Source organism: Gordonia gummivorans (genome assembly GCF_022513585.1).
Taxonomy (GTDB): domain Bacteria; phylum Actinomycetota; class Actinomycetes; order Mycobacteriales; family Mycobacteriaceae; genus Gordonia.
The window spans coordinates 1-47156 of sequence record NZ_JAKWBF010000039.1 but is presented as its reverse complement, the minus strand read 5'-3'; the positions used below and the strand labels follow the sequence as shown (position 1 = coordinate 47156).

Annotated in this window: 40 protein-coding genes and 1 tRNA gene; 20 read left to right on the top strand and 21 right to left on the bottom strand. The window is 66.9% G+C overall.

Annotation, left to right across the window (positions count from 1 at the left end; translation table 11 throughout):
• The first annotated feature begins 102 nt into the window (after positions 1-102).
• The 6 genes from MKW15_RS21805 to MKW15_RS21780 all read left to right on the top strand — a co-directional run bounded on the left by MKW15_RS21805 (position 103) and on the right by MKW15_RS21780 (position 5738).
• Entirely contained in the window at positions 103-840 is a 738-nt protein-coding gene (locus MKW15_RS21805; protein ID WP_240862035.1) for a DUF6882 domain-containing protein, read from the top strand.
• Positions 841-972: 132 nt separating this feature from the next.
• Positions 973-3120 carry an MMPL family transporter gene (locus MKW15_RS21800; RefSeq protein ID WP_240862033.1) on the top strand — a complete coding sequence of 716 codons (2148 nt, stop codon included), beginning with the start codon at positions 973-975 and terminating at the stop codon, positions 3118-3120.
• A gap of 58 nt (positions 3121-3178) precedes the next feature.
• Positions 3179-3448 (top strand): metal-sensitive transcriptional regulator, encoded by a 270-nt coding sequence (locus MKW15_RS21795; protein WP_240862031.1) that lies wholly within the window; start codon positions 3179-3181, stop codon positions 3446-3448.
• A gap of 27 nt (positions 3449-3475) precedes the next feature.
• Positions 3476-3889, top strand: a complete 414-nt coding sequence (locus tag MKW15_RS21790) for a DUF302 domain-containing protein (RefSeq protein WP_240862029.1) — start codon at positions 3476-3478, stop codon at positions 3887-3889.
• 6 nt (positions 3890-3895) lie between these two features.
• Positions 3896-4546 (top strand): mycothiol-dependent nitroreductase Rv2466c family protein, encoded by a 651-nt coding sequence (locus MKW15_RS21785; RefSeq protein ID WP_240862027.1) that lies wholly within the window; start codon positions 3896-3898, stop codon positions 4544-4546.
• 253 nt (positions 4547-4799) lie between these two features.
• Positions 4800-5738 (top strand): alpha/beta hydrolase, encoded by a 939-nt coding sequence (locus MKW15_RS21780; RefSeq protein WP_240862025.1) that lies wholly within the window; start codon positions 4800-4802, stop codon positions 5736-5738.
• A gap of 91 nt (positions 5739-5829) precedes the next feature.
• Here MKW15_RS21780 and purD read toward each other — a convergent pair whose 3' ends face one another.
• From purD to MKW15_RS21760, 4 genes are all read right to left on the bottom strand, one after another.
• Positions 5830-7083 carry a phosphoribosylamine--glycine ligase gene (gene purD / locus MKW15_RS21775; RefSeq protein WP_240862023.1) on the bottom strand — a complete coding sequence of 418 codons (1254 nt, stop codon included), beginning with the start codon at positions 7081-7083 and terminating at the stop codon, positions 5830-5832.
• Positions 7084-7107: 24 nt separating this feature from the next.
• The gene (locus MKW15_RS21770) at positions 7108-8370 is read right to left on the bottom strand and encodes a low temperature requirement protein A (protein WP_374247857.1); all 1263 of its coding nucleotides are present in this window, start codon (positions 8368-8370) and stop codon (positions 7108-7110) included.
• 324 nt (positions 8371-8694) lie between these two features.
• Positions 8695-10776 (bottom strand): ArnT family glycosyltransferase, encoded by a 2082-nt coding sequence (locus MKW15_RS21765; RefSeq protein WP_240862022.1) that lies wholly within the window; start codon positions 10774-10776, stop codon positions 8695-8697.
• The gene (locus MKW15_RS21760) at positions 10773-12041 is read right to left on the bottom strand and encodes a glycosyltransferase (protein WP_240862021.1); all 1269 of its coding nucleotides are present in this window, start codon (positions 12039-12041) and stop codon (positions 10773-10775) included. Before MKW15_RS21760 ends, MKW15_RS21765 begins: the two co-directional genes overlap by 4 nt.
• A 146-nt stretch (positions 12042-12187) precedes the next feature.
• Between MKW15_RS21760 and MKW15_RS21755 the strand changes: the two genes are divergently transcribed.
• A complete protein-coding gene (locus MKW15_RS21755) occupies positions 12188-14299 on the top strand; it encodes a RecQ family ATP-dependent DNA helicase (protein ID WP_240862019.1) in 2112 nt (703 codons plus the stop codon).
• Between the two features lie 14 nt (positions 14300-14313).
• Here MKW15_RS21755 and MKW15_RS21750 read toward each other — a convergent pair whose 3' ends face one another.
• Complete coding sequence (locus MKW15_RS21750; protein WP_240862017.1) at positions 14314-14904, bottom strand: TetR/AcrR family transcriptional regulator; 591 nt, start codon at positions 14902-14904, stop codon at positions 14314-14316.
• Between the two features lie 69 nt (positions 14905-14973).
• Here MKW15_RS21750 and MKW15_RS21745 point away from each other — a divergent pair, with 69 nt between their 5' ends.
• Entirely contained in the window at positions 14974-15831 is an 858-nt protein-coding gene (locus MKW15_RS21745) for an alpha/beta fold hydrolase (protein ID WP_240862016.1), read from the top strand.
• A 5-nt stretch (positions 15832-15836) separates the two neighbouring features.
• Here MKW15_RS21745 and MKW15_RS21740 read toward each other — a convergent pair whose 3' ends face one another.
• Positions 15837-16265, bottom strand: a complete 429-nt coding sequence (locus tag MKW15_RS21740; RefSeq protein WP_240862014.1) for an HIT family protein — start codon at positions 16263-16265, stop codon at positions 15837-15839.
• 131 nt (positions 16266-16396) lie between these two features.
• Here MKW15_RS21740 and MKW15_RS21735 point away from each other — a divergent pair, with 131 nt between their 5' ends.
• Together MKW15_RS21735 and MKW15_RS21730 are read left to right on the top strand one after the other, a co-directional pair.
• Positions 16397-17449 (top strand): DNA adenine methylase, encoded by a 1053-nt coding sequence (locus tag MKW15_RS21735; protein ID WP_240862012.1) that lies wholly within the window; start codon positions 16397-16399, stop codon positions 17447-17449.
• A 12-nt stretch (positions 17450-17461) separates the two neighbouring features.
• Positions 17462-18301, top strand: coding sequence for a hypothetical protein (locus MKW15_RS21730; RefSeq protein ID WP_240862010.1), 840 nt, complete (start codon positions 17462-17464; stop codon positions 18299-18301).
• A 270-nt stretch (positions 18302-18571) separates the two neighbouring features.
• Here the strand turns inward: MKW15_RS21730 and MKW15_RS21725 are convergent, their stop codons facing one another.
• The 5 genes from MKW15_RS21725 to MKW15_RS21705 form a co-directional block, all read right to left on the bottom strand.
• Positions 18572-20035 carry a sensor histidine kinase gene (locus MKW15_RS21725; RefSeq protein ID WP_240862008.1) on the bottom strand — a complete coding sequence of 488 codons (1464 nt, stop codon included), beginning with the start codon at positions 20033-20035 and terminating at the stop codon, positions 18572-18574.
• A complete protein-coding gene (locus MKW15_RS21720) occupies positions 20035-20760 on the bottom strand; it encodes a response regulator transcription factor (protein ID WP_374247849.1) in 726 nt (241 codons plus the stop codon). Before MKW15_RS21720 ends, MKW15_RS21725 begins: the two co-directional genes overlap by 1 nt.
• A 93-nt stretch (positions 20761-20853) precedes the next feature.
• Complete coding sequence (locus MKW15_RS21715) at positions 20854-21531, bottom strand: DUF899 domain-containing protein (RefSeq protein WP_240862002.1); 678 nt, start codon at positions 21529-21531, stop codon at positions 20854-20856.
• 67 nt (positions 21532-21598) lie between these two features.
• A complete protein-coding gene (locus tag MKW15_RS21710; RefSeq protein WP_276615247.1) occupies positions 21599-22750 on the bottom strand; it encodes a winged helix DNA-binding domain-containing protein in 1152 nt (383 codons plus the stop codon).
• 44 nt (positions 22751-22794) lie between these two features.
• Positions 22795-23241, bottom strand: a complete 447-nt coding sequence (locus MKW15_RS21705; protein WP_240861998.1) for a RidA family protein — start codon at positions 23239-23241, stop codon at positions 22795-22797.
• A gap of 458 nt (positions 23242-23699) precedes the next feature.
• On the opposite strand from MKW15_RS21705, the gene MKW15_RS21700 reads away from it, so the two are divergent.
• Positions 23700-27473, top strand: coding sequence for an nSTAND1 domain-containing NTPase (locus MKW15_RS21700; protein ID WP_240861995.1), 3774 nt, complete (start codon positions 23700-23702; stop codon positions 27471-27473).
• Positions 27474-27720: 247 nt separating this feature from the next.
• Here the strand turns inward: MKW15_RS21700 and MKW15_RS21695 are convergent, their stop codons facing one another.
• The 3 genes from MKW15_RS21695 to MKW15_RS21685 form a co-directional block, all read right to left on the bottom strand.
• Entirely contained in the window at positions 27721-29085 is a 1365-nt protein-coding gene (locus MKW15_RS21695) for a lipase family protein (RefSeq protein ID WP_374247844.1), read from the bottom strand.
• Between the two features lie 248 nt (positions 29086-29333).
• Positions 29334-30158 carry a hypothetical protein gene (locus MKW15_RS21690; protein WP_240861994.1) on the bottom strand — a complete coding sequence of 275 codons (825 nt, stop codon included), beginning with the start codon at positions 30156-30158 and terminating at the stop codon, positions 29334-29336.
• Positions 30159-30358: 200 nt separating this feature from the next.
• Positions 30359-31948, bottom strand: a complete 1590-nt coding sequence (locus MKW15_RS21685) for a carboxylesterase/lipase family protein (RefSeq protein ID WP_240861992.1) — start codon at positions 31946-31948, stop codon at positions 30359-30361.
• 193 nt (positions 31949-32141) lie between these two features.
• Between MKW15_RS21685 and MKW15_RS21680 the strand changes: the two genes are divergently transcribed.
• Positions 32142-32999 carry a formylglycine-generating enzyme family protein gene (locus MKW15_RS21680; protein ID WP_240862038.1) on the top strand — a complete coding sequence of 286 codons (858 nt, stop codon included), beginning with the start codon at positions 32142-32144 and terminating at the stop codon, positions 32997-32999.
• Here the strand turns inward: MKW15_RS21680 and MKW15_RS21675 are convergent.
• Positions 32970-33347, bottom strand: coding sequence for a hypothetical protein (locus tag MKW15_RS21675; protein ID WP_240861990.1), 378 nt, complete (start codon positions 33345-33347; stop codon positions 32970-32972). The two genes, MKW15_RS21680 and MKW15_RS21675, sit on opposite strands and share 30 nt — an antisense overlap.
• Before the next feature lie 90 nt (positions 33348-33437).
• A tRNA-Thr gene (locus MKW15_RS21670) sits at positions 33438-33512 on the bottom strand.
• A gap of 4 nt (positions 33513-33516) precedes the next feature.
• Between MKW15_RS21670 and MKW15_RS21665 the strand changes: the two genes are divergently transcribed.
• From MKW15_RS21665 to MKW15_RS21645, 5 genes are all read left to right on the top strand, one after another.
• Positions 33517-34953 (top strand): threonine/serine exporter family protein, encoded by a 1437-nt coding sequence (locus tag MKW15_RS21665; RefSeq protein WP_240861988.1) that lies wholly within the window; start codon positions 33517-33519, stop codon positions 34951-34953.
• A 123-nt stretch (positions 34954-35076) separates the two neighbouring features.
• Positions 35077-35238, top strand: coding sequence for a hypothetical protein (locus MKW15_RS21660; protein WP_240861986.1), 162 nt, complete (start codon positions 35077-35079; stop codon positions 35236-35238).
• Between the two features lie 121 nt (positions 35239-35359).
• Positions 35360-36913: an alpha,alpha-trehalose-phosphate synthase (UDP-forming) gene (locus MKW15_RS21655; RefSeq protein ID WP_240862037.1), complete on the top strand. Its 1554-nt coding sequence runs from the start codon at positions 35360-35362 to the stop codon at positions 36911-36913.
• On the top strand, positions 36910-37695 hold the full coding sequence (gene otsB / locus MKW15_RS21650) for a trehalose-phosphatase (protein WP_240861984.1): 786 nt from the start codon (positions 36910-36912) through the stop codon (positions 37693-37695). Before MKW15_RS21655 ends, otsB begins: the two co-directional genes overlap by 4 nt.
• Positions 37696-37710: 15 nt before the next feature.
• A complete protein-coding gene (locus MKW15_RS21645) occupies positions 37711-38946 on the top strand; it encodes a DUF4185 domain-containing protein (protein WP_240861981.1) in 1236 nt (411 codons plus the stop codon).
• A gap of 267 nt (positions 38947-39213) precedes the next feature.
• Here the strand turns inward: MKW15_RS21645 and MKW15_RS21640 are convergent, their stop codons facing one another.
• From MKW15_RS21640 to MKW15_RS21630, 3 genes are all read right to left on the bottom strand, one after another.
• Positions 39214-40326, bottom strand: a complete 1113-nt coding sequence (locus tag MKW15_RS21640; RefSeq protein ID WP_240861979.1) for a zinc-binding metallopeptidase family protein — start codon at positions 40324-40326, stop codon at positions 39214-39216.
• A 21-nt stretch (positions 40327-40347) separates the two neighbouring features.
• Positions 40348-41157, bottom strand: a complete 810-nt coding sequence (locus MKW15_RS21635) for a transglutaminase-like domain-containing protein (RefSeq protein ID WP_240861977.1) — start codon at positions 41155-41157, stop codon at positions 40348-40350.
• Between the two features lie 68 nt (positions 41158-41225).
• Entirely contained in the window at positions 41226-42350 is a 1125-nt protein-coding gene (locus MKW15_RS21630; RefSeq protein ID WP_240861975.1) for an ROK family transcriptional regulator, read from the bottom strand.
• Positions 42351-42415: 65 nt separating this feature from the next.
• Between MKW15_RS21630 and MKW15_RS21625 the strand changes: the two genes are divergently transcribed.
• A complete protein-coding gene (locus MKW15_RS21625; protein WP_240861973.1) occupies positions 42416-43192 on the top strand; it encodes an SDR family NAD(P)-dependent oxidoreductase in 777 nt (258 codons plus the stop codon).
• Between the two features lie 125 nt (positions 43193-43317).
• Here the strand turns inward: MKW15_RS21625 and MKW15_RS21620 are convergent, their stop codons facing one another.
• Complete coding sequence (locus tag MKW15_RS21620) at positions 43318-44583, bottom strand: L,D-transpeptidase (RefSeq protein ID WP_240861971.1); 1266 nt, start codon at positions 44581-44583, stop codon at positions 43318-43320.
• Between the two features lie 32 nt (positions 44584-44615).
• Positions 44616-45194 (bottom strand): helix-turn-helix domain-containing protein, encoded by a 579-nt coding sequence (locus MKW15_RS21615; protein WP_240861969.1) that lies wholly within the window; start codon positions 45192-45194, stop codon positions 44616-44618.
• A gap of 47 nt (positions 45195-45241) precedes the next feature.
• Here MKW15_RS21615 and MKW15_RS21610 point away from each other — a divergent pair, with 47 nt between their 5' ends.
• Together MKW15_RS21610 and MKW15_RS21605 are read left to right on the top strand one after the other, a co-directional pair.
• Positions 45242-46120, top strand: a complete 879-nt coding sequence (locus MKW15_RS21610) for a class I SAM-dependent methyltransferase (protein ID WP_240861967.1) — start codon at positions 45242-45244, stop codon at positions 46118-46120.
• Complete coding sequence (locus MKW15_RS21605; RefSeq protein ID WP_240861965.1) at positions 46117-47070, top strand: NAD(P)/FAD-dependent oxidoreductase; 954 nt, start codon at positions 46117-46119, stop codon at positions 47068-47070. Before MKW15_RS21610 ends, MKW15_RS21605 begins: the two co-directional genes overlap by 4 nt.
• Positions 47071-47156 lie beyond the last annotated feature (86 nt).

Genomic DNA, 47156 nt, shown 5'->3' with positions numbered 1-47156 from the left:
GTATAAGTGCGTCGTCCGAACGCCATATGCACTGTTCAGGCGCTGTCAGTCGGATGTCGGACACCGGCAGAGATCGGCTGTTTCGGCGGATAACGTGGCCCCATGCAGTTCGACGGTTTGCATGCGGTCGCGGACTACGCGGCGTTGTATGCCGTGCTCCGTCAGGGCGCCCTCCGGTCCCATCTCGAAGGGCAGCTCGGCGACTATCAGACGCATGCGGACGTCGCCGGTCACTCCTTGTCGTTCACGGCTGCCGACGGCAGCGAGATTCGTTCGGCGACAACCCTGGTGGCCGTGCTCGACCCCGACGAGATCACCTGGGGTTGGGCCCACCCGTTCGGCGACCCGAGCGGGCTGGCCGCGGCCATGCGCGACACCGGCAACCGCTACGGCATCGCCGACCTGGTCTCGCCCCGAGTGGGCTTGCCGGCTCACCTGGCCCCGGCCGAGGTCAACGCCTACCTGAGCGAGACCGCGGAGATCGTCGCCGCGGCAGCGGTGCACAGCACCGGCCACAGCCCGTATCACTCCGCGGACATCGGCGGGGGCGCGCGGGCGGTGCTCCTCCTCGACGACATCGCACTCCCGGAACCCACCTTCGCCGACTTCGCGACGACGATGCCGGGCGTGCTGAACACACTCGCGGTCAACGACCATCGCGTCGCCATTCACGGTGTGGCCGCCCGGTTGGGTTGGCACATTGCCTGGGCGTCTGGCGAGGACAGCACGCGTTCACCCACCTGCGACATCACCGACGGAATCTCTACTGCCCATATCGATTTCGATCGCAAGGGCCGTCCGCGCAGTTACCGGTGCAGCCTCGGCGCCGCGGCCGGCTGATTCTCCACGGCATCTCACCGCCGCCTTCACCAAACGCACCCCCTTGCTTGATCCATACCCCCATGGGTATATTCGGCATCGTTCTGACATACCCATGGGGGTATCCGATACGGCTGGCGGCAAGGAGCCCACGTGACGACGCAAGAGAAGTCCCCACCGCAGTCCCCGTCCGAGGCGGACCCCGGCCCACTGGGCCGGCTCGGCGCCTGGACCGCCACGCATCGCAGATGGGTGTTCGGCACCTGGGCACTGCTCGTGATCGGCCTCGGCATCGCCGCGCCCAGCGTCTTCGGGTCGCTCGCGGGAGCGGGATGGCAGGCCAACGACTCGGAATCGGTGGCTGTGCGCAACCTGGCTCAGGAACACTTCGGCGGCAACTCGTCGGCAGCCGTCCAGGTGGTCATCCACTCCGACAGCAGCCAGATATCGAGTCCAGAAGTTGCCCGCCTGATCGACGAGATCAAGCGAATTGCGCATTCCGACAACCGATTCGGCGAGGTCGTCACGCCGCAGCCGGGCATGACGATCAGCCGCGACGGCCACACCGGCGTGGTGATCATCGGCGCGAACGCCGACACCGACGCCATGGTCCGCGCCGTCGACGACCACAAGGACGAGCTGGCCTCGTTGTCCGGCAACGGAATCGCGGTGTATCCGACCGGCGCGTCGGCACTGTGGAGCGACTTCAACAAGGCCAATCACGACGCGATGATCAAGGCGGAAATGGTGTCGTGGCCCATCACGCTGGCGATCATGATCGTGGCGTTCGGCTCGCTCGTCGCGGCGGGTCTGCCATTGCTGCTGACGATCGCAGGCCTGGTCGCATCCGCAGGCGGACTCGTGCTGCTCAACATGGCGACGCCGATCTCGGTGTGGGCGATGAACTTTGCGATGATGTTCGCGCTGGCGCTGGGCATCGACTACGCGCTGTTCATGGTCTCGCGCTTCCGCGCCGCAATGATCCTGCACGACAGCGGACGACGGGCGATCACCGAAACGATGGACACCGCAGGCAAAGCCGTACTGCTGTCCGGACTGACGGTGCTCGTCAGCCTGTCGGCCGTGCTACTCGTCCCGGCGCCGGCAGTACGCACCATGGCCGTCGGGATCATGCTGGCCGTCGTCTTCGTGCTGGCCGCGACCATGACCCTGCTGCCCGCCGTGCTGAGCGCATTGGGGCCCAAGGTCAATGCCGGTCGTCTGCCGTGGACCAAGCAGCAGGAGCACCACTCGACGTTCTTCGCGTCGTGGGGCCGTCTGCTGCATCGCCATCCCTGGCCGTTCGCGATCGGAGCACTCGTCATCCTGCTCACGCTGGCCGCACCCGTGCTGGGACTCAAGGTCGCCATGCCGTCGATCGCCGTGCTGCCCGAGGATGCGCCGGTGCGTCAGGGCTACGCAGTCGTCGCCGAAGCGATGGGTCCGGGCGCCCCCGGAGCACTGCAGATCGTGACCACCAGGGCGGATGCCGACGCAGCGGCGGCCGCAGCGGCCAACTCACCGGGAATCGCCATGGTCACACCCCCGATCCCGTCGGCAGATGGAACGGATCATGTTCTTCTCCAAGCCATTCCGGCCATCGACCCATCGGCTGCCCAGATCGAGGAGGTGATCACGACGCTGCGCGATCGACTACCGGCCGGTGCACTGGTCGGCGGTGCAGCCGCCGAGAACGTCGACTTGCAGCAGGCACTGGACACCTGGTTCCCGATCATCGTCGCCGTCATCCTGACACTCGGTTTCCTGCTTCTGCTGGTGGCCCTGCGCGCACCGGCGATCGCGCTGATCGGCACGCTGGTGAGCCTGCTGTCGACGGGCGCGGCCTTTGGGGTCGCGAAGCTGATCTTCCAGGATGGTCATGGCGCAAGCCTTCTCGGATTCGAGCCACAGGGGTTCCTCGATGGTTGGGGCCCGGTGTTCTTCTTCGCGATGATCTTTGCGATCGCCATGGACTACACGGTGTTCCTGCTGGCCACCGCGAAGGAGCACTACGAACGCTCGGGTGATCCGCACGCTGCCCAGATCGACGGCCTCGCCTACTCGGGACGAATCATCTTCGCGGCGGCGGCGGTCATGGTGGCGGTGTTCTTCACCTTCGCCCTGGCCGACCCGCTGCCACCCAAGGAGATGGGCATCATCCTCGGTGTCGCGGTGCTGCTCGACGCGACACTGGTCCGCCTGGTGCTGCTGCCGGCATTGCTGCGCCTGTCCGGGCACGGCGCGTGGTGGACTCCTCGATGGCTGGATCGAGTGCTCCCGAAGATCACCTTCCAGCACTGAGCAGATACCCCATAGGGTATAATGAGAAGCCAGAAATGCGCCGAAGAGAGGAGTCGTCATGGTCGGCGACGAAGAATCGATCACCGTCGTGCTCAACAGACTTCGTCGAGCACACGGTCAACTGGCCGGTGTGATCTCGATGATCGAGCAGGGCCGTGACTGCAAGGACGTCGTGACCCAGCTCGCCGCAGTGTCGCGCGCTCTCGACCGCGCCGGATTCAAGATCGTCGCCACCGGCCTACGCCAGTGCCTCACCGGCGAGAACGCCGACAACTCCGAACCCATGACCACCGAGGAACTCGAAAAGCTGTTCCTGGCCCTCGCCTGAGGACCGGCTCGAAGAGAAAGGAAGATCATGCAACTGGGCATCCGCACCACACTGCACACCACCTTCGACGACGCCGTCGCCAAGACCCGAGAAGCGCTGAGCGAACAGGGTTTCGGCGTGTTGACCGAGATCGACGTCCAGGCAACGCTGAAGAAGAAGCTCGACGAGGACATGGAGCGGTTCCTGATACTGGGCGCGTGCAACCCGCACTTCGCACACCAGGCACTCGGACTCGAACGCCAGATCGGACTGTTGTTGCCATGCAACGTCGTTGTTCGCGACGACACCGAGAACGAGGGCTCCGTCATCGTCGAGGCGATGAATCCCGACATCATGGTCGCCGTCGCCGACGTGCCCGGCCTGCCCGAGGTCGCCGCCGGTGCGGCAGAACTCATCCGGGCCGCGATCGCGTCTCTGGAAGATGCCAAGGCCGAGGCCTGAGAAGCGATGAACGCCAACACCTCTCCGAATACACCGACGCAGATCGAATGCTACGTCGACCCGGTGTGTCCCTTCGCATGGGCGACGTCGCGCTGGCTGGCCATGGCGACCGCCGCGCGACCGGATGTCGCGGTGACGTGGCGTCAGATGAGCCTGGCGGTACTCAACGAAGGCCGGGAACTCGATGGGGCCCACGCGGCTCGCATCGAGGCATCGCGGCGGGCCGGTCGACTGTTCGCCGCGGCGATCGGCCCCGACGAGTCGATAGGTGACCTCTACATGGCACTGGGCCGACGCATCCACACCGATCCCGCAAGGTCGGCGGAAGTGTTACCTCGAGCAGTGGCGGCCGGGGCGCTGGCCGAGTGTGGACTCGACACCTCACTTGCCCAGGCGTTGGACGACCCGTCCTTCGACGACGAAGTGCGCCGCCGGCACGACGAGAGCCAGCAGGCACTCGGCACCACGGGCGGGAGCCCGATCACGGTCGTCGGTTCGCATGCGTTCTTCGGCCCGGTCCTCACGTCGATACCCGACGACGCCGAATCGGTTCGGCTGCTCGACGCGCTCCTCACCGTCGCCTCCACGCCGGCGTTCTCACAGTTGGAGCGACCCCGCAGCGGGCCGCCGAACCTCGTCGAGAAGGGGGCGGCCTGACATGTGCCATGCGGTGCGGTGCCGCCGATGCGGCAAAACCACGTGGTCGGGCTGCGGACGGCATGTCGCGCAGGTCAAGGCCGCGGTTCCGGCCGGCCAGTGGTGCGCGGGCCACGACGACGAGCCGGGCGGTGGACGAGGACTGTTCCGACGTCGGTGGTGACAGCGTCGGAGCAAGATCGGTCACACTCGCGCGTGGCGCACCACGTTGGTTTCGCGAAACCGACGTCGACGCCAGTACGCTGTTGACTCGATGGCTCGTCTGACCCCGAATCCCGCACCCGAACGTGATCTCGTTCGGGTGCGTCGTCGTACCGTCCTCGCTGCGGGTCTCGGATCGGCCGCCTTGGGGCTTGCGGCCTGCGCCGGACAAGCGAAGACCCCCGAGGTCGAGCCGCGGAAACTCGAGTCGCGGGCCGCCGACGACGAACTGCCCGCCGAGACCACCCCACCGCAGATCGCGACCGGGCCGCCGCTGATCACCGGGACCTTCCCGTCGGCAAAGATGCGCCGCGACACGCGCTGGGCCGTGGTTCGCCCCGACGGCGTGTCGGGACGGATGCCGGTTGTCGTCGTCCTGCATGCACTGAACACCAACGAGAAGTCGATCTTCTCGTCGAAGCTGGAGATCCAGTCGGTCCTGCAGCGCTACGTGGATGCCGGCAACCCACCGTTCGCGATCGCGGCAGCCGACGCGGGGCGCAACTACTATCACCGGCGCGCCGACGGCACCGACGGCGCCGCGATGGTGCTCGACGAGTTCATCCCGATGCTGGCGAACAATCGCGAACTGAACGTCTCCACCGAGCGCATCGGCCTGTTCGGCTGGTCGATGGGCGGGTATGGCGCGCTGCGGCTCGCGTCGCTGCTGGGTGCGCCACGTGTCGCCGCTGTCGCGGTCAGCTCTCCCGCACTCTGGGCCGACCCACGCAACTTTCCGCCCCGAGCCTTCGACGGCCTGGCCGACTACCAGGCCAACTCACTGTTCGGCACCCAGGACGCCTTCGCGAAGATCCCGCTGATGATCTCGGTCGGGTCGAGCGATCAGTTCTTCACCTACACGCGCCAGTGGGCCGCCGGATTGCACCCGCCCGCCGCGTTCGGGACCTCTGCCGGCGGTCACACCAACCGCTACTGGCGCAGCGTGCTCCCCGACCAGGTGGAGTTCCTGGGCCGCAATCTCGCGAGCTGACCTCGCCGACGCCGTCGGAAATCTGTACGCCTCAGACCCGCCGTGTGCACTGTGCACGCGGGTCGGCTCCCAGGTACAGCTTTCGGACCCGTCAGATGCTGATCTTGCCTTCCAGGGCGTTGCGACCGATGTCGGTGCGGAAATGCGAGCCGGGCAACTTGATCCCGGCGAGCCGTTCGTACGCCTGCGCGCGGGCCTCGGCGAGGTCGGCACCCGTTCCGACGACGGCCAGCACCCGGCCGCCCGACGACACGACCGCACCGTCGGCGTTGCGTGCGGTTCCCGCGTGCAGGACGCCCTCCGCGTCGGAGCCGGTGATCACGTCGCCGGTCCGGGGTTTGCCCGGGTAGTTCTCGGCCGCCAGAACAACGGTCACCGCCGCACCGTCCGCCCATTCCAGAGGCGGCAAGGCGTCCAGTGTTCCGGTGGCGGTGGCGTTCAACGCTTGTCCCAACGGGGATTTCAGCAGTGCGAGCACCGCTTGGGTCTCCGGATCGCCGAAGCGGCAGTTGAATTCGACGACCGACGGGCCGTCTTTGCCGATGGCGAGTCCCGCATAGAGCAGGCCGGAGAACGGGGCCCCGCGTCGAACAAGTTCTGCCGCAACAGGTTTCACCACGTCATCGACGATCTGTCGGGTCACATCGTCGGGCAGCCACGGCAGCGGTGTGTAGGCGCCCATCCCGCCGGTGTTGGGTCCGGAATCGTTGTCGCCCACCCGTTTGTGGTCCTGCGCCGGGATCAGCGGGACCACCGTCTCACCGTCGACCAACGAGAACAGCGACACCTCCGGGCCGTCGAGGAAGCTCTCCAGCAGCACCGGGTGGCCGCTCTCCAGGCATTCCGCGGCGTGATCGCGCGCAGCGGCCCGATCGGTGGTGACCACCACGCCCTTGCCGGCCGCGAGCCCGTCGTCCTTGACGACCCAGGTGGGACCGAAACGGTCGAGGGCAGCGTCGAGATGCGCAGGGTTGTCGACGACTTCGCTGTGAGCGGTCGCCACGCCCGCCGCGGCCATCACGTCCTTGGCGAACGCCTTGGAACCCTCGATCTGGGCGGCCTGCGCGCCGGGACCGAAGGTGGCGAACCCGGCCTCGCGCAGCGCATCGGCCACGCCCAGGACCAGTGGAACCTCGGGACCGATGACGACGAGATCGGCGTCGACCTTGCGGGCCAGGGCCACCACGGAATCGCTCGACGCGACGTCGACGTCGTGGTTGGTCGCCAGCGCCGTCGTGCCCGCGTTACCGGGTGCGACGTGCAGGTCGGTCACCGACGAGTCCTTGGCGAGTCCGATGAGCAGGGCATGTTCGCGGCCGCCCGAGCCGATCACGAGTACGCGCACGCCGTTGACTCTAGTGGTGTGTGTCTAGGACATCGTGTCGAGGACCGCGGCGAGCGCTCTCTCCCGTCGGGGCACCCCCGCGATCTCGTCGACGATCACCATCATCACCGGGGCGAGAGCCGCCACCGCGACCGCGAGGATCACCGACGCGCCGGCCGCGCACATCCACGTCGCCACACCCAGCACGACGATGACACCGGTAGCGAGGAACAGGCTGAGCGGATCAAACGGCAACAGGTAGTCGTACATGGCGATCACGCCCAGGCAGTAGATGCCGAGCGGGACCGCCACCGACGCGACCACCACACCGCCGCCCACGTGCGCCTCGTGCTCGATGTAGAGGGCTGCGACATGCAGACCGGCCCCGACCGCAGCGGCCGCCATGAAGATGACGATGTGGCCGTAGCCCCACCAGAAGCTCTTGTTCCGATGGGCGTGGAGCGCATCCCCGACCGGGACGGTGAAGTAGATCCACCACATCGCGAAGGTCACGGTCATCGACGACAGACCGAGCACGGCAGTGTCGAGCGACCATCCGTGTGTCTCGATGAGTGCGCCGAGCACGGCGACGGTCCCCACCACGCCTTCGCCGAGGGTGATGATCGTCAGGAGCGAATAGCGCTCCGCGATGTGGTGCGGGTGCCATGGGGTGCCGCCCGACGAACGCGTCTCGCCGACAAACGGTCCCAGCAGTTCGATGCCGACACAGATGGCCATGCCGACGAGCGTCGGGATGAGCGACATGTTGATCAGGAGGACTGCCACCCAACCGAATTGGGCCAGCAGCGTCATGGCCGCATAGATGAGGCACGCGCCGCGATACTCCGGACTCTGCGCTGCCGCCCGCAGCCACTGGGCCACCATGCCGACGCGCATCAGGATGTAGCCGAGCACCAGCACCCGGTTGTCGACGTGCTCGTGGCCGCCCAGCGAGGAGAACACGTCGGGGATGCCGAGGGCGATCACCGCCACACCGATCATCTGCACGAGCGTGACGATGCGGAAGAACCAGTCGTCGGTGTCGAAGGCAGAGGCGAACCAGGCGAAGTTGATCCACGCCCAGATCGCGGCGAACGTGCACAGCAGGTAGCCGATGACGCCGGTCTGGTAGTGGCCCTCGGCCAGTTGATGGGCCAACTGGGTACCGGCCACCGAGAACGCGACCACGAACACGAGGTCGTAGAACAGCTCCAGGTTGGTGGCGGCGCGATCCTCCTCGTGCGGATCTCGACCACTCATTCTGTTCAGGCGGTGACCCATCGACGGGACGCTCGGCAAGGCAGACATGCGCCGAACTCTAGGCGATCCTCTGGCCCAAGAGGGAAGCCGTCACCTCCTGGTCGCCGACCGTCTCGGCGCTCATCGGGCGCGAGTGAGTGGTTGTCGGTCATCGACGGAGGGAAGAGTTGGAGGTTTGGGCGCCCACAAAAGTAGGGGAAGAAACTTCATCCCCTACCCTTGGAGTCCTCCCCCAGAAAATTCTCGCGGACGACTACGAACCCCGGGGACGAGGTTCGTCCCCTGGATTTTGCGGCAGGACGCTGGCGCATTTCCGCAGGTCATCGGGGTCGGTCACCCAATTCTTCGGATCGGCACCACCTGCAGGGAGCATCAGGCCTTCGGGGCCGTCAGGTCGTAGACCGTCACGCCGTCGATGGTGGTGGACGAGAAGTTCTCGGTGACCCAGGTGGCGATCTGCGACGACGGTCGAGCAGTATCCGACCCACCCGGACCGAATCCTCGACCACCCGCGATGAAGAAGTGGATCTTCTTCTCCGCGACCAGTTTCTGGAACTGCTCGAGTGTCGGCGAGGGATCGGTGCCGTTGAAACCGCCGATCGGCATCACCGAGTAGCCGGTTTCCAGCTGGTAGCCCGACGCCTCGTTGGAGCCGACGGCCGCGGCCATCCACGTGAAATCGCTTGCGTCACGGGTCAGGTGGTCGATCATCGCGGCACTCGGCTTGGACCCGTTCAGCAACCCGCCCGGACCACCGGGACCGCCTGGGTAGCGTGCCATGCCAGGGCCCTGCTGGCCTGGCCCCTGCGCGCCGGGACCCTGATTGGGCATGCCGCCGGGGCCGCGCCATCCGCCACGATTGCCACGCATACCCGGTCCGCCGCGGCCACCCGGGCCGAACTCACCGTCGACCCGTGGGCCGGCGCTGATGATCGAGCCCTGCTTGGCCGTCGCAACCGTGTCGACGGTGTAGGCGAGCGGACCGGCGAGACCGGCCAGCACCGCCAGGGTCGCGGCAAGTGCACCGAGGTATTCGCGATCGGCCGCGATCATCAGACCGCCCGCGACAATCCCGACGATGATCACGAGGAACCGCAGCCAGGGCACGAAGTCCGGCGATCGGCCGAGTAGGACGAATCCCCAGATCGCAGCGATCCAGATCGACGCGGCGAGCACCAGGCGCACCCAGAGCCGTTCTCGCTGTTGCCAACACACCGCCGCACCGCCCGCGACCACTGCGGCCACCGCAGGCGCCAGCGCGGCGGTGTAGTAGCTGTGGAAGATGCCGGCCATGTAGCTGAACACGACCATCGTGATCAGGAGCCACAATCCCCATACGACGAGGTAGGCGCGACGGAGATCCGTGCGTGAACGGCGTCCGATCAGTACCAGCGCGGCGATGCCGAGGACGAGTCCAGTGGGGATGAGCCAGGCGATCTGGCCGCCCTGTGCGGGTTCGAACATGCGGAAGAATCCGGTCTCACCCCACATACCGCCGCGTCCTCTGGGTCCGCCGGGACCGCCCTGACCGAAGTACGCAGCTGGGCCGCCCATTCCGGCGTCGCCCCCGCGGCCGCCCGGCATGACACTGCCGGTCTCATTGCCGTTGAGACGACCGAAGCCGTTGTAGCCCAGTGTCAATTCGAGAATCGAGTTGTTCTGCGAGCCACCGATCCACGGCCGCGACGACGCCGGCCACAGTTCGACGGCGAGAATCCACCAGCCCGCGCTGACGATCATCGCACCCAGCGCCGCGAACAGCTCACCGAGTCGTCGGAGCCAGCCGCGGGGACCGAAGGCCAGATAGGTGATCGCCAGCGGCGGAACGATCAGCATCACTTGCAATTGCTTTGTCAGAAAGCCGAATCCGACGAATACGCCGACCAGGATGAGCCAACGAATCCTGCCGGATTCCACCGCCTTGAGGCAGGCCCAGACCGCGGCGATCATCAGCAGCAGGAGCAACGCCTCGGGGTTGTTGAACCGAAACATCATGGCCGACACCGGAACCAGCGCGAGTACCAGACCCGCGAGGATACCGACCCAGTGTCCGAAGTATTTGCGGGTGATCCAGTAGAGCAGCGCCACCGCGGCGACGCCCATCAACACCTGCGGCACCAGGATAGACCACGAGTTGAGCCCGAAGATCCGCACCGACAGACCCGGAATCCACAGCGAGGCAGGTGGTTTGTCGACCGTGATGGAGTTCGCCATGTCCGACGACCCGAAGAACCACGCCTTCCACGACTGCGATCCCGCTTGGATCGCGGCGGAGTAGAAGGAGTTGGCCCAGCCGTTGATCGACAGATTCCACAGGTAGAGGACGGCCGTACCGACCAGGAGTGCGGCCAGCGACAGCCGCTGCCACAGAACGCTGTCGGCAACACGGCCGACGGCCGCCGGACCCGCGGGTGCGGAGTCCGACGGCCGGTCGGTGTCGAGAGTGGCGGTCACTGGGCAGCCCGCGCAGTTGCCGGGGACAGGTGTGAACGGAAGACCCAGCGCAGTCCGACGAAGCGGGTCATCGTCGCCACCAGATTGGCCACCACGAGCACCAGCAGTTCGATGTGCTTGGTCGCGTCGGGCACAAAATAGTGCAGTGCCACAAGCGATCCTGCGGTCACGATCCATCCGAACAGGAACACGCCGAGGCCGAACATCTGGTGCCGTATCGCGTCCTTGCGTCCGCGCACACCGAAGCTGAAGCGGCGGTTGGCGGCGGTGTTGAGGACCGCGGTGACGGCGAGCGCCACGAAGTTCGACACCTGCGCACCCAGGAACGAGTGGAGCAGCAAGTAGAGCACCGCGTAGGCGACGGTCGAGGCCACGCCGACCACGCAGAAGCGCAGCAGCTGGCCGACCATGCCGGTCGGGACGCCCGCGAGGTCGGGGCCGGGTCCGCGGTCGCGACCGATGGCGGCGCGCAGGTCGGCGATCGGCAGTCGTCCCGCGGCCAGCGCGTAACCCACACGGGCGCAACCCTTGAGGTCAGCTACAGCGGTGGACACGATGTCGACGGTGCTGTCCGGGTCGTCGACCCAGTCGACGGGCACCTCGGCGATCCGCAGCCCGATGCGCTCGGCGAGCACCAGCAGTTCGGTGTCGAAGAACCAGCCGGTGTCCTCGACGTAGGGCAGCAGTTCGCGTGCGATGTCGGTGCGCATCGCCTTGAATCCGCACTGGGCGTCGGAGAACTTGGCGCGCATCGTGGTTCGCAGGATCAGGTTGTAGGAGCGGGAGATGAACTCGCGCTTGGGTCCGCGGACAACGCGGGAAGTCCGGGCCAGCCGGGTGCCGATCGCGATGTCGGAGTGGCGCGAGATGAGCGGCGCGATCAGCGGCATCAGTGCGTTCAGGTCGGTCGACAGGTCGACGTCGCAGTAGGCGACGATCTCGGCGTCACTGCCCCGCCACACCGAGTTGAGCGCGCGCCCGCGGCCCTTCTCGTCGAGGTGGACCACACGCAGCCCGTCGATCTCCTCGGTGAGCGCCGCGGCGATCGCCAGCGTCGCGTCGGTGCTCGCGTTGTCGGCGACCGTGATGCGGGCGGTGTACGGGACGTGGGTCCGGAGATGCTCGGCGAGGCGTCGTACCGAATCGGCGACGTCGGCTTCCTCGTTGTAGACCGGAACCACGATGTCGAGGGTCGGGAACTGCAACGAACTGTCGGCCACGATCGTCGTTGGCGAAGCCGTTCGCGGGAGTGCTTCTGCTGTCATGGTCACCACTTTCGACCCCTAGGCTTCGCCCACTCTGCGCCGAACCTGCCAGCTTGCTGTGAGCGATTCGCGCAGTTGTCCACAGATCGTCGGCGGGAGATGGATTGCCGGTGGCGCTGTCGGTGAGGGCCGTTAGATTGGGCTCCATGACCTCAGCGACCGGAACCCTCACCGCCGCGCAGCGTCAGGCCGCCGACCGGGTGATCACCAGCCTCGCCGGACCCGACGCTGCCCTGCGGGAGGACCAGCTGCGTGCGGTCACGGCGCTCGCCGGCCCCGCCGAAGGTGCGGTGGGTCCGCGGGTCCTCGTCGTGCAGGCCACCGGCTGGGGCAAGTCGGCGGTGTACTGGTCGGCGACCGCGGTCATACGTGCCGGCGGCGGCGGTCCAACGCTGATCGTGTCGCCGCTGCTGTCGCTCATGCGCGATCAGGTGGCCGCGGCCGAGCGTGGCGGGTTGTCGGCGGCCACCCTGAACTCGTCGAACTTCGGTGAGTGGTCGGAAGTGGAGACCCAACTACTGGCCGGTGACCTCGACGTCCTGCTCGTCTCGCCGGAGCGGCTGGCCAACCCCGGATTCGGGCGTCGGGTCCTCGACGCGTTGGCCGGCAACCTGGGTCTGCTGGTGATCGACGAGGCACATGCGGTGTCGGACTGGGGTCACGATTTCCGACCGGACTATCGGCGCGTCGCCGATGTGCTGCGCACCCTCAACCCAGGAACACCGGTCTTGGCCACCACCGCCACCGCCAATCAGCGCGTCACCGACGACGTCGCCGCCCAACTCGGCGACCAGACCCTGGTGCTGCGCGGTTCCCTGGCACGTAAGTCCTTGCACCTCAACGTGATCGACGGAATGTCGCCGATCGCCCGCTACGGTTGGGTGGCACAGCACATCGACACCCTGCCCGGTTCGGGAATCGTGTACGTGCTGACGGTCGCCGACGCCGACCGCCTCGTCACGGCCATCAAGGCCGTCCACGGCCCGGAATATCCCGTTGCGGCGTACAGCGGAAAGCTCGACGGCGATCGCCGCCATCAGCTCGAGGACGCACTCCTGCGCAACGAGGTGAAGGCCCTTGTCGCCACGTCGGCGCTCGGGATGGGCTACGACAAACCCGACCTCGGCTTCGTCGTGCATGTCGGCTCACCGCCGTCGCCGGTGTCGTACTACCAGCAGGTGGGCCGTGCCGGCCGCGCCCTCGACGACGCGGTGGTCATGCTCCTGGCCTCGCGCACCGACGACCGGATCTGGGACCACTTCGCCACCGCCACCATCCCGGAACCCACCCGCATGCACGGGATTCTGGATGCGCTGGGTGAGTCCGACGAACCGATGTCGGTACCCGCGCTCGAGGCGGTCACCGGGTACCGGCGCACCCGCGTCGAACTCATGCTCAAGCAGCTCGCGGTCGACGGCGCGGTCGACCGGACCACTGACGGGTGGCGCACCACCGGCGAACCGTGGGAGTTCGACGCCCCGCACTACGACGGCATCATCGCCGTCCGACGCCGCGAGGCCGACATCATGCGCGCCTACATCACCGGCGACGACTGCCTGATGCGCCTGCTGATCGCCTCGCTCGACGATCCCGAGGCCACGGCGTGCGGCCGCTGCTCTGTGTGCCGGGGCGAGCTGACCTCACCACTGACCGCCGACGTCGCCACCGAGACCCTGCGCGCGGTCACCGGCGCGCTGCGATCGTCGGCTCTGGAGCTGGAACCGCGCAAGATGTGGCCCGGCGGGGCGTTCGGAACGCGCGGTCGAATCAGCGCGGACCTGGCCGCCGAGCCCGGTCGGGTGCTCGCCCACGCCGACGCTCCCGAGTGGGCGGACCTGCTGGCGGCCGCCCGATCCGGCGACGAGGCAGCACTGGCCGAACTCGGCGATGTCGCGGTCGCGACGCTGTCGTCGTGGGTGCGCCAGGGTGGCATCCGGCCCGATCTGATCCTGTCGCTGCGACTGACCGGCACGACGCTCGCGGAGAAGATCGCCGCGCATCTCCGCGAGGTGGGTCGTCGGGGCGGCGGCGTCATGCCGGTGGGCCCTGGTGACCCGCCCACCGATACGGCCGGAGCCGTCGAGGCCGCGCACTGGCGCGACCGGATCGGTGAGCCGCCACCCGAGGTGACCGGACGCGCGGTGCTGCTGGTGGTCGATGCGACGTCGAGCGGCTGGGCCATCACTCTCGCCGCGGCGGCGCTGCGACGAGCGGGAGCAAGCGCGGTGTCACCGTTGCTGATTCACCGAACTGTGTGATTCACAGTCCCGCATTACAGGAGCCCCTTCAAGTAGGTCGCGATGATTGCCTCGACCGAAGTTCCTCCACCGACGATCGTTCGTTGAAAGACAAGCGCGTCGAGGAGTGAGACGACTTCGTCGGCCTGAGCGTCATCGACCGTCTGACCGCGCGCCGCCAACGCGCTTACGACCACCCGTCGGCCCACCGACTGCACCTCGGAATCGCCCAACAGTTGCCCGCGCAGGGCATCGTCGTCGACCTCGAGTATCAACGCCAACCGCGCCTTCATATCGGAGTGTCGAGAGGTGAGCGAATCGACGAGGTCGCCAAGCGCGCGCGCCAACTCCTCTACGCTCACCTCCTGCGAGTCCTCGAACCGCGCATCGAGGAAGCTGGCCAATCGAGTGGCGTCGGCCAGAGTTCGTTCGGCGAGCGCACCAACGACGACTTCGAGGAGGGCACGTCGCGTTCTCGCATGGTATGAGGTCGAGCCTTGAGGTATCCCAGCTTCTCTGTCCACCGCGCGGTGCGTCAAAGCGCGCACGCCGTCGCGGGCGATGATCTCGATAGCGCTATCTGCGATGAGCGTTCGTCGTGCGGCGGCACCAGATCGTGTGGACACCCCCAAATACTACAGGTGTAGTGTCTCACGCAGAGAACACTACATCTGTAGCGATAGTCAGGAGTGGCAATGGGCATCGATTTCGTACCCGATCGAAATCTCTATCCGTTCACCTCGCGATGGTTCGCGTCGTCGGCGGGCTCAGTCCACTACATCGATGAGGGTGTCGGACCGACGATCCTGTTCTGTCACGGATCTCCGACATGGAGCTTCTTGTACCGACATGTCGTGACGAGACTGCGCGACAGATTTCGGTGCGTGGCCGTTGATCATCTCGGGTTTGGTCGTTCCGAGCGGCCCGATAACTTCGGGTACACCATCTCCGAGTTGACGAGAGTTCTCGGCGAGGTCGTCGACCACCTGGACCTGGAAGGTTACGTACTGATGGGCCACGACTGGGGCGGCCCGATCGGTCTTGGCGCCGCCACTGCCCGGGCGGATCGCGTGCGTGGAATTGTGCTGGCCAACACCGCTTTCTGGCCGATCACCGCCCTGCCGAACAGAGCGTTCAGCGTCGTCATGTCGAGCGATCCGGCGCGCCGACGAATTCTCGAGAACAACCTGCTCGTCGAGAGGTTTCTCCTCGGCGAACTCGGTTCCACACTGACGTCCGCCGAGGCCGATCAGTACCGTTTCGCGCAGCCCGTCGGCGCACGAGAAGCGCTCGCCGTGATGCCGCGAGAGATTCGAGCGGCCGGCCCGCTGCTTCATCAACTCGAACGCACGGTCCCTGAAACGCTCGGCGACAAGCCCGCTCTCGCGCTGTGGGGCATGCGCGACATGGTGTTTCGCCCGTCGTCGTGCCTACCGCGCGTTCGCGCCGCCTTCCGCGATATCGAGGTCGTCGAGTTGTCGGGCGCACGACACTTTGTGACAGAGTCCGCACCTGAGCCGATTGCAGAAGCGATCGAGCGTCGGTTCGTCTGAGCGTGTCAGTGCTCCGGCACGTACTCCCCGTGCCCGCGACTGCGCAGCGCCTTGCGGATCTTCTCCGCGGCCTCGTCGAGGGATTCGGGACTTGCGTTCTTGTCGGCATTGGCGAGGTCGAAGATCTCCATGCTGAGCGCGGGGAACACATGGAGGTGGACGTGGGGCACCTCGAGTCCGGCGATCAGCAAGCCCATTCGCGGCGCGTCGAACGCCTGCCGGACCGCGCGGCCCACGGTTTGCGCGACGTCGGCGAGATGGGTGAAGGCCGCCGTGTCCAGCAGGTCCCAGTGGTCCACCTCTTTACGCGGAACAATGAGCACGTGCCCCGGCGTCACCGGCTCGATGGTCAGGAATGCGACGGCCTGGCCGTCCTTCCACACGAAACGTCCGGGTAGTTCGCCGTTGATGATCATGCTGAAGACGGTTGCCATGGGAGACAGTCTAGAACCGCCGCATCGTCGAACCGGCCTGTCCGCAAGAGGTTGTCGGGGGTCCATGAGATTCTTTCCCTGTGAGTCGGCCAGAGTTCACGCGTCGGGGGGTCACCCGCGCCGGACGGGATATGAGTTCGAGCGACGTCGTCGCGCGTGCTCAGCGGTTTCCGCGTCTGCGCTACATGGGGTCCAAGTACCGGCTGCTCGCCCATCTCGAGCGCACCTTCGCCGACATCGGCGGCGCGACGGCGGTCGACGCGTTCTCCGGATCCGGGGTGGTGTCCTATCTCCTCAAAGCGCAGGGGTTCGAGGTGGTCAGCAACGACTTCCTCAACTTCCCGCACCTGATCACCCGTGCGACCGTGGCCAATTCGAGCGTCCGTCTCGAACCGGAACTCGTCGAGGAGATCTGCGGGCCGCCCGCCGACGACCGCGACTTCATCTCGACCACCTTCGACGGCCTGTATTTCACGCCGGCCGACCGCGCCTTTCTCGATTCGGCGTGGTCGCACATCGATCGTTTGCGCGGCTATCGCCGTGATCTCGCCATCTCGGCTCTGATCCTGTCGGCGGCCCGCAAACAACCGCGAGGCGTCTTCACCTTCACCGACTCGACACGCTACGGCGACGGTCGGCGCGATCTCACGATGAGCCTGCGCGACCACTTCCGCCTGCGGGCCGCGGAGGAATACAACTCGACGGTGTTCAGCAACGGCCGCAGCAGCCGCAGTGTCTGTGGGGACATTTTCGACCTCGACACGGGGTGGTCGGAGCCACCGGATCTCGTCTACCTCGATCCGCCCTACGCGCCACCGACCGACGACAACGACTACATCAAGCGCTACCACTTTCTCGAGGGGCTGTCCGCATACTGGCAGGGCATGAGCATCATGGAGAACACCAAGACCAAGAAGCTCCACAAGCGCTACACGCCGTTCGCCTACAAACGCACCATCGAAGACGCACTCACCCGCACCTTCGAGCATTTCGAGGATGCGGGGGCGATCGTGCTGTCCTACTCGTCGAATGCCCTGCCCGGCGCCGACCGCATCGTCGACCTGCTCGGCAAGGTGAAACCGTCGGTCGAGGTGATCGCCATCGACCACAAGTACAGTTTCGGCACACACGCGTCGGCCACTCGACGCGACGTCAGCGAATACCTGTTCATCGGACGGGACTGACCGGCAGCCGACATGAGTGACGCGGGCGACTTTGCCGACTACCTGAACTCGTTGGGCCGGTTGACATCTCATGTCGACCCGACGACGTCGACCCCGGAGGCGGAGCGGATCGCGGTGGCCGTCGACCGCCTGGGCGGCCTGCTCGACGCGGATGCGACCGGACTGGCCGCGTGGGTGCGGGACAACCCCGCCGACGTCCCGGTCCTCGGACTCGCCGTCGGGCTGTCGCAGGAGAAGCTCAAGAACGCGCTGCGTGACCGCTTCGACACGACGGGATGGTACGGGCTCGCACGCACACAACCGGTGGAGCTGGTGTCGTGGCTCGACGCCGAGTTCGACCTGGTGCGAACGCTGCGCGCCCAGATGTCGAAGACCTACACCTTCGCCGACATCCTCGTCGCGCGAGCAGGCAGTCGGGTCACGGCGACCCGGGCCGGCGCGTCGGGCCGACGGATCGAAGACGAGATCGAAGACATTGCACGCGATCTGGGACTCGACTACGTCACCCGGTCGCGGTTCACCGGGCGCAACGGTCGTACCGCGCCGGCGGATCTGATCATCGGAGATCCCGATTCCGCCGACATCGTCGTCGCAGCAAAGGGATTCGATTCCACTGGCAGTAAACTCACCGACGCCGTACGCGAGATCGAGGAGATGGCCGAAGTTCGTCTGCCCAAACAACTCGTTCTCGCCGTGATCGACGGGATCGGTTGGAAGTCAAGGCAATCCGACCTTCGTCGCATCCACCAGCTGTGGGCCGACCGGCAGATCGACGGCATGTACACCCTCGTCGGACTCGACCGCTTCCGAGCCGACGTCACCGAGTTCGCCCAACTGCGTCGACTCATCTGAGCCCACCACTCCCTGAGCTGACGTGCGAGCGAAAGTCCCCTTCCGCTCCCTGAGGTGATCGAGGCGCTGGCCGAGATCCTCAAAGGGCTTGGTGCGACGACAATTTCACCTCGCCAGGGGCTTCGAGGCTCGCAGGCTCGCACCTCAGCCATCGGTAGGGCTCGACCTCGACGAGCACCTCAGGGAGCGGAGGAGGGGCGGTGTGAGTTGTTCGGTTCACTCGCTTGATGTGCTTCCACGAATCCAGACTGAGGGCCGCCCACGATCCGGTCAGTCGTCGAGGCGAGGTAGGCGAACCCAGAAGGTGGCACCGGCACCGGGAACCGAGTCGACGCCAACACGCCCGCCATGCGCGTCGACAAGTGCGGCGACGATCGAGAGTCCGAGCCCACTGCCGCCGCCTTCCCCACGTGAGCGGGAACTGTCGCCGCGGTAGAACCGCTCGAAGACGTGGCCCGTCTCGTCGGCGCTCAGACCCTGGCCGGTGTCGGCGACGCGCAACACGACGTCGTCGCCGTCCACTGCGACGCCGACCGTGATCGATGCGTCGTCGGGGGTGTGCACCACCGCATTGTTGACGAGGTTGCGCACCACCTGGACGAGTCGCGGGGCGTCACCGAGCACCATGGGTGGCGCGTCGGACACGTCCACCTGCATTCGGATGTCGCGGTTCGGCGCCGCCACTCGCGCGGCTTGCACAGCGTCGGCGGCCAGTGCAAGACAGTCGACCGGATGGGCGTCGAGTGGTCGCTGCGCGTCGAGGCGCGCGAGCACCAAAAGATCCTGCACGAGCAGCGTCATGCGGCCGGCCTCATCGTCGATGCGCCGCATGGCGTCTGTCGCGTCGGGCACACCGCCCTGTCGGTACAGTTCGGCGAATCCCTTGATCGAGGTGAGGGGTGTGCGCAGTTCATGACTCGCGTCGGCCACGAATCTGCGCATCTTCTCCTCCGACGCGCGGGCCTGCTGTTCGGAAGCCGCGGTGGCGGCGAAGGCATGCTGGATCTGGCCGAGCATCGTGTTCAGCGACGCCGACAGGCTGCCCACCTCGGTGTTGGACGCGGCAGGCGGCACCCGCATGTTCAGGTTCCCGGCCGCGATGGCGTGCGCCGTCTCCTCGACCCGGCGCAGCGGACGCAGACTCGAGCGAACCAGCAGATAACTGGCCACACCCAGGACCACGACGACGACCGCCCCGATCGCCAGCTGTAGGCCAACGAGCCTGGAGATGGTCGCATCAACGTCGGACAGCGGTATCGCAACGATGGATTCGCCGTACGGATTGGTGTGTTTGATCAGCCGCCATTCCGGACCGTCACCGTCGGCCGAATCGACCGTGATGGGTCCGACGTTGCCGTCCGGCAGGCCGTTCAGTTGCGGCTCGTCGTTGAAGTCGTTGCTGGACAAGATATCTCCGTCGGGCGTCGTGGAGACCACGAAGTACGGAGATGGTGGACGACGCGGACCGGGCGGCGGTCCCGGTGTCGGATTACCCTCGCGGTTGCGAGGTTTGGCCCAGGTGTTGACGGCGTTCTGCAAACCGGTGTCGGTGCGGTCGATGAGATCTTGCTTCATCGCGGATGTGACGGCGACACCGGAGGCGAGAAGACCGAGAACAACGAGTACGAGCATCAGCCCGACCAACGAGAAACGCAGCGGAACACCATGTTTGGGCACCCGCCGAGCCGCAATGGCATCCAGCGGGGCGGGCGACGCCGCCGACGATCCGGCCATCAGTCGCGCGGCTCGCGCATGACGTATCCGACGCCGCGCAGCGTGTGGATCAGTCGTTTGTCGCCGGTGTCGAGTTTGCGGCGCAGGTAGGACACGTAGGACTCGACCACGTTGACCTCACCACCGAAGTCGTAGTTCCAGACATGGTCGAGGATGCGCGGCTTGGACAACACCGTGCCCGCATTCACCATGAAATACCGCAACAGGGTGAACTCCGTCGGCGACAGCGCAACGAGCTTGCCCGCCTTGAACACCTCGTGGGTTTCGTCATCGAGTTCGATGTCGGCGAAGGTGATTCGCGACGCCTGCTTCTCGGTGGCGTCGAACCCGCTGCGGCGCAACAGTACCTGCAGCCGCGCGACGACCTCTTCGAGACTGAACGGTTTGGTCACGTAGTCGTCGCCGCCGATGGTCAGCCCGTTGATCTTGTCCTCGACCGAGTCGCGGGCCGACAGGAACAGGGCGGGCGCGGCAATTCCATCCGCACGGAGACGACGCAGGAGGCCGAAGCCGTCCATGCCGGGCATCATCACGTCGAGGATGAGGGCGTCGGGTTTGAAGGTGCGGCACCGGTCGATCGCGGCGGGACCGTTCTCGGCAGTCTCGACCTCGTAGCCCTGGAACTTCAGCGAGACCGACAGCAGCTGCCGAATGTTCTCCTCGTCGTCGACCACGAGGATCTTGGCGCCCTTGCCTGCATGCTGCTCACTACCCGGTTCACTCACATCCATCACACTCCCCCATGAGCCTGCCACTGCCCTGGCGACACTCTGGCAGAACCCTGTGAATGTTGACCTGCGACGATGCAGTCGCTGGAGTCAGGTGCCGTACAGTCGCGCGACGTCGGGTGAGTCGAGCCAGCCCGAGTAGGTGGGCCGTTGCGGCCAGCCGTCGGGCGAATCCTGCCATTCCTCCTGGCGGCCCCACGGCAGGACGTCGATCAGCGCGAAACTGTGGCTGAGCTGCTCGGTCCCGCGGCCGGAGGTGTGCCAGGTGCGGTAGACGGTGTCGCCGTCCCGGAGGAACACGTTGACTGCGAAGCCCTCACCCGGCGCGGCATCGACGTCGGACCCGAACGGGCTGTCGGCCGACGAGTACCAGTCCATCTGGTTCCCGACCTTGCGCTTGTACGCCAACGCCTCATCGATCGGACCGCCCGTCACGATGACGAACCGGGCGTCGTAGTTGTCGAGGAAGTCGAGTCGCGTGAATTGTGAGGTGAATCCGGTGCAGCCGCCGCATTGGAATTCGGCACCGTCCGACCACATGTGGTTGTAGACGATGAGCTGCGAACGACCGTCGAAGACGTCGGCGAGCCGCACCGGACCATCGGCGCCGACGAGCGTGTAGTCGGGCATCTCGACCATCGGCATCTTGCGTCGTTGCGCTGCGATCGCGTCCAGCTCGCGGGTCGCGGCCTTCTCGCGGGCACGTAACTCGGCCAGCTGCGCGGCCCAGGTCTCCTGGTCGACGACCTCGGGTATTCCGTCAGACATGTCGGGTCCTCTCGATGAGTGGTTTCCGGTCCCATTCCCATATGTCGACCAGGCCCAAGCGCCCAACTCATCGCTTGCGCATGAAAGGCGCCGGATAACCGGGTTTCGGCCGGACCTCGCCGAGCCAGGTCGCGAGTTCGTCCGCGCGCTCACGCAGGGCGCGTCGGGCGTGTGCCGGCAGTTTCTCGAGGAGATGCACCTCGACCGCGCCGTCCGGGTTCTGCGACCACCCGCCCACGATCCGACCGTCCCACCAGGCGGTCTGGCCGCCATTGCCGTTGGTGTCGAAGACGTGCGCGGCATGGTCGCCGACGTAGAAGTCCCGCTTCTTGTGGCCCATGGTGGTCGGGTCGAGTTCCGGGAGCAGCAGCGCGCACGGCTCGACGGGGTGGTCGGGGTCAAGGTCGTCGGCGTGGACGTATCCGACGCGACCGCCGTCGAGATCGACGGTCACCACATCGAGGTCGGCAAGCGCGGCGCGCACCGCGGTCTTGGTGGACCCGAGCCACCACACCAGGTCGGTCTCGGTTCCCGGACCGAACGCGCGCAACCAACGGTCGATCATCGCGCGATGCCCTTGTGCCGGGTCGACAGGCTCCAAGGGCGCGCCGAGCCATCGGGACATGAGGACCCACGACGGTCTGGACAGGTGCCAGCCGGCCGCGTTGGGACCGCGCACGATCTCGCCGGCGGCACTCATCATGTTGAGCACTCGCGGACCCATCGGAGCCCGGCCCGCCCATTTCGTGCCCGCGCCGTGAACGATGTAGCCATCCAGCTCGGAGCGCCGCTCGCGGAGTTGGGTCGACGTGAGTGCCGGTTCCGTCCCGAGCTCGTCGAGCACCGCCGCTCGCGCCTTGTCGATCCAGCCGTCGGGATCGTCGTAGTGGTCGGGACCGTCCGGGCTGTCGCTGCGGCGGAGGTCGCGCAACATGTTGGTGCGCTCCGACGCGGTCACCCGTGGCCCGACAGCACCGATGGCGTCGGCCAGCGTCGACCGGCTGAAGACGAACAGAGTCCGCCGCATTGCGAGCTGCTTGACGAGGACTCGATCGGTATAGAGGGCCGCGGTCATGTCGTCCGGATCGAAGTCGGGGATGCGCGCCCACGCCGACAGGTAGACGGTCGACGGTGTGGTCGCGTGTAGCCCGACTATCGCGTCCGCGGCGTCGACCACCCCGCCCGCCGGGTTCTCCGCGGCGAGTCGGTGCCGACGCATGAGCCGGGTTCGACGCTCGGCGTCGTCGATGTGCGGTCGGGACGTCACGGCTGACGCGCACCGAGCGCGGCGACGGCGTCGACCTCCACCACCTGACCGTCGTAGGGCAGCACGGTCACCCCCACGATCATGGCGGGTGGCACATCACCACCGAAGGCCTCGACGACGGCGTTCCACGCGACGGCGAGGTCGGCTTGCAGATGCTCGGCGACATAGACGGTGAGTTTCGCGATGTCGGCGAATCCGGCACCCCGCTCGGTGAGAACGGCGTCCAGATTCGACAGACACCGACGGGTCTGGGCGACCACGTCCCCGGGTGAATCGATCGCTGCTTCTGGCAAGGAAAGGTCGAACGGAGAGATCCCGGCGGTGAAGAGAAGCGGTCCCGCGTCGACCGTCGCGCTGTACGGGAACCCACCGTCGGGAAGTGCGGCCGATGCGTGCCTGCGGACCCGGCCTACCGATGCGGATTCGGGCGACTCGGAATTCATGCCTCGAGACTAGTGTCGTGCGGCAGGCGGGTGGTCCGGGACCGGGCCGACCCCCATCGGCTCCGGCCCCGGTACCCCCATTGCGGATGCGGTCGACGTGCGACACACAACCCCCGACAGGCGGTGCAAGCACCTCCGTGTGTCGTCCGTTCGTCCGTCCTCCGCAGCGCCTCCCCCGACGCGCTCCATAAGCTCACCCCAAACATCCGGCCGTCTCCAGTCCACCCTCGGATGACCCGATGAAGCTGCTGGTCAGGACGTGATTAGAGAATCCGGACCGGACAGCATGTGTTCCGGATCCGGACAAAATCAGGTCATTTGACCTGGTATCGGCACCACTAAGGACAGCCTCACCACGTGGCCGGGGTCACCTGCATTGGCGTCGCGCCGACACGTACCGGATGATTGAGCCTGCAAGTTTCAGGTGTTCGGTTGGTCGGGGTCGTGGGTGATGGTCAGTGGATTTCGGTGAGGCGTTGGCGCGCCTGTTCGTCCAAGCTGGACGACCCACGCTCCGCGCTGCTGCCTCCCGCGCGAAGGCGTCCGCCCAACGCATCAGCGACTGGCGCAATGGGCGTCACCTGCCGCGCGACTTCGCTACCGTCGAGCCGCTTCTCCTCTGGCTGACGTCGCGTGCGGTCGCGGCCGGCGAGGCCGATGTCCTGAGCATCCCGCAGTGGCGGGAACTCTGGGACCGTCACCTCGAGGAGGCCCTCGACACCGACGCGACCACCGCACCGGTCACCCGACCGTATGCCGGTCTGGCGACGCTCACCGCCGCGGACAGTTCTCTGTTCTTCGGCCGGGACGATCTGGTCACGACGCTCGTCGACACGATCTTGGCGGCTGCCTGCGAGCCGGCACCCGGCGGTGCGACGGATCGGGGTCCCGGGGCACGGATCGTCGTGGTCACCGGGGTGTCGGGTTCGGGCAAGTCGTCGCTCCTGCGCGCGGGCCTGGCACGCGACCGGCGCCTCGAGACACCGAGTCACGCGACCGTCGGGCCCGCGGGCATTCGCCTCGACCCCACCGACGCCGACTCCGGCGACAGCCCGGCCGTGATCGTGATCGACCAGTTCGAGAACGCCTTCTCTCTGGAACCGGACGCACTGACCTCCACCTTGCTGGAGGTGGAAAGGCTGGCGCGCGACTCCGTGGTGGTGCTCGGCATCCGGGCCGACTTCTTCGAACAGTGCGTGGAGTTCCCGTTGCTCGCCGACGCCTGGCAGTCGCGGTGCGTCATCGTCTCCGAGATGACGCGCAACCAGTTGCGCGAGGTCATCACCGGTCCGGTGCGTATCGCCGGCGGCCGCATCGAATCCGGCCTGGCCGACGTGATGATCACCGACCTGTACGAGGCGTCGACGGTCAGCGACCGGGCCGGACGACTACCGCTGCTCGCCCACGTCCTCCAGGCGACCTGGACGCGCCGATCCGGGAACCGGATGACCCTGTCGGCCTACCGCGCGACCGGCGGCATCGCGCGTGCCGTCGCCGATACCGCCGAGGCCGCCTGGGCCGCACTCGACCTGGGTGACCAGGACCTGGCCCGCGCCTTGCTGCTCGGTCTGGTGCACGTCGGCCCGGCCGGAATCGCGTTGCGCGTGCCGCTCGCCCCGGCGACGATCGCGAGCCGCTTCCCGCCGACGGTCTCGTCGGTCATCGACATCTTCGCCCAGGCTCGCCTGCTGACCGTGTCCACGGACTCGGTGATGTTGGTACATGACGTCGTCCTCACCGCCTGGCCGCGTCTGGCGGAGTGGATCGCCGCGGACTCCGGCACCCATCTGTGGCGCCAGCAACTCGACGCCGACACCGAGTCGTGGGTGAGTTCGGGTCGTAGCCGGTCGTTCCTCTACACCGGCTCGCGGTTGGACGACGCACGTCACCATCGGACATCGTTGCGGCGCACGTACCAGCACCTCCTGAGTAAGGAGAACGACGAGTTCCTCGACGCCGCGGCCGCCCAGCAGCGCCGCCGACGTCTGCTCCTGATCGTCGCGGCCGTCATCGTCGCCGGTCTGGCGGTCGCGTCGACCATCACGGCCGCCATCGGACTGCGGCAGGCCCACGACCTCACCCTGCAGCGCAACGCGGCCGAGCGGGCAGCGCTCCTGTCCCACATCGACAGCATGCAGCAGACCAATCCGTCGCTGGCCGCGCGACTGCTCCTCGTCGCGCACAACCTCTACCCCGACGACCCGACGGTGACGAGCCGCGTCCGCGGCGCGGCGACCAGCCCGCTGGCCTACCCACTGACCGGCCACACCGGACCGGTCTACGACCTCGCCTTCAACAGCGACGGCCGGTTCCTGGCGTCGGCCGGCGGTGATCGAGAGGTTCGGCTCTGGCAACGCAGCGCCGACGCCGCCGGATACCGTCAGCAAGCGGTGATGACGGGGTTCGGGCAGTACGTGACATCGGTGAGTTTTCACCCCACCCGGCCGCTGCTGGCCTCCGGCAGCGGGGACGGGACGGTCCGGCTGTGGGACATCTCCACACCGTCGGCACCGCGGCTGGCCGCGACGATGTCGCCGGGACACGGGACGGTCTACATGGTGCGGTTCGCGACCGACGGCACCACGCTGGCCGCGTCGTCGGACGACGGAACCATCACCATCTTCTCGGTGCCGGCGGTCGGCGCCCCGGTCGAGACGGCCGTCTTGCGGGGACATTCCGCGGCGGCGCGCACCCTCGCGTACAGCCCGGACGGGCGACTGCTCGCCAGCGGCGGCGACGACCGGGTGGTGCGACTCTGGACAACGGGCCCCACGCCGGTGCCCGTCGGCGCCCCGATCGCCGGGTTCCCGAGCATCACCCATTCGGTGACGTTCGGCCCCGACAGCCGGCAACTCGCGGTGACCGGCGACAGCCCGAACGCCCAGATCTGGAATGTCGCTGACCCGCAGCGACCGGTCCCGGTCAGCACGTCGTTGCCCAACACCACTGCCGGCTCGTGGTCGATCGATTTCAGTCCGGCAGGCAATCAGCTCGCCTCAGCACGGGCCGACGGGACGGTCACCGTGTGGAACACCGCCAACCCGACCACGCCGATCACGCAGTGGGCGCTGCAAACCGCGTCGGAACAGGGCTCGGTGCGCACGTTCTCCGCGCAGTTCAGTCCGGACGGGTCGGAGTTGGTGTCCGGCAGATCCGACGGCACGCTCGACGTGTGGAGCCTGCCGTCGACCACACACCCCGACCACGGCGGCACCATCACCGGTATCGGCCAGAGCGCGGACGCCCGCATTCTGGCGACGGTCGGGGTCGACACCACCCTCAACGTGTGGACCAACGATGCCGGTGTGCTGACGTTTCGGTCGCGCACCCCGATCCAGCGTCGCGTCAACGACCATCCGCGGGTGAGCGTCAACGCCACCGGCACACAAGTCGCCACGGCCAACAACAACGGTGGCGTGGTCGAGTTGTGGGACATTCGCAACCCGTCGCGTCCGCGTGCCGCAGCCAAACTCGAGATCGGTACCCGGTATTCGTCACCGGTCGCCTTCGCGCCGACCGGCCTCGAGGGTGGCGGCATCCTGGCGACCGGCGCCGACGATTTCAGTGTTCGTCTCTGGACCACTGGCGACCCCAACCGGCCGACGCCGTTCGGGCCGGTGCTGCGCGGCCCGTCCGACCTGATCCGCGGTATCGCGTTCAGCCCGCAGGGCGATCGCCTCGCCGTCACCTCCGACGACAAACGCGTCTACATCTACGACGTCGCCGCACAGCGGGCGGAGCCGATCGCGATCATCGACGACGTCGCACCGGTCACCGCGGCCGTGTTCTCCGACGACGGCAATGTGCTCGTGGTCGCCTCCAAGGATCTGAGCACCTGGCATCTGCCCCGTGGCGAGGGCCCGGCGACGCCGATCGACCGGCGCACCGACATGCATGTGTCGACGCTGTCGCTTGCCCCGTCCCGGGTGATCGTGGGCACCTCCACCCACGAACTCATGAGCTTCGCCATCAGCGCCGACGGCAAACTGTCCGATCAGCAATCGGTGCTTCCGCTGCTCGCGACCACCGACTCCACCACGACGTGGCAGTTCCCGCCGCTGACGACCGCCGACGACATGATCGTCACCGGCGGCGACACCACCGGCGCGGTCTACCAGCAGACAATGCGCGTCGAAGATGCCCAACACTGGATCTGCAACAGCACGCCCCCCCTCACCGACGGCCAGCAGGAGGCGTACCTCCCGCACACCGAGATCAAGGCGGGTTGCTGAGCGAGATCAGCGCTCGCTTTCTGGATTCGCGACACACCGACGCGCGCTCGAACGAGGGGTGGTCGTCCGGCCGAAGGCCACACAAGAAAGTAGGGGAAGAAACTTCTTCCCCTACCCTTGGAGTCCTCCCCACAAAATTTCGCGGGGACGGCTTGGAACTTAGGGGAGGAAGTTCTTCCCCTAGATTTTTCGGCACTACGCAAGCGCATTCTCCCAGGTCAGAGGACCGGTCACCGAACTCTTCGGCTCAGGCCCTCAGACGTGCCGCCATCCAGTCGATCGTCTGCATGCCGAAGAGGTCGGTGCCCCAGCCGTACATGTTGGTCAGGAAGTTGACCATGCTGCAGTTGGTCGGGTGATAGTCCACCCGGGTTCCGCCGAGCCGGTATTGCCTCGTCAGATTGCGCGCGTCGGCAGCCGGAACGATCGACATGAACGAGTCGTCGGCGACGCAGGACGCGATGAGGACCGGCGCCTTCGGTGCCTGGTGGCCGAGCACGTTGTCGCGATAGGCGCGCTGGAAGTCGGGGATGTCGGCGGGATGCTGACCGTTCTTGAACAGTGCCTGCAACGGCAGGAACGGGGTCGCGAAGTACGCAGGGGTCTGGCATTGGGTCCGGAAGACGTCGGCGAGGGCCTTGCCTGCCGGAGAGAGCTTCTCGTCGATCTTCATCTCGGGGTAGCGCGGTTCGAGGCCGAGCAGAGTCGCGAAGGCGAAGCCCGAACCGATGGACCCCGACGACGTGCGAATGAAGTTGCGCTGATCGACGGCCATCCCCTCGAGCACCGTGCCCTTGATGTTGAGTTCCGGGGCGTAGTCCGCGGCCCGCTCGGCGGCGAAGGCCGCGCCCACGCCACCGCCGGCGATGCCGAACATCGAAATAGGTGCGCGGGCAGAGAGTTTCGCCGGACGGTGAGCCAGCGCGGCACGCAGGCCGTCGAGCAGTGCGTTGGCTCCGAACTTTCCGGCAAATACTCCGTGCGGCCGCGGATCCGCGTTGTTGCCGACGTCGCTGACCATCACGGCGTACCCCTTGCCGAACATCATCGCCAGTGGCCCCAACGCCGACCACGACGCACCGTCCATCGGATCTTTCCCCGTCCACATCGTCGACGGATGGCAGTAGGCGCCGACGCTGTCGTTGGCGAACTGATACCCGATCACCGGACGAGTGGCGTCGGACCGACCGTCGACCGGGACCATGAGAATGCCCGTGCTGATCTCGGCCTCACCGTTGAGGCCACGCGTCACGTACATCAGCTGGTATGCGTCGAGATTTCCTGGACGAAAACCGGTGAACTGCACCGCGACTCGGCGTGCCTTGACGATCTTTCCGGGCGCCTCGTCGCCCCGCAGGCGGGGTTCGCGGAAGAACGGGTCGTTCGACACGAGAGGCGTGAAGATCTCCTGCGGTGACGCCACTCGTCCGTCGGTGAAGGTGCCGAGGACGTAGCCGTTGAAGATCTCGTTCAGACCGGGCGTCCGGTTGGGTGCGGCGTCGGCCGACGGCACCGAGGTGAGCAGTGCACACGCGGCGAGAACGAACGCGATCGTGGTACGCCTCCACACCTTTGCGCTGGTGTCGAGAGTCGAAGTCCGGGCATGGGTCACTGCTGCAGCCTTTGCGTCAGGACGTCACCGGGAGACCCCCGACCCAGGCGACTTCGTCATTGGTCATTGACAACATTGCTCATTGACAACGAGACGAACTCTAGATTGCGTCTCAGCTCGGCCGCAAATCATCGTGGCGCAGGTCACTTCGGCCGACTCGCGGGCGGCGACGCAACGAAAGCGCTCCGCAGTTCGACGAGAAACCGACGACCCGCGGAGCGCTTTGCATTGTTGTGCGAGAAGCAGACTCAGTGCTTCGGCAGGAAGGACCGGGCGAGATCGCCGACCGGGCCGAGCTGCGGGTTCGCGTCGATGGCACGATCGACCGCCGTGACAATGTTCTGCACGGTCGGGTTCTCGGTGACCTCGGCAACCGGGGCGGGCACGACGGCAGGCACAGGAGCCTGTGCCGCAACGCGTTCCGGCGCCGGAACCTGAGCAGGAGCCGACACGTAGGTGGCGCCGATGGCCGCACCCACACCGGCACCGATCGCAGCGCCGATGCCCATGCCGACGAGCGGAGTGGCGATGACCGCAAGCGGCCACGCGACTGCGAGGACGAACGGAGCAACAGGAGCGCCCGCGCCAGTCGCTGCGACGATCGCAGTGGCCGCCGCCGACGCGATGGTGCCGACAAGTGGCGCCGCCAAGAATCCGATACCGAAGCCGATGGCGCCACCGGCGATGGCACCGACGATCGTCGAAGTGCCGATGGCCTCCGGCGAGGCGGCCTCATGACGTCCCGGTACATCCTTCAGGACCCCGGCGTTGTTGAGGACCGCCGACGACGGAATCGCCACCAGGCGAAGGACATTCGGTCCTGCAACGTTCTCCGGGGTGATCGGCGTCATCGCGATCCGCGGCGCCACGTGCGCGGCGACCTGCGAGATGGCCACCGACGGTGCCGCGACCGACTGCGCGCCGGTCACGCCGGCACTGGCCGACGGTGTGGCCATCGCAAGGGCACTGGCCATCGCGACACCCGCGAGACCGGCCCCCACCGTACGATTCATCCAACGACGACGCCCGGCGTCGGCGCCGAGCGACAGCGTCGCCGAGCCCCCCGCGGACATGTCCAATCCCATGTTTTCCCGACCCATTGGACCTTCCATTCATTCAGTTGAAATCTTCTTGCCAGACGGCAACCTCAATCTACGATCGATGATCACGATTGGCTAACGCGAGCAGTCGCCATGTGACGGAGATCGCATCCGGCCTTCAGAGTGACTGGGGCCCAACATGTCTGTTCAGAAACGAAATTGACAATCGCACATCAACGGAAGCCCAACACCTCGTCGCCCCAGGTGCGGCGGAGGTCCGCGTCGAGGTCGTCGACCACGCGATCCTGGGCGTCGACAACGAGGACCGAGCGCGTGCCCGTGTGATATCCCGGCCATTCCGGATGGACCTCGTCGGTGTGCGGCACACCGGTCCTGGCGAAAGATGTCCAGCGTCTCATCAGACGCCGAGACACGTCAGCACCATCGGCACGACCACCGAGAAGAAAGGTGATGTCACGAGATCCGGCAACGAGATTGCCCCAGACATAAGGCAATTCGGTTGCATGTGCCGCACCAAGTCGTAGTGCCCGCAGCATTCGCGTCGCCCAGTCGAAGCGATAGACGAACACGGGTGCTCGCGTGGAGTGCGCGTCGGCCACCCACAGCGTCGGCATCCGGAACGCGACGTCGCGGGCGACGCCGAGGCCGGCGACCTTCGGCTTCAATCCCGAGTACGCGGCGATGATCTCGGCGCGGGCGGGCAGGGTGACGTGCGGGTACTCGCGCGCAATGTCGGCGAACATGCGAGTGATGTCGTGGGGTGTGATCGGCATGAGTGGTGACTTCATCCACTTGAAGAGGTTCGCCTCGTCGCGGTTGGTTCCGATGAGCAGTGGCACCGGCAGCGACGACCCGTCGCGGTAGACGTCGATCGGGTGCCGTTGCACGAGGTCGCCGTCGATGACCGGCGCGAAGGCGATGGTGCCGGGGCTGTCCGCAGGGACGTCGGCGAAAACCCGCATCGACGCGGCCACGATCGCAGCAGGATCGGGATCGAACAATGCTTCCGGAGTGGGAGTTTCGCCATCCGGGGCGCCGACGCCGAGCGCGCGGAGGAAGGAACGGGTCACGCGTCGGGCTCGGTCGTGGTCGTACATCGAGGTCGCCGGTGAACTCTGCGCGATGGCCCGATGGAACAGCCCCTCGGCGACCGGCATGGTGAGCAGAGTGGTGACGATGCCGCCGCCGGCGGACTCGCCGAACACCGTCACGTTTGCCGGGTCGCCCCCGAACGCCTCGATCGTCTCCTGCACCCACCGCAGCGCGGCGAGTACGTCACTGAGGGCCGTGTTGGTCTCGAACTGCTCGCCGAGCGTCGACAGGTCCGCGAAACCCAGTGCGCCGAGTCGGTAGTTGAAGGTCACGACCACCACGTCACCGGTCGCCGCGAGCTGCGTTCCGTCGTAGAGCGGCTGCGTCCCGGAGCCGAAAACGTATGCGCCACCGTGAATCCAGACCATCACCGGGAGTTTGGATTCCGGCGTGGCGCCGGCAGGCGCCCATACGTTGAGCCTCAGGCAGTCCTCGGACATCTCGGTTCCGGGACCGAGAGCGATCGCCGGATTCTTCTCTTGCGGACACACCGGTCCGTTGGCGCCCGCATCGAATTCATTCTCGTACGGAACGGGTGGTTGCGCACGGCGCCAACGCAATTCGCCGACCGGGGCCGCCGCGAACGGCATGCCGCGCCAGACGTTGACGGCACCTTCCGTCGATTCCGCTCGGCGCCCGCGCACGGGCCCGAGGTGGGTGGTCACGACGGGGCGGGGTGCCTCGGCGTCGACGTCGTTGTCATCTGCCATGTCTTCGATCATGCCGCGAATCCGGGGCGGTGTCCGAAATTGCGCCGCAATAAACAACGACCACGTGGGAGTCCAGTCAACGATTCGGGACGCCCACTCAACGATTTGGGACGCGCGGTCAACGGGGTGGGGCGATAGCCTCGACCATGTGGCCCTCACCGAACTCGTCGACCTGCCCGGCGGCACGTTCCGGATGGGTTCGGACCGCCACTACCCCGAGGAACGGCCGGCACATGAGCGGACGGTCGGGGCGTTCGCGATCGAACGTCACCCGGTGACCAACGCCCAGTACGCGGAGTTCGTCGCCGACACCGGCTATGTCACCGTCGCCGAGGAGCCCATCGACCCGGCAGACTTCCCCGACGCCGACCCGGCCGCGCTGGTGCCGGGTGCCCTGGTGTTCACCCCGACCACTCACCCGGTGAACCTGGCCGACTGGCGACAGTGGTGGCGCTGGCAGCCCGGTGCGTGCTGGCGTCATCCGGACGGGCCGGAGTCCAGCGTCGGAGCTGTGCCCGACCATCCCGTCGTCCACGTCGCCTATCGCGATGCCGCGGCCTACGCGCGGTGGGCCGGACGCCGACTCCCCACCGAGGCGGAGTGGGAGTACGCGGCGCGGGGCGGTCTGGAGGGTCGGGAGTATGCGTGGGGCGATGAACTCCATCCCGGTGGCGCCGATCTCGCCAACACGTGGAAGGGCCGGTTCCCGTTCCAAAGCGACGGTTGGGGCACCACGTCGCCGATCGGCACCTACCCCCCGAATGGGTACGGCCTCGTCGACATGATCGGCAACGTGTGGGAACGAACCTCCGACGTCTTCACACCGCGCCACGTCGTGCCCGACGCGGTACACGTCGGCGAATTTCATGTCGAGGCCGACGGTCGACCCGACCTCCTGGCACCGACCACATCACCGCAGGTCATGAGGGTCACCAAGGGCGGATCGTTCATCTGCGCGCCCGAATATTGCCGGCGCTACCGGCCGGCCGCGCGCTCCGCGCAGTCCGACGACTCCGCGACCTCACACCTCGGGTTTCGCTGCGTCGGGTGACTCGGGTGACTCGGGTGACTCGGGTGACTCAGGTGACTCAGACGACTCGGGTGACTCAGACGACTTGGGTGGCCGGCGCCAGATCAACTGCCAGGGAAGTGCGCAGAGCAGCAGTCCGCCGCCGACCGCGCCCAACGTCGTCGCCCACACGAATCGTTCCGAGGTCAGGGCCGCGCAACTCGACTCCGCAGCGGCGGCGGTGTCACGCATGACGCTCTTGTGCCACGCCGCCGAGCAGATGATGGGATTCGGATACGCGTCCTGGGTGAGCGCTGGCCGGGTGAAGCCGATGATGCATGCCGCGATGACACAAGCCAGACCCATCAGTGCGAACCGAATGTGCGCCACGCTTTCCGACCATATAGCCGGATGAGTCTCGTCACACTCAGGAACACGCGGGGCCCCGACGTCCGTTGTCGTCGGGGCCCAAAACGTGCGTGGAGCCCCCTGTCAGGATTGAACTGACGACCGCTCGCTTACAAGGCGAGTGCTCTACCACTGAGCTAAGGAGGCCTGCGTGCGCGAGTATATCGGCAGTGCGTTGCGTCGCCTCACCGGCACCAGCCAGGCGACGATCGACACCATCGAACCCGGCAGCATCATGGTGTCGCCGCGAAAACCGATCGATCGGTTCGACGTCGCGGCGATCACCGAGGTGCTCGACCTCGCCACCAAGATCGGTGCGGTACTCCTGGATTCGGGCACTGCCGCCATCGACACCCAGAGCCAGATCAAGTTCGTCGCCGGCGCCTACGGGCTGGCCGACATCGACGTCGATGTCACCTACAACACGATCGTGGTCAGCGCCCGACGCGGCGCCACCCTCCCACCGATCACGACGATGGAGCAGGTCTACTACCGCTCGATGGACTTCACCCGTCTCGCACAAGTGGACAAGCTGATCCGTCGGATTCGGGACACCGGGATCACTCCGTCGACGGCCCACCAGATGGTTGACAACATCATCGCCGCGCCGCATCCGTACCCGCATGCGGTTGCCACCGTCGCCTGGGGCGTCATGGCGTCGGGGATCGCGGTCCTGCTCGGCGGACATGTTCTCGTCGGCCTTCTCGCGTTCCTGACGACCGTCGTCACCGTCACGGTCAACCGCAGGCTCAACCGGATCGGCACCCCGGTGTTCTTCCAGCAGGTTGCGGGTGGATTCATCGCCGTCGTGCCGGCCGCGGTGGTCTTCGGCAACGCCGAGGCCCTCGGGGTGACGATCGCGCCGTCGCAGGTCATCGCGGCGGGCATCGTCGTGCTGCTGTCCGGTTTGTCACTCGTCGGGTCGGTGCAGGACGCCATCACCGGCGCCCCGATCACCGGGGTGGCGCGGTTCTTCGAACTGCTGCTGATGACCGGCGGCATCATCGCGGGAGTCGGCATCGCCATCCGCATCCTCGAACTCACCGGCATCTACCTGCCGACCATCACCACGTCGACCAGCTTCGACGCGGTCGAGATCCCCTCACGCGTGATCGCCGGAGCGGTCGCGTCATGTGCCTATGCGCTGGCCAGCTACGCGGAGAAGCGGGCCTTGCCGGTCGCCTTCCTCGGCGGCCTGATCGGCTCCGGCGTGGTCGCAGGCGTCACGTATTTCCTGCAGGTTGGTGACGTGATCGCCAACGGCACCGCAGCCGCCTGCGTCGGGCTCATCGGTGGCCTGCTGGCGCGCCGAGCACTGACGCCACCACTGGTCGTCGCGGTCGCGGGCATCACACCGCTGCTGCCCGGCCTCGCCGTCTATCGCGGGCTCTACGGAATCCTCAACGACCAGACCCTCGACGGTTTCACCTGGGTGGCCGCGGCGCTCGGCGTCGGCTGTGCACTTGCCGCGGGGGTGACGCTCGGCGAGTTCGTCGCACGGTCGCTGCGCCGACCCCAGTTGTCGACCAGACCCGAATGGTTGCTGCGGCGCCGACTCGGCGCGCGCGAGTACCGCCAACGTCGGTGAAACCGTCCGCCCGACCGGTGTCGGGTATGAGCGCAATCACGGCCAGGTAGAATCGATCAGGGCGCAGCGCTGCCACTTCTCGGCAGCGCGCCCAGACCAGCGACTGCACAACGAGGGGACGAGATGCCCGCGAAGACCACCGACATCGCCGACGAAGAGCTCGAGCCGGTAGCCGACGAGACCGCCAATTCGGCGCGACGCGTCGTTGCGGCTTACGCCACCGACGCCGACGAGTGCCGGATGCTGCTGTCCATGTTGGGTATCGCACCGGGCGAGAACGCCTAGAACGGTGACGCCGGAAGCGGGCGACCCAATTGGCCAGAGCGGGCCGAATGTGACCGGCGCCGGGAGCGAAGCGAGCGGGCCGAATGTGACCGGCGCCGGGAGCGAAGCGAGCGGGCCGAATGTGACCGGCGCCGGGAGCGAAGCGAGCGGGCCGAATGTGACCGGCGCCGGCAATGCCGAGTTTGTGGTTGTCGCGAATCGGTTGCCCGTGGACAAGGAGGTCCTGCCCGACGGGACGGTGCGCTGGAAGCGCAGCCCCGGTGGGTTGGTCACCGCGCTCGAACCGATCCTGCGGTCGCACACCGGCGCCTGGGTGGGGTGGTCGGGGATCGCCGATTCCTACGACAACCCCGACATCGAGGGCATCGACATTCACGCGGTGCCGCTGTCGACCCGCGAGATCGCCGAATATTACGAAGGCTTCTCCAACGCCACGCTGTGGCCGCTCTATCACGACGTCATCGTCAAGCCCGAGTACCACCGCGAGTGGTGGAACACCTATGTCGAGGTGAACCGCCGGTTCGCGGAGGAGACCTCGAAGGCCGCCGGCGAGGGCGCGGTGGTGTGGATTCAGGACTATCAACTGCAGCTGGTCCCGAAGATGCTGCGGATGCTGCGCCCGGACCTGCGTATCGGGTTCTTCCTGCACATTCCCTTCCCGCCGGTCGAGCTGTTCATGCAGATGCCGTGGCGGACGGAGATCGTCGAAGGTCTTCTCGGTGCCGATCTGATCGGATTTCATCTGCCCGGCGGCGCACAGAACTTCCTGTATCTGGCCCGACGACTGGCCGGGCAGGCCACCAGCAAGGGCTCGGTCGGTGTTCGTTCCCGCTTCGGCGTCGTGCAGGTAGGTTTCCGCACGGTCCGTGTCGGCGCGTTCCCGATCTCCATCGATTCCGGTGAGCTCGACGCGAAGGCGCGGTCGAAGGAGGTCCGTAAGCGGGCCGCGGAGATCCGCAAGGAACTCGGCAATCCGAAGACGATCTTGCTCGGGGTCGATCGCCTCGATTACACCAAGGGCATCGACGTGCGGCTCCGCGCGCTCTCCGAATTGCTCGCAGAAGAACGCATCGACCCGCACGAGACGGTGATGGTGCAGCTCGCGACGCCCAGCCGCGAACGCGTCGACAGCTACGTGAAGATGCGGGCCGGTATCGAGCAATTGGTCGGCAACATCAACGGCAGTTACGGGGCGGTAGGGCAGCCGGTGATCCAGTACCTGCATCGCCCGGTCCCGCGCGACGAACTCATCGCGTTCTTTGTGGCTGCCGACGTCATGCTCGTCACGCCGCTACGCGACGGCATGAACCTGGTGGCCAAGGAGTATGTGGCCTGCCGCAGCGATCTCGGCGGTGCGCTGGTTCTCAGCGAATTCACTGGGGCTGCAGCGGAATTGCGCTCTGCCTACCAGGCCAACCCGTACGATCTGGACGGCGTGAAGGACGCGATCGCGGCTGCCGTCGACCAGACTCCGAACGAGGGCCGACGCCGCATGCGAGCCCTGCGCAGGCAGGTCCTGACGCACGACGTCGCCAAGTGGGCGGAGGCCTTCCTGGGTGCGTTGTCGGCGACCGCGGAGACCGCGTCGTCGGCCAATCGTGGTGTCCACCTGGTCAGCGAGTCCGACGCGGAGGCCGTGTTGGAGTCGGACGAGCGGAGTGTTCAGAACACATGAGCGCCAACGGAATCCCCGCAGATCTCACCGAAGCACTCACGGCAGCGGCAGGTCGGGGACGACTGTTGGTCGCATCGGACTACGACGGCTGTATCTCGCCGATCGTGTCGCGGCCTGAAGATGCCGTCCCCAATCCGGCGTCGATCACGGCGATCGAACACGTTGCCGCTCTTCCCGATACGTTTGTCGCGGTCATCTCGGGCCGTGAGCTCGCCGTGTTGGCCCAGCTGTCCGGTCTGCATGCCCCGGCCATCCTGGTGGGCAGTCACGGCAGCGAGTTCGAGTCCGGCTTCGCCGAGGAGATCACCCCGGAGCGCGCGGCCCTACTCGATCGCCTGATCGCCGAACTGCGGTCCATTGCAAGCGATTACCCCGGAGCGATGGTCGAGACCAAACCGGCCAGCACCACCTTGCACGTGCGTAACGTCGAGCAGGACGCCGACGACGCGCTGGATCGGGTGCGCCGCGGCCCGGCGTCGTGGAGCGGCGTTCAGGTGACCGAGGGCAAGGCCATCATCGAACTTGCCGTCATCGAGACCAGCAAGGGCCACGCGCTCGATGTGCTTCGCAAGCAACACGATGCCGATGTGGTGATCTACATCGGCGACGATGTGACCGACGAGAAGGCATTCGCTCACCTGCGGCCCGCCGACGGCGACGTCGGTATCAAGGTCGGCACCGGCGACACCATCGCCGGCTACCGCGTCGACGACACCGACGACGTCGCAACGGTTCTCGACTTCGTCGCCACGCATCGTCAACCGTCGGGCACCGGCACCTGACGCCGATCGGGTCCGATGGCTTTCTGGCGTCGTGAGAGTCCGGCCGCGAACTCCGCGATCGGGGGAATGAAGGTCGCCAACCTGACAGGTCCGGGATGTTCCGATGACTTCGGTGTGGGCGCAGCGGATCTGGGTGCCATGGTGCAGGCGCCGAACGGCAAGATCGTCGCCGTCTTCGGTGACACCTACCGTGATGCGCGGGCCGGATCACCGGATTGGCGGTCTCCGGTCATCCTGGTCGGCCACCGTGATCCCGGCGGCGAGCTGGTATGGGAGCACGCGGGCGGCCCCGACCCCGACTACGCGCGCCAATTGTGGCCCTACACCCACGATTCCCCGCCCTGGCGCCGCGGCGGATTCTCCACGGTGATCCCCAGTGACGTGCTGCGCGTCGGCGACGACCTGTTCCTGCACGCCATGGTGATAAAGGGATTCCCGCGGGTGGCGTGGTCGGAGATCTGGCGGTCGTCCGACAACGGCGTCACGTGGGGCCACATGGGACGGCATGCGGGCTTCGCCGCCGGCCTCCACGACGGTTTGGCACAGTCGTGGACCTGGGACTACGACCCCGACGACGGTTGGGTGTACGTGATCTCGACGGTGTTCCAGGCGGGTTCGGGAATGATCCTGCGACGTGTGCGTCCCGCCGACATCGGCGACCGCGATCGCTACGTCACCTGGGGATTCCAGGATGGCCGGTGGGCCTGGGGCGTTCCGCCGACGGTGATCACGCCACCCGGAGAGCTGTGGCGGGAGACCACCTTTCGTCGTCTGCGGGGTGAGCACGGGGTGGGCTGGGTACTCGGCGGCTTCTGCATCTCCGACCGCGGACTCTCCTACCGGGTACTCGAGCGCCCCACCGACGACGTGGGTTCTCGCGTCAAGACGATGCCGATCTCCGAGCTGTCGGACTGGTCGGTCGAGGACCATCCGGGCGGTCGGGTCGCACAAGCGTACGGCGGCTACATCATTCCCGGGTCGACGCTGGACGTCCCCAACGGTATCGGTATCGCGGTGTCGCAGTGGAACACCCGAACCCACTGGCCGTACCGGGTGATGCAGTTCCAGACCACCCTGCACTCGCCGCCGGCCCGATCCGCCCCGCACGCCCGACTGGCGCAACGCGTCGGTGATTGGCAGACGACACTGGAATCCGTCAAAGCGCAGGATGATCTCGCCGACCTGGCCGTCGAGGCCGACCGCGCCCTGGACCGACTGCGTCGAGCGATAGACGGCTCCACCGACGCCTGAGCCGCCCACCACCCCGAGCCGTCCACCGCTCCGAGCCGCCTACCGCTCCCTGAGGTGCTCGAGGCGCAAGCCGAGAGCCTCGAAGGGCCGGTGAGACAAGCCAATTGGTCGACCGGGTAGTGATGGTCGCCAGGCCTTCGAGGCTCGTCGACTTCGAGACGCTCCATGCTCGTACCTCGCAGGGGCTCCTCAGCCCGGCGGCCAGCGCTCCTCGCACCTCAGGCAGCGGGGGGCGGATAGGGCTCGTCGCGCCTCAGGCAGCTGAGCTCACACGTCGGCCGCAACGGTCACCAGCGGATCGGTGGCGGGATTTCGCTTGGCCGATTCGCGGATCACGCGGTGGACGAATCCGAGTTTGCGCACAACGGGTTTCGGGATGTCGAACGGGTACAGCGGGCGACGACCCATCGCCGAGTTCACCCGATTGAACATGGTGGACAACCACTTCCAGTCGTAGAGCAACCGTTCGATGGACTGGTCGGCGTATGACCGCAGCGGCACGATGTCGCGGTCCATGGTGAAACGAACCTGATCGCTCTCCAGCATGAGCCCGGATTCCCTTGCGGTGTCGATGGTTCCGGTGATGTGCAGGTAGTGGGCGAAGCATTCGGCGAAGTCCTCCCACGGGTGCATCGTCGCATACTCCGAGATGAAGGAGTCCTGCCAGTTGCGGGGTGGGCCGAACTTGTAGTGCCGCTCGATGGCGTCGGAGTAGCTGGCACGTTCGTCGCCGAACAGCTCGCGACATTCGTCGAGGTAGAGGTCGGCACCCGGTCCGGTTTCGACAAGGATGTGCTCGTAGTAGTGGCCGACCTCGTGGCGGAAGTGCCCGAGCATCGTCCGATAGGCCTCACCGAGATCGACGCGGAGCCGTTCGCGGTACGCGTCCTGGGTTTCGGCCAGGTCGATGGTCACCACACCGTTGGCGTGGCCGATCATCACCGGCGTGCCCAGGGTCTGACTCGACAGCAGGTCGAAGGCCAGGCCCCCTTCGGAACGCCAGAACGGCTCGACCGGCAGACCCAGGTCGACGAGCTGGTACACGAGCATCCGCAGATCGCGCAGCGCCGTCGGCAGCTTTTCCAGCGCGAGCGTGTCCTCGGCGTCGGGTTGCCGTCGGACCAGCGATCCGGGAAAGCACCGGCCGCGCAGCCCGATGTCGCGCTGCTCCACCTCGGCGAGCGTCAGCCAGTTGCAGTTGTGGTTCTGCCAGTTCGAGCATCGGACCCACCGACGACCGTCGATGTCCACGCCGGCATCGGACACCACGGCCAGGGATTGGGTGGGGAGGTGGATGCCGACCGCGGTTCCGCAGGACGGGCATTCCAGATTGTCGAATCCCGAGAGGGCGTTGCAGACCGGGCAGGTGAGCGCATGCACGCGCTCAGCCTATGTCACTCATCACCCAATGCGAATGCGTTGGGTTCCGTCGTCGACCGGCAAGTCTCCGCGCACGGTTGCGGTCACCTCGTAGGTGTTGAGCGTGATCGATCCGCGGTGGTTGTCGAGGAAGGCCGTGTCGGCGGCGTCGCGGCCGGTCGCGATCCGGACCAGACTCTGCCGCGGCGCCAGACGGGTCGCATCGACGACCACCCACTCGCCGTCGATGATGGCTTCGGCGACGGCGTGGAAGTCCATCGGGTCGCAACCGGGCGCATAGACGGCGACCAGTCGGGCCGGGATGTTCAATGCGCGCAGCAGTGCGACCACGAGGTGGGCGTAGTCGCGGCAGACGCCGGCGCCGGCCAGCAGGGTGTCGGCCGCGCCGTCGATGGGGTCACTCGCGCCGGGGATGTAGCTGAGCCGCTCTTCGACGAAGGCGGTCACCGCGTTGAGCAGTTCACCTTCGGGCAGCGTCGCGTCGAACTGTCCGGCGGCGAAGCCGAAGAACTTGTCGGACTCGGCATATCGGCTGGGCCGCAGGTACTTCGAGCGGTCGGTGAGGGCCACCGGAATCGGGTCGGCCGGCTTGGTCACCGATGCGGCGTAGTCGATGGCGATGAGTCCGCCTTCGACCTCGAAGCGGTGGATGCGCGAGCCGTGTTCGTCGACGATCTCCTCTGGGGTGATCGCCACACCGTCGATCTCGACTTTGAGTTCTTCGGTCAGCTCGAGTCCGGGCAGCTTGGCGACCGTGATCTGCATCTCTAGTTCGGTGGGTGCCCCGACAAAGACCTCGAGCTTCGCAGAGACATCGCGTGGGAGGGTCATGGACTCCACCGTAAGGGAATCGGCCGCGTGCGGCACATCGCGGTCGCGTCGTTTCCGACGCGGCCATCTCATGTCGACGCCACCGCAACCACCGGATCAGCATAGATCACGCTGAGCGCGACCACGATCGCAGACGCTTCCTGAACGCGCACACCGAATCTCGACGGCGAGATCTCCAGGGGCCAGCCGATGGAGGTCGCGTCGTCGAAGGCCGCCTGGACGGGGGCGAGCCCCGCCGGGTGCGCGGCGAACGCATCGCCGGAGACCACGATCGAATCCGGATTGATCACGTCCCGGATCATCGCGACCGCCCGGCCGAGTACCCGCGCACGTTCGTCGAGGATGGCCGGGTCGTCGGACTGTACACCCAGCCGGCCCGCCGCAGACTCGGCGGCCTCATCGCCGATCACGTCCTGCAACCGACCGGCCCCATCACCTCCGACGAGCACCGGCGCATGGACCGGCAAGTGCGCGATGGTGCCCGCACCTCGTTCGGGCACGTGCACCCGACCGTCGAGAGTCATTGCCATACCGGCGGTTTCGCGGGCGTAGAAGAACAGCCCCGACCCGGCTTCGGCCCGCGGATAGGTCAGCAACAGTTCTGCCGCGGCCATCGCCTCGACATGCTCGCACACCGACACCGGGACGCCGAGCGCATCGGCGAGGGTCGCGCCCAGCGCCTGCTGCCGCCACCCCAGCACCGGGTGGCTGACCACTCCGGTCTCGATGTCGACCGCTCCGCCGATCGCGACGCCCGCCCATAGCAGCCGTCGTCCGCTGAATCGCCCCGCCAGTTCGGCAAGCAGCCCGCACAGTTGCGCCACCGCGGCCCGTGGGTCGCCGGACGGCGTGAGCACCGCGTGGCTGTAGAGCGTGCGACCGCCGAGATCGGCGATCGCCAGGACCGTGCGACGTGCACCGACGTGCATCCCGGCCACACACAGCTTGTCGCGATCGATGGTGAGCGGGTTCTTGGGCCTACCGATGGCGCCGGGGTCGATCAGGTCGGGTCGTTCGACGACGAGTCCGTGCGCCGCAAGAGCGTGTACCTGGCGGTTGACGGTGGCCGCGGACAAGCCCGTCGTCGACGTGATGTGATCGCGCGTGACCGGGCCACCCACCCGGATCGCGTGCAGCACGGCGGCCGCAGCGGCAGAGGTGACCTGCAATGTCGCCGGCACCACCCCAACCATGGAGTGAATCTAGCAGGCACTCGACCCTGGATCCGTCGTGAGTCGAGGGTCGTAAGCTGAGTTCCATGACCAGCGAGCACACCGACTTCTCAGCGCAGCAACCGAATGACTCGTCGAAGATCGCGGTGGTGACCGGTGCCAGTTCCGGGATCGGCGCGGCCACCGCACGACAGCTCGCCAAACAGGGCTACCACGTGGTGCTCGGAGCACGCCGCGTCGACCGTGTCAAGGCGCTCGCCGACGAAATCGGTGGTACCGGAAGACAACTCGACGTCACCGACGAGGACTCGGTGGCCCAGTTCGTGGACGGTCTCGACTCGGTGAACGTTCTGGTGAACAACGCCGGCGGCGCCAAGGGCCTCGACCCGGTGGCGAACGCCGACCTCGACGACTGGCGCTGGATGTGGGAGACCAACGTGCTCGGCAGTCTGCGCATCACCAAGGCCCTGATCCCGCCGCTCATCGCGTCGGGCGACGGTCTGATCGTTTCGATCACGTCGATTGCTGCGATCGAGGCCTACGACAACGGCGCCGGCTACACCTCGGCCAAACACGCACAGGCGGTCACCCACCGCACGCTGCGCTACGAACTGCTCGGCAAACCGGTCCGCCTGACCGAGATCGCGCCCGGCATGGTCGAGACCGACTTCTCACTGGTGCGCTTCGACGGCGACCAGGAACGCGCCGACGCCGTCTACCAGGGCCTGACGCCGCTCACGGCCGACGACGTCGCCGAGGTCATCGGGTTCGTCGCCTCACGCCCACCGCATGTGAATCTCGACCAGATCGTGCTCAAGCCGCGCGATCAGGCGTCGGCGCGGCGGAACGTCAAGACGGGTTAGGAATCAGCGACCACCCGCCAGCCGAGGTGCGAGCCTGCGAGCCTCGATGCCCCTGGTGAGAGGACATTGTCGGCTCACCAGCACCCTTCGAGGCTCGCTCCGCTCGCACCTCAGGGAGCGGAGGATCAGCGCGGGGCAGGCGTGGTCGCGTCGGGGGTCGGGGCGCCGCTCGGTGTCGCGCGTGCGGTGGTGTCGCGGGCCTCGCCGTCGATCGCCGACATCCCCTTCCAGGCGCTCCAGTCGAAGGTCCAGTCGTAGATGTCGCCGTCGGCCTCCGACAACGCGATCCGCGTGCCGGTCACCTCGACGGGGTCGCCGTAGATGGCGGTCTCGAAGTAGCGTTGCGCGTTCTCCAGCGACAGGTTGATGCAGCCGTTGGTGACGTTCGACGATCCCTGCACGCCGACGGTCTCCGGGTTCGCGTGGATGAACTCGCCGTTGTTGGAGATACGCACCGCATAGCGCTCGCGGACGTTGAAGTATCCGGCGGCCGGGTTGCTCATGTAGAAGTCTTCGTACTTCTCGCTCACCACGTGGATGCCCGACCGGGTGACGTTGCGGTCGAGGTCGCCGCCGCCGTAGCTGCACGGCAGGGTCATCAGCGTCTCACCGCCGCGAACCACCACGATCTGGTGCGACGACGCCTCCGCATTGACGACCTGCGCCCGCCCGATGGTGAAGTCGCTGGTGACGTCCGCGGCACCGTAGGCACCTTCGCCATGGTCGAGGCCGTAGAGCTTGGCCGACATGTGCACCTTGGTGCCCGGCTTGTAGTAGTTCTTCGTGCGCCAGTGCACGCGTGAGCCGTTGTCCTCGCCCAGCCACGCCCAGGAGCCCTCGGTCCGCGGCGTCGTGGTCACGGTCAGTGCGCGCTCGACGGCAGCCTTGTCCTCGACCGTTCCGTCGAACTTCAGGATGATCGGCGCGGCGATGCCCACTTCCTGGCCGTCGCCGATGTTGACGACGACATTGAGCTGGCTCTTGGGTGCCAGTGTGGTGAAGCTGCCCTCGATGTTCTTCGTCTTGCGATCGGTGCCGGTCGCGCTGCCGCTCCACGTGTATTTCGTCCCATAGCCGAGCGGCTCGGAGACGGTGAAGGTGGTGCGGTCGTCGGAGAGCTTGCCCGCGACCGCCCTGCCACGCGGATTGACCAGTTTGACGTCGGGATTCAGGACGCCGTCGGACACCTTGACGGAGAAGTCCGTGGTCGGGTTCGGGTCGTCGGCGTCGAGTGCCGGAGTGAACGTGATGTCGACGACGGGCGCTTCCGGCTCCTTGGCCTTGCCGGGGTCCGACGACGAGCCGCTGCACGCGGCGAGGGTCGCGCCGAGGACGCCGACGCCGGCCGCGGCGAGCATCGTGCGCCGGTTGAGTAGGGGCTGGGTGTTCATCGCCTACCCACTGTACCGATCGAATCGCCCGGTCAGCGGGCCGCGACCGCTCCGGGAAGGTGTGCTCGCTCACCGTCGTGGTCGAAGATCGACAGAATCTCTACCGGTCCGCCGTGCGCGCCGATCGAATGCGGCACCATCGTCGAGAACTCCGCGGCGTCACCTTGGGGAACGAGGATGGTGCGCTCACCGAGCAGCAGCCGCACCGTGCCGGAGAGCACGGTGAACCACTCGCGGCCGGGGTGAACGCCCAGGTGATCGGGGTCGTTCGGGTGGTCGACATCGATGCGCATCTTCGCGACGGTGACCCCCTGAGGTGCGCCTTCCCGCGACAGCATCCACACCGTGACCCCGTCGCGGGTGTGCGGTTCGGGGCGGATCACGACGTCGGCGTCGTCGGCGGGTTCCACCAACTGATCGAGGGTGGTTCCGAGCGCGCGAGCGATCGGCACGAGTTGGTCGAGGGCGACGCGCCGATGACCGGTCTCGATGCGGCTCAGCGTCGACGGACTGAGGAAGCACCGTGCGGCCAGCGCATCGAGCGTCCAGCCCTTGGCGATGCGAAGTCCGCGGATGCGCTGCCGGACCACCACATCGAGTTCTTGCGTCATACGCAAGAGTGTATGCCCCTCGCGCATTTCCGCGCTACCGTCGAGTCATGGCCCAGTCGCATCACCACCACCACAATCACGGCGAGCATCCCCAGGATCACCAGATGGCGAGCGTGCTCGATCTCGACGCCGCCGTCGCCGGTGGATACATCGACGACGCGATCGACCTGATCCGCGACGCCCTGCCGCGCGAACCGAAGATCGTCGTCGACATCGGATCTGGCACCGGCACCGGCACGGACCGGCTCGCCGCGCGTTTCGACGCCGCAGAGATCATCGCCGTCGACCACTCCCCCGAACTCGCGGAGTTGCTGACCGAGCGTGCTGCCGCAGCCGGATACGCGGACCGGCTGCGCACAGTTCTCGCGAACCTCGACGACGGGTGGCCGGCAGAGGTGTCGAATCCAGAGGTGTCGAATCCCGACGTGGTGTGGGCGTCGTCGTCGCTGCACCACATCGCCGACCCGGACCGTTTCCTCGCGGCAGCACGCACGGCACTCACCGACGACGGCATCCTCGCGGTGATCGAACTCGCCGGTGCACCAAAGTTTCTCCCGGACGACCCGGGTGTCGGGCTGTCGGGACTCGAGGGCCGCTGCCAGTCCGCGATGTCGGCCAACGGATGGAATTCGTTCCCCGACTGGACAACTCACCTCCAGTCAGCCGGGTTCGACGTGGTGGCGCACCGAAGGATCCGCGTCGAGCCCGATCCGCTGCCGCCGCAGACCGTCGAGTACGCCGTGCAGTGGTACAGCCGACTCCGCGTCGGCCTCGCCGAGGTCCTCGACGCCGACGATCTCGCCGCCCTCGACGTTCTCCTGTCCGACGATTCGCCGCTCGCATTCCACCGTCGCGGTGACCTGACCTTCCGCGCCGGTCGCATCGTGTGGATCGCGCGCCCGGCAACCGAAAGGAATCTTTCATGAACATCATCGATGTCGCCGTCATCGGCGGCGGTCCGGCCGGACTCAGCGCGGCCATCGCGTTGGCACGGTCGTTGCGCTCGGTCGTGGTCATCGACGCCGGCACGCCCCGCAACTCCCCCGCCGACGGCGCCCACAATGTCCTCGGCCACGAGGGTGTGCCGCCACTGGACATCCTGGCCGCGGGTCGCAAAGACCTCGAGGCCTACGGCGGCGTCATCCGCACCGATTCGGTACTCACCGCCACGCGCGACGATTCCGGCTTCACTCTGGATCTCGCGTCGGGCGAGGTTGTCCAGGCCCGCCGACTCATTCTCGCCACCGGTCTCGTCGACGAACTTCCCGACATTCCCGGTGTCGCCGAGCTATGGGGACACGACGTCCTGCACTGCCCGTACTGCCACGGCTACGAGGTGCGCGGCAAGCGGATCGTGGTGCTCGGCACGAGCGCGATGTCGACCCATCAGGCGATGCTGTTCCGGCAGTTGTCCGACCAGGTCACCGTGCTCACCCACAACATGCCCGCGCTGGAGCCGGCCGACTCGGAACGACTGCGCGCCCGTGGGATTGACGTCGTCGACGCACAGGTGCAGCGGCTCGCCGTGAGCACCGACGCCGACGGCACCCACCACCTCGACGGCGTCGAGCTCGCCGACGGTTCGGTCGTCGAGGCCGACGCGGTGGTTGTTGCGCCTCGATTCATCGCTCGGACGGACCTCTACGAGCAGCTCGGCGGCACACCCTCCCCGCATCCGATGGGTGGCGTGTTCATCGAGACCGGGATCATGGGCCAGACCGCGGTCCCCGGCGTGTGGGCGGCCGGCAACACCTCCGACCTCTCGGCGATGGTCACCGTCGCGATGGGTGCGGGCGTTCAGGCCGGGGCCGCCGTGAATGCCGATCTGGTGGCCGAGGACACCGAGCGCGCGGTCGCAGCTGCCGCTGCCGGCTGAACCTCCACCCGCTCACTCAGGCAGCACCACCCGCGAACCACCACCGCTCCCTGAGGCGCCGCCCTGAGGAGCGAGCTTGCGAGCGT

Coding starts and splice junctions, on each gene's coding strand:
- MKW15_RS21745 (WP_240862016.1), top strand. CDS start 14,974: ATGGGCATCGATTTCGTACCCGATCGAAATCTCTATCCGTTCACCTCG.
- MKW15_RS21680 (WP_240862038.1), top strand. CDS start 32,142: ATGGGTTCGGACCGCCACTACCCCGAGGAACGGCCGGCACATGAGCGG.
- MKW15_RS21755 (WP_240862019.1), top strand. CDS start 12,188: ATGACCTCAGCGACCGGAACCCTCACCGCCGCGCAGCGTCAGGCCGCC.
- MKW15_RS21610 (WP_240861967.1), top strand. CDS start 45,242: ATGGCCCAGTCGCATCACCACCACCACAATCACGGCGAGCATCCCCAG.
- MKW15_RS21660 (WP_240861986.1), top strand. CDS start 35,077: ATGCCCGCGAAGACCACCGACATCGCCGACGAAGAGCTCGAGCCGGTA.
- MKW15_RS21620 (WP_240861971.1), bottom strand. CDS start 44,583: ATGAACACCCAGCCCCTACTCAACCGGCGCACGATGCTCGCCGCGGCC.
- MKW15_RS21730 (WP_240862010.1), top strand. CDS start 17,462: ATGAGTGACGCGGGCGACTTTGCCGACTACCTGAACTCGTTGGGCCGG.
- MKW15_RS21605 (WP_240861965.1), top strand. CDS start 46,117: ATGAACATCATCGATGTCGCCGTCATCGGCGGCGGTCCGGCCGGACTC.
- MKW15_RS21705 (WP_240861998.1), bottom strand. CDS start 23,241: ATGAATTCCGAGTCGCCCGAATCCGCATCGGTAGGCCGGGTCCGCAGG.
- MKW15_RS21760 (WP_240862021.1), bottom strand. CDS start 12,041: ATGACAGCAGAAGCACTCCCGCGAACGGCTTCGCCAACGACGATCGTG.
- MKW15_RS21615 (WP_240861969.1), bottom strand. CDS start 45,194: ATGACGCAAGAACTCGATGTGGTGGTCCGGCAGCGCATCCGCGGACTT.
- MKW15_RS21645 (WP_240861981.1), top strand. CDS start 37,711: ATGGCTTTCTGGCGTCGTGAGAGTCCGGCCGCGAACTCCGCGATCGGG.
- MKW15_RS21710 (WP_276615247.1), bottom strand. CDS start 22,750: ATGCGTCGGCACCGACTCGCCGCGGAGAACCCGGCGGGCGGGGTGGTC.
- MKW15_RS21770 (WP_374247857.1), bottom strand. CDS start 8,370: ATGTCTGCCTTGCCGAGCGTCCCGTCGATGGGTCACCGCCTGAACAGA.
- MKW15_RS21635 (WP_240861977.1), bottom strand. CDS start 41,157: ATGACCCTCCCACGCGATGTCTCTGCGAAGCTCGAGGTCTTTGTCGGG.
- MKW15_RS21735 (WP_240862012.1), top strand. CDS start 16,397: ATGAGTTCGAGCGACGTCGTCGCGCGTGCTCAGCGGTTTCCGCGTCTG.
- MKW15_RS21790 (WP_240862029.1), top strand. CDS start 3,476: ATGCAACTGGGCATCCGCACCACACTGCACACCACCTTCGACGACGCC.
- MKW15_RS21630 (WP_240861975.1), bottom strand. CDS start 42,350: ATGGTTGGGGTGGTGCCGGCGACATTGCAGGTCACCTCTGCCGCTGCG.
- MKW15_RS21625 (WP_240861973.1), top strand. CDS start 42,416: ATGACCAGCGAGCACACCGACTTCTCAGCGCAGCAACCGAATGACTCG.
- otsB (WP_240861984.1), top strand. CDS start 36,910: ATGAGCGCCAACGGAATCCCCGCAGATCTCACCGAAGCACTCACGGCA.
- MKW15_RS21785 (WP_240862027.1), top strand. CDS start 3,896: ATGAACGCCAACACCTCTCCGAATACACCGACGCAGATCGAATGCTAC.
- MKW15_RS21690 (WP_240861994.1), bottom strand. CDS start 30,158: ATGTCCGCGGGGGGCTCGGCGACGCTGTCGCTCGGCGCCGACGCCGGG.
- MKW15_RS21805 (WP_240862035.1), top strand. CDS start 103: ATGCAGTTCGACGGTTTGCATGCGGTCGCGGACTACGCGGCGTTGTAT.
- MKW15_RS21725 (WP_240862008.1), bottom strand. CDS start 20,035: ATGGCCGGATCGTCGGCGGCGTCGCCCGCCCCGCTGGATGCCATTGCG.
- MKW15_RS21780 (WP_240862025.1), top strand. CDS start 4,800: ATGGCTCGTCTGACCCCGAATCCCGCACCCGAACGTGATCTCGTTCGG.
- MKW15_RS21715 (WP_240862002.1), bottom strand. CDS start 21,531: ATGTCTGACGGAATACCCGAGGTCGTCGACCAGGAGACCTGGGCCGCG.
- MKW15_RS21685 (WP_240861992.1), bottom strand. CDS start 31,948: ATGGCAGATGACAACGACGTCGACGCCGAGGCACCCCGCCCCGTCGTG.
- MKW15_RS21740 (WP_240862014.1), bottom strand. CDS start 16,265: ATGGCAACCGTCTTCAGCATGATCATCAACGGCGAACTACCCGGACGT.
- MKW15_RS21795 (WP_240862031.1), top strand. CDS start 3,179: ATGGTCGGCGACGAAGAATCGATCACCGTCGTGCTCAACAGACTTCGT.